At 45.8% G+C, this 55180-nt stretch carries 65 protein-coding genes, 1 pseudogene and 1 riboswitch (1 of these 67 cut by a window edge); of the genes and pseudogenes, 41 read left to right on the forward strand and 25 right to left on the reverse strand.

Annotation, left to right across the window (positions count from 1 at the left end):
• The coding region (locus ICN15_RS00005) for an IS3 family transposase (protein ID WP_216201464.1) at positions 1 to 83 on the forward strand (83 nt) is incomplete at its 5' end.
• Positions 84 to 212: 129 nt separating this feature from the next.
• Positions 213 to 533, forward strand: a complete 321-nt coding sequence (locus ICN15_RS00010; protein ID WP_216200472.1) for a hypothetical protein — start codon at positions 213 to 215, stop codon at positions 531 to 533.
• Positions 534 to 645: 112 nt separating this feature from the next.
• Here ICN15_RS00010 and ICN15_RS00015 read toward each other — a convergent pair whose 3' ends face one another.
• Positions 646 to 1041, reverse strand: coding sequence for a DUF4399 domain-containing protein (locus tag ICN15_RS00015; RefSeq protein ID WP_216200473.1), 396 nt, complete (start codon positions 1039 to 1041; stop codon positions 646 to 648).
• Positions 1042 to 1228: 187 nt separating this feature from the next.
• Here ICN15_RS00015 and ICN15_RS00020 point away from each other — a divergent pair, with 187 nt between their 5' ends.
• Positions 1229 to 1885, forward strand: coding sequence for a peroxiredoxin (locus ICN15_RS00020; RefSeq protein WP_216200474.1), 657 nt, complete (start codon positions 1229 to 1231; stop codon positions 1883 to 1885).
• Between the two features lie 66 nt (positions 1886 to 1951).
• Here ICN15_RS00020 and ICN15_RS00025 read toward each other — a convergent pair whose 3' ends face one another.
• Both ICN15_RS00025 and ICN15_RS00030 read right to left on the reverse strand, forming a co-directional pair.
• Positions 1952 to 2308 (reverse strand): cupin domain-containing protein, encoded by a 357-nt coding sequence (locus ICN15_RS00025; protein ID WP_216200475.1) that lies wholly within the window; start codon positions 2306 to 2308, stop codon positions 1952 to 1954.
• Between the two features lie 28 nt (positions 2309 to 2336).
• Positions 2337 to 2702, reverse strand: a complete 366-nt coding sequence (locus ICN15_RS00030) for a cytochrome c5 family protein (RefSeq protein ID WP_216200476.1) — start codon at positions 2700 to 2702, stop codon at positions 2337 to 2339.
• A gap of 348 nt (positions 2703 to 3050) precedes the next feature.
• On the opposite strand from ICN15_RS00030, the gene ICN15_RS00035 reads away from it, so the two are divergent.
• The 3 genes and pseudogenes from ICN15_RS00035 (at position 3051) to ICN15_RS00045 (ending at position 5849) form a co-directional block, all read left to right on the forward strand.
• Positions 3051 to 3698, forward strand: coding sequence for a cytochrome b/b6 domain-containing protein (locus ICN15_RS00035; protein ID WP_216200477.1), 648 nt, complete (start codon positions 3051 to 3053; stop codon positions 3696 to 3698).
• A gap of 54 nt (positions 3699 to 3752) precedes the next feature.
• A pseudogene (locus tag ICN15_RS00040) lies at positions 3753 to 4649 on the forward strand (cation diffusion facilitator family transporter).
• Positions 4650 to 4823: 174 nt separating this feature from the next.
• Positions 4824 to 5849, forward strand: coding sequence for a fumarylacetoacetate hydrolase family protein (locus tag ICN15_RS00045; RefSeq protein ID WP_216200478.1), 1026 nt, complete (start codon positions 4824 to 4826; stop codon positions 5847 to 5849).
• Between the two features lie 102 nt (positions 5850 to 5951).
• Here ICN15_RS00045 and ICN15_RS00050 read toward each other — a convergent pair whose 3' ends face one another.
• Complete coding sequence (locus tag ICN15_RS00050; protein ID WP_216200479.1) at positions 5952 to 8186, reverse strand: xanthine dehydrogenase family protein molybdopterin-binding subunit; 2235 nt, start codon at positions 8184 to 8186, stop codon at positions 5952 to 5954.
• A gap of 11 nt (positions 8187 to 8197) precedes the next feature.
• Positions 8198 to 8695 (reverse strand): (2Fe-2S)-binding protein, encoded by a 498-nt coding sequence (locus tag ICN15_RS00055; protein WP_216200480.1) that lies wholly within the window; start codon positions 8693 to 8695, stop codon positions 8198 to 8200.
• Positions 8696 to 8872: 177 nt separating this feature from the next.
• On the opposite strand from ICN15_RS00055, the gene ICN15_RS00060 reads away from it, so the two are divergent.
• From ICN15_RS00060 to ICN15_RS00100, 9 genes are all read left to right on the forward strand, one after another.
• Positions 8873 to 9439 (forward strand): SRPBCC family protein, encoded by a 567-nt coding sequence (locus ICN15_RS00060; RefSeq protein WP_216200481.1) that lies wholly within the window; start codon positions 8873 to 8875, stop codon positions 9437 to 9439.
• 127 nt (positions 9440 to 9566) lie between these two features.
• The gene (locus ICN15_RS00065) at positions 9567 to 10250 is read left to right on the forward strand and encodes a haloacid dehalogenase type II (protein WP_216200482.1); all 684 of its coding nucleotides are present in this window, start codon (positions 9567 to 9569) and stop codon (positions 10248 to 10250) included.
• A gap of 6 nt (positions 10251 to 10256) precedes the next feature.
• On the forward strand, positions 10257 to 10766 hold the full coding sequence (locus ICN15_RS00070; protein WP_216200483.1) for an HPP family protein: 510 nt from the start codon (positions 10257 to 10259) through the stop codon (positions 10764 to 10766).
• A 135-nt stretch (positions 10767 to 10901) separates the two neighbouring features.
• Positions 10902 to 11486: a histidine phosphatase family protein gene (locus tag ICN15_RS00075; protein WP_255532797.1), complete on the forward strand. Its 585-nt coding sequence runs from the start codon at positions 10902 to 10904 to the stop codon at positions 11484 to 11486.
• 33 nt (positions 11487 to 11519) lie between these two features.
• On the forward strand, positions 11520 to 11966 hold the full coding sequence (locus ICN15_RS00080) for a hypothetical protein (RefSeq protein ID WP_216200484.1): 447 nt from the start codon (positions 11520 to 11522) through the stop codon (positions 11964 to 11966).
• 195 nt (positions 11967 to 12161) lie between these two features.
• Positions 12162 to 12689, forward strand: coding sequence for a DUF1003 domain-containing protein (locus ICN15_RS00085; RefSeq protein WP_216200485.1), 528 nt, complete (start codon positions 12162 to 12164; stop codon positions 12687 to 12689).
• A 27-nt stretch (positions 12690 to 12716) separates the two neighbouring features.
• Positions 12717 to 13277, forward strand: a complete 561-nt coding sequence (locus ICN15_RS00090; RefSeq protein WP_216200486.1) for a peroxiredoxin — start codon at positions 12717 to 12719, stop codon at positions 13275 to 13277.
• Between the two features lie 50 nt (positions 13278 to 13327).
• On the forward strand, positions 13328 to 14080 hold the full coding sequence (locus tag ICN15_RS00095; RefSeq protein ID WP_216200487.1) for a transporter substrate-binding domain-containing protein: 753 nt from the start codon (positions 13328 to 13330) through the stop codon (positions 14078 to 14080).
• Between the two features lie 73 nt (positions 14081 to 14153).
• Positions 14154 to 14393, forward strand: coding sequence for a hypothetical protein (locus ICN15_RS00100; protein WP_173961168.1), 240 nt, complete (start codon positions 14154 to 14156; stop codon positions 14391 to 14393).
• 48 nt (positions 14394 to 14441) lie between these two features.
• Here ICN15_RS00100 and ICN15_RS00105 read toward each other — a convergent pair whose 3' ends face one another.
• Genes ICN15_RS00105 through ICN15_RS00120 form a run of 4 tightly spaced genes read right to left on the reverse strand, consistent with a single transcriptional unit; the run spans position 14442 to position 16238 of the window.
• The gene (locus tag ICN15_RS00105) at positions 14442 to 15089 is read right to left on the reverse strand and encodes a histidine phosphatase family protein (RefSeq protein WP_216200488.1); all 648 of its coding nucleotides are present in this window, start codon (positions 15087 to 15089) and stop codon (positions 14442 to 14444) included.
• On the reverse strand, positions 15086 to 15481 hold the full coding sequence (locus ICN15_RS00110; protein ID WP_216200489.1) for a GNAT family N-acetyltransferase: 396 nt from the start codon (positions 15479 to 15481) through the stop codon (positions 15086 to 15088). Before ICN15_RS00110 ends, ICN15_RS00105 begins: the two co-directional genes overlap by 4 nt.
• Entirely contained in the window at positions 15478 to 15984 is a 507-nt protein-coding gene (locus ICN15_RS00115) for an MOSC domain-containing protein (protein ID WP_255532799.1), read from the reverse strand. The genes ICN15_RS00110 and ICN15_RS00115 overlap by 4 nt, the downstream gene beginning before the upstream one ends.
• Positions 15985 to 16043: 59 nt before the next feature.
• Complete coding sequence (locus ICN15_RS00120) at positions 16044 to 16238, reverse strand: hypothetical protein (RefSeq protein WP_216200490.1); 195 nt, start codon at positions 16236 to 16238, stop codon at positions 16044 to 16046.
• Positions 16239 to 16357: 119 nt separating this feature from the next.
• Between ICN15_RS00120 and ICN15_RS00125 the strand changes: the two genes are divergently transcribed.
• Positions 16358 to 16642: a DUF2798 domain-containing protein gene (locus ICN15_RS00125; protein WP_255532800.1), complete on the forward strand. Its 285-nt coding sequence runs from the start codon at positions 16358 to 16360 to the stop codon at positions 16640 to 16642.
• A 37-nt stretch (positions 16643 to 16679) separates the two neighbouring features.
• Positions 16680 to 16928, forward strand: a complete 249-nt coding sequence (locus tag ICN15_RS00130; protein WP_216200491.1) for a hypothetical protein — start codon at positions 16680 to 16682, stop codon at positions 16926 to 16928.
• A 1-nt stretch (position 16929) separates the two neighbouring features.
• On the opposite strand, the gene ICN15_RS00135 is transcribed toward ICN15_RS00130, so the two are convergent.
• The 4 genes from ICN15_RS00135 to can all read right to left on the reverse strand — a co-directional run bounded on the left by ICN15_RS00135 (position 16930) and on the right by can (position 20988).
• Positions 16930 to 18558: a peptide chain release factor 3 gene (locus ICN15_RS00135; protein ID WP_370625404.1), complete on the reverse strand. Its 1629-nt coding sequence runs from the start codon at positions 18556 to 18558 to the stop codon at positions 16930 to 16932.
• A gap of 51 nt (positions 18559 to 18609) precedes the next feature.
• Positions 18610 to 19347 (reverse strand): pseudouridine synthase, encoded by a 738-nt coding sequence (locus ICN15_RS00140; protein ID WP_216200492.1) that lies wholly within the window; start codon positions 19345 to 19347, stop codon positions 18610 to 18612.
• A 79-nt stretch (positions 19348 to 19426) separates the two neighbouring features.
• Positions 19427 to 20314: a lipid A biosynthesis acyltransferase gene (locus tag ICN15_RS00145; RefSeq protein WP_216200493.1), complete on the reverse strand. Its 888-nt coding sequence runs from the start codon at positions 20312 to 20314 to the stop codon at positions 19427 to 19429.
• Positions 20315 to 20322: 8 nt separating this feature from the next.
• Entirely contained in the window at positions 20323 to 20988 is a 666-nt protein-coding gene (gene can / locus ICN15_RS00150) for a carbonate dehydratase (protein ID WP_216200494.1), read from the reverse strand.
• A 22-nt stretch (positions 20989 to 21010) separates the two neighbouring features.
• Here can and ICN15_RS00155 point away from each other — a divergent pair, with 22 nt between their 5' ends.
• Positions 21011 to 21307, forward strand: coding sequence for a DUF167 domain-containing protein (locus ICN15_RS00155; RefSeq protein WP_216200495.1), 297 nt, complete (start codon positions 21011 to 21013; stop codon positions 21305 to 21307).
• A gap of 3 nt (positions 21308 to 21310) precedes the next feature.
• Here ICN15_RS00155 and ICN15_RS00160 read toward each other — a convergent pair whose 3' ends face one another.
• Positions 21311 to 22207 carry an aspartyl/asparaginyl beta-hydroxylase domain-containing protein gene (locus ICN15_RS00160; RefSeq protein WP_370625405.1) on the reverse strand — a complete coding sequence of 299 codons (897 nt, stop codon included), beginning with the start codon at positions 22205 to 22207 and terminating at the stop codon, positions 21311 to 21313.
• Positions 22208 to 22376: 169 nt separating this feature from the next.
• Between ICN15_RS00160 and ICN15_RS00165 the strand changes: the two genes are divergently transcribed.
• Together ICN15_RS00165 and ICN15_RS00170 are read left to right on the forward strand one after the other, a co-directional pair.
• The gene (locus ICN15_RS00165; RefSeq protein ID WP_216200497.1) at positions 22377 to 22757 is read left to right on the forward strand and encodes a hypothetical protein; all 381 of its coding nucleotides are present in this window, start codon (positions 22377 to 22379) and stop codon (positions 22755 to 22757) included.
• Between the two features lie 98 nt (positions 22758 to 22855).
• Positions 22856 to 23140, forward strand: a complete 285-nt coding sequence (locus ICN15_RS00170; RefSeq protein ID WP_169709856.1) for an HU family DNA-binding protein — start codon at positions 22856 to 22858, stop codon at positions 23138 to 23140.
• Between the two features lie 94 nt (positions 23141 to 23234).
• On the opposite strand, the gene rodA is transcribed toward ICN15_RS00170, so the two are convergent.
• The 5 genes from rodA to ICN15_RS00195 are packed head-to-tail and all read right to left on the reverse strand — an operon-like array spanning position 23235 to position 28802.
• Entirely contained in the window at positions 23235 to 24386 is a 1152-nt protein-coding gene (rodA, locus tag ICN15_RS00175) for a rod shape-determining protein RodA (RefSeq protein WP_216200499.1), read from the reverse strand.
• A complete protein-coding gene (mrdA, locus tag ICN15_RS00180; protein WP_216200500.1) occupies positions 24368 to 26275 on the reverse strand; it encodes a penicillin-binding protein 2 in 1908 nt (635 codons plus the stop codon). The genes rodA and mrdA overlap by 19 nt, the downstream gene beginning before the upstream one ends.
• 8 nt (positions 26276 to 26283) lie before the next feature.
• Complete coding sequence (mreD, locus tag ICN15_RS00185) at positions 26284 to 26808, reverse strand: rod shape-determining protein MreD (RefSeq protein ID WP_216200501.1); 525 nt, start codon at positions 26806 to 26808, stop codon at positions 26284 to 26286.
• Positions 26805 to 27734: a rod shape-determining protein MreC gene (gene mreC, locus ICN15_RS00190; protein ID WP_216200502.1), complete on the reverse strand. Its 930-nt coding sequence runs from the start codon at positions 27732 to 27734 to the stop codon at positions 26805 to 26807. The genes mreD and mreC overlap by 4 nt, the downstream gene beginning before the upstream one ends.
• Before the next feature lie 24 nt (positions 27735 to 27758).
• The gene (locus ICN15_RS00195; RefSeq protein WP_216200503.1) at positions 27759 to 28802 is read right to left on the reverse strand and encodes a rod shape-determining protein; all 1044 of its coding nucleotides are present in this window, start codon (positions 28800 to 28802) and stop codon (positions 27759 to 27761) included.
• A gap of 62 nt (positions 28803 to 28864) precedes the next feature.
• Between ICN15_RS00195 and gatC the strand changes: the two genes are divergently transcribed.
• The 12 genes from gatC (at position 28865) to ICN15_RS00255 (ending at position 40173) form a co-directional block, all read left to right on the forward strand.
• On the forward strand, positions 28865 to 29158 hold the full coding sequence (gene gatC / locus ICN15_RS00200; protein ID WP_216200504.1) for an Asp-tRNA(Asn)/Glu-tRNA(Gln) amidotransferase subunit GatC: 294 nt from the start codon (positions 28865 to 28867) through the stop codon (positions 29156 to 29158).
• Positions 29155 to 30672, forward strand: coding sequence for an Asp-tRNA(Asn)/Glu-tRNA(Gln) amidotransferase subunit GatA (gene gatA, locus ICN15_RS00205; protein ID WP_216200505.1), 1518 nt, complete (start codon positions 29155 to 29157; stop codon positions 30670 to 30672). Before gatC ends, gatA begins: the two co-directional genes overlap by 4 nt.
• Positions 30672 to 32141 carry an Asp-tRNA(Asn)/Glu-tRNA(Gln) amidotransferase subunit GatB gene (gene gatB, locus ICN15_RS00210; protein WP_216201469.1) on the forward strand — a complete coding sequence of 490 codons (1470 nt, stop codon included), beginning with the start codon at positions 30672 to 30674 and terminating at the stop codon, positions 32139 to 32141. The genes gatA and gatB overlap by 1 nt, the downstream gene beginning before the upstream one ends.
• Positions 32142 to 32167: 26 nt before the next feature.
• Entirely contained in the window at positions 32168 to 32842 is a 675-nt protein-coding gene (locus tag ICN15_RS00215; protein WP_216200506.1) for a DUF484 family protein, read from the forward strand.
• Positions 32823 to 33836 carry a tyrosine recombinase XerC gene (locus ICN15_RS00220; RefSeq protein ID WP_216200507.1) on the forward strand — a complete coding sequence of 338 codons (1014 nt, stop codon included), beginning with the start codon at positions 32823 to 32825 and terminating at the stop codon, positions 33834 to 33836. Before ICN15_RS00215 ends, ICN15_RS00220 begins: the two co-directional genes overlap by 20 nt.
• A gap of 51 nt (positions 33837 to 33887) precedes the next feature.
• Positions 33888 to 34925 (forward strand): GTP-binding protein, encoded by a 1038-nt coding sequence (locus ICN15_RS00225; protein ID WP_216200508.1) that lies wholly within the window; start codon positions 33888 to 33890, stop codon positions 34923 to 34925.
• Positions 34926 to 35133: 208 nt separating this feature from the next.
• On the forward strand, positions 35134 to 35511 hold the full coding sequence (gene dksA, locus ICN15_RS00230; protein ID WP_255532801.1) for an RNA polymerase-binding protein DksA: 378 nt from the start codon (positions 35134 to 35136) through the stop codon (positions 35509 to 35511).
• Between the two features lie 27 nt (positions 35512 to 35538).
• The gene (gene argB, locus ICN15_RS00235; RefSeq protein ID WP_216200510.1) at positions 35539 to 36453 is read left to right on the forward strand and encodes an acetylglutamate kinase; all 915 of its coding nucleotides are present in this window, start codon (positions 35539 to 35541) and stop codon (positions 36451 to 36453) included.
• A 22-nt stretch (positions 36454 to 36475) separates the two neighbouring features.
• On the forward strand, positions 36476 to 37132 hold the full coding sequence (slmA, locus tag ICN15_RS00240; RefSeq protein ID WP_216200511.1) for a nucleoid occlusion factor SlmA: 657 nt from the start codon (positions 36476 to 36478) through the stop codon (positions 37130 to 37132).
• Positions 37129 to 38268 carry a homoserine O-acetyltransferase gene (locus tag ICN15_RS00245; protein WP_216200512.1) on the forward strand — a complete coding sequence of 380 codons (1140 nt, stop codon included), beginning with the start codon at positions 37129 to 37131 and terminating at the stop codon, positions 38266 to 38268. Before slmA ends, ICN15_RS00245 begins: the two co-directional genes overlap by 4 nt.
• The gene (gene metW / locus ICN15_RS00250) at positions 38265 to 38846 is read left to right on the forward strand and encodes a methionine biosynthesis protein MetW (RefSeq protein WP_216200513.1); all 582 of its coding nucleotides are present in this window, start codon (positions 38265 to 38267) and stop codon (positions 38844 to 38846) included. The genes ICN15_RS00245 and metW overlap by 4 nt, the downstream gene beginning before the upstream one ends.
• Entirely contained in the window at positions 38839 to 40173 is a 1335-nt protein-coding gene (locus ICN15_RS00255; RefSeq protein ID WP_370625374.1) for an MFS transporter, read from the forward strand. The genes metW and ICN15_RS00255 overlap by 8 nt, the downstream gene beginning before the upstream one ends.
• Here ICN15_RS00255 and ICN15_RS00260 read toward each other — a convergent pair.
• Positions 40166 to 40948 (reverse strand): exodeoxyribonuclease III, encoded by a 783-nt coding sequence (locus ICN15_RS00260; protein WP_216200515.1) that lies wholly within the window; start codon positions 40946 to 40948, stop codon positions 40166 to 40168. The two genes, ICN15_RS00255 and ICN15_RS00260, sit on opposite strands and share 8 nt — an antisense overlap.
• A gap of 8 nt (positions 40949 to 40956) precedes the next feature.
• Here ICN15_RS00260 and pyrE point away from each other — a divergent pair, with 8 nt between their 5' ends.
• Positions 40957 to 41625 carry an orotate phosphoribosyltransferase gene (pyrE, locus tag ICN15_RS00265; RefSeq protein WP_216200516.1) on the forward strand — a complete coding sequence of 223 codons (669 nt, stop codon included), beginning with the start codon at positions 40957 to 40959 and terminating at the stop codon, positions 41623 to 41625.
• On the opposite strand, the gene dapF is transcribed toward pyrE, so the two are convergent.
• Genes dapF through ICN15_RS00280 form a run of 3 tightly spaced genes read right to left on the reverse strand, consistent with a single transcriptional unit; the run spans position 41622 to position 44321 of the window.
• Positions 41622 to 42518, reverse strand: a complete 897-nt coding sequence (dapF, locus tag ICN15_RS00270; RefSeq protein ID WP_255532802.1) for a diaminopimelate epimerase — start codon at positions 42516 to 42518, stop codon at positions 41622 to 41624. The genes pyrE and dapF overlap by 4 nt on opposite strands.
• Positions 42519 to 42535: 17 nt before the next feature.
• Positions 42536 to 43435, reverse strand: a complete 900-nt coding sequence (locus ICN15_RS00275; protein ID WP_216200517.1) for a lipid A biosynthesis acyltransferase — start codon at positions 43433 to 43435, stop codon at positions 42536 to 42538.
• 25 nt (positions 43436 to 43460) lie between these two features.
• Positions 43461 to 44321 carry a lysophospholipid acyltransferase family protein gene (locus tag ICN15_RS00280; RefSeq protein ID WP_216200518.1) on the reverse strand — a complete coding sequence of 287 codons (861 nt, stop codon included), beginning with the start codon at positions 44319 to 44321 and terminating at the stop codon, positions 43461 to 43463.
• A 204-nt stretch (positions 44322 to 44525) separates the two neighbouring features.
• Here ICN15_RS00280 and metK point away from each other — a divergent pair, with 204 nt between their 5' ends.
• From metK to metF, 3 genes are all read left to right on the forward strand, one after another.
• Positions 44526 to 45692 carry a methionine adenosyltransferase gene (gene metK, locus ICN15_RS00285; protein ID WP_216200519.1) on the forward strand — a complete coding sequence of 389 codons (1167 nt, stop codon included), beginning with the start codon at positions 44526 to 44528 and terminating at the stop codon, positions 45690 to 45692.
• A 78-nt stretch (positions 45693 to 45770) separates the two neighbouring features.
• Positions 45771 to 45881, forward strand: a riboswitch (S-adenosyl-L-homocysteine riboswitch).
• Positions 45882 to 45942: 61 nt separating this feature from the next.
• On the forward strand, positions 45943 to 47388 hold the full coding sequence (ahcY, locus tag ICN15_RS00290) for an adenosylhomocysteinase (protein ID WP_216200520.1): 1446 nt from the start codon (positions 45943 to 45945) through the stop codon (positions 47386 to 47388).
• Between the two features lie 48 nt (positions 47389 to 47436).
• The gene (gene metF / locus ICN15_RS00295) at positions 47437 to 48267 is read left to right on the forward strand and encodes a methylenetetrahydrofolate reductase [NAD(P)H] (protein WP_216200521.1); all 831 of its coding nucleotides are present in this window, start codon (positions 47437 to 47439) and stop codon (positions 48265 to 48267) included.
• A 35-nt stretch (positions 48268 to 48302) separates the two neighbouring features.
• Here the strand turns inward: metF and ICN15_RS00300 are convergent, their stop codons facing one another.
• A complete protein-coding gene (locus tag ICN15_RS00300) occupies positions 48303 to 48920 on the reverse strand; it encodes a 5-formyltetrahydrofolate cyclo-ligase (protein WP_255532803.1) in 618 nt (205 codons plus the stop codon).
• A 105-nt stretch (positions 48921 to 49025) separates the two neighbouring features.
• Between ICN15_RS00300 and ICN15_RS00305 the strand changes: the two genes are divergently transcribed.
• From ICN15_RS00305 to ICN15_RS00315, 3 genes are read left to right on the forward strand one after another with little or no spacing between them, the layout of a single operon-like run.
• Positions 49026 to 50933: a lytic transglycosylase domain-containing protein gene (locus tag ICN15_RS00305; protein WP_255532804.1), complete on the forward strand. Its 1908-nt coding sequence runs from the start codon at positions 49026 to 49028 to the stop codon at positions 50931 to 50933.
• A gap of 23 nt (positions 50934 to 50956) precedes the next feature.
• On the forward strand, positions 50957 to 51865 hold the full coding sequence (locus ICN15_RS00310) for a complex I NDUFA9 subunit family protein (protein ID WP_216200524.1): 909 nt from the start codon (positions 50957 to 50959) through the stop codon (positions 51863 to 51865).
• Between the two features lie 4 nt (positions 51866 to 51869).
• Positions 51870 to 53009 carry a polynucleotide adenylyltransferase gene (locus ICN15_RS00315; RefSeq protein WP_216200525.1) on the forward strand — a complete coding sequence of 380 codons (1140 nt, stop codon included), beginning with the start codon at positions 51870 to 51872 and terminating at the stop codon, positions 53007 to 53009.
• 2 nt (positions 53010 to 53011) lie between these two features.
• Here ICN15_RS00315 and ICN15_RS00320 read toward each other — a convergent pair whose 3' ends face one another.
• Positions 53012 to 54199: a class I SAM-dependent methyltransferase gene (locus ICN15_RS00320; protein WP_216200526.1), complete on the reverse strand. Its 1188-nt coding sequence runs from the start codon at positions 54197 to 54199 to the stop codon at positions 53012 to 53014.
• A 25-nt stretch (positions 54200 to 54224) separates the two neighbouring features.
• Between ICN15_RS00320 and ICN15_RS00325 the strand changes: the two genes are divergently transcribed.
• The gene (locus ICN15_RS00325) at positions 54225 to 55046 is read left to right on the forward strand and encodes an SDR family oxidoreductase (protein WP_216200527.1); all 822 of its coding nucleotides are present in this window, start codon (positions 54225 to 54227) and stop codon (positions 55044 to 55046) included.
• Between the two features lie 52 nt (positions 55047 to 55098).
• Positions 55099 to 55180, forward strand: the start of a protein-coding gene (locus ICN15_RS00330) for a dihydroneopterin aldolase (RefSeq protein ID WP_216200528.1). It continues 314 nt past the right edge of the window; the window shows 82 of its 396 coding nt (coding positions 1-82); it begins with the start codon at positions 55099 to 55101; its stop codon lies off the right edge, out of view.

A 55180-nucleotide genomic window follows, 5' to 3' on the forward strand; every position in this document is an offset into this window, starting at 1 on the left:
ACTACAACCATGATCGAATCAAAGAAAAGCTAAAGGGATTAAGCCCGGTGCAATACCGAACTCAATCCCTCGTGCTAACCTAACTAAACTGTCCAACTACTGGGGGTCAGTTCATGAGGGTGGCTTTTTCATTTGGGCTGGCAGATGAGATTCTTTAGGTCGGGATGATTTAGATACACTAATACTATCTTCTTCAACTCAACAGGCAGCAGATGATCAAAGTGCTTAAATTATTCATTGTTTGCCTTGCGGCTCTCTTGAGCTCTTGCGTTAATCCACCTCCTGCTGAGCAAAGCAATACTGGCATTCAGGGCGACAAGTTTTGGACTTTAGATTTCTTTCATTTTTACAAGGGCAAGCAAGCCCATACAGAAAGCCTAAAGTTTGCTAATAGAAGAGATTGTTTTGATGCCTTGTATCAAATGCAGGTCGACTCTAAAAAACAAAGCGGCCATAGTGGAGCAGGAATTTGCACTAAGCGCTTCGTGGAGGGGCAAAAGCGAACCCAGGACGACTTATTAGGCTATCGCTAAATCAGTCTTGTCCAGAGTAAGTCATCATAGGCCCTGGTCGATTTCGCCCCGGGCTACCAAGAAACAATAAAACCACCCTAGGGTGGTTTTTCATGTGCTTGGGTTGATAAGTCTATTTGACAACTACATCAATCGATTTAGATAGTTGGGAACCATATGACTGATGAGCACCATTTGCAAACTGCATAGTTAACTTATATTTACCAGGCGGAAGATTTACTACAGTTTCAGTTTGGCCTTTACCGAAATGAATATGTTTTTCATCCGCTGGGATCACAGCCCCACTTGGAATATTCTCAGCATTAATGAGTAAGTGATGGTGACCCGTATTGGCGGTCATATCACCTGCAGGCTGAACCGTCATTCCTGTTACAGCAAAAACTACTTTGAATGGGCTGGTAACAGTTGCGCCATTCTTGGGCTCAACAAAATCAACTGACTGTGCAAAGGCTGAATGGCTCGAAAGAATTAAGAGTGCGCCCGTAAATAATAAAGAGTGAAGTTTCATTAAAAGTCCTTAAGAATATTTTTGAATTAATGGATAATTTACATAGTACTGTTTTTTAGAAAAGTACGTTAGCGCTTACACAAAAGCCTTTTTAGTGATTAGAAATCCTCGTTCCTAGTCGATTCTGTCCAAATAAACATTGTGGCGTAGTATGGCTATAGCGTGACAACCATCCCAGGGAACGAATATGACATTACGAATTAACGATCTTTCGCCAAACTTTACGGCAGATTCTACGGCTGGTAATTTGACCTTACATGATTGGATCGGCGATAGCTACGCGATTTTGTTTTCTCATCCAAAAGACTTTACGCCTGTGTGTACAACAGAGTTTGGCGCGGTGGCAAAACTTGCCCCAGAGTTTGCCAAGCGAAATACCAAGGTAATGGGCGTTTCCGTAGACAGCGTGGACGATCATCAGAAGTGGAAAAAAGATATTGCTACCTTTGCTGGGGTGCCTGCAGATTTCCCAATTATTGATGACACTTCATTAAAGGTAGCCAAGCTCTACGACATGCTGCCGGCTGATGCCTATTTACCCGATGGCCGTACTCCTGCCCATAGTGCAACTGTGCGCACTGTGTTTATCATTGGGCCGGATAAAAAGTTACGCTTAACAATGGCCTACCCAATGTCGGTTGGCCGTAATTTTGCTGAAATTCTAAGGGTGCTTGATGCCATTCAGATTACTGATGGCGTTCCATTGGCAACTCCAGCAAACTGGGTTCCCGGCCAAGATGTAATAGTGGGCTTAGCTTTAAATGATGCGGAAGCCAGCGCTCGATTTGGCTCATTAGATATGAAGTTACCCTACTTACGTTACGCCAAAAATCCAAAAAAGTAAGTTACTTTAAAGCCCCCTCTAACAGGGGCTTCTCGCAAAAGCAGAGCCATGTTGAGCTAGCAAGACTTATTGATTGACTAGTAATTCATATCCCGATAAAGCGGGTGACACCACTGATATAAAGATCAGCGGCTCGGTTCCGGTGTTCAGGACGCCATGGGTTTCGCCTGCATGGGCGACTACAACATCACCGGCTTTAATGGCCTTTGTCGAACCAGCATTGTCTGTCTGATACTCGCCAATACCCGATTGAATAATCCAAGTGTCTTGTCCGTGAGGATGAAAATGGGCGCTAATTCGTTGCCCGGGATTAACGTGCCAAGCAATAACAGCAGAATCCCCTGATTCAGTGATAACTGAGCGAATAGGTTCGCCGATATTGGACTCTAGAAAGTTGCTACTTTTAAAAACCCGCTCCTTCATTGATCTCCCCCAATGTGATGAGTGAAAACTAAGACTTTGACGACTTTTTAGCTATTCGCTTATTAATATCTTTGAGCATGGCTTCGTCTGGCTCTCTCCAATTAGCCCCAACTTGATTTGCCATATAAACGACTGCGGATGCAAATTCAGTCACAGTGAGATCTGGCTTCCCGCCTTTTGCTGGCATCGCCCCTACACCGTGATAGCCATCAGAAGTAATGTGCGCTTGACCTTCTTTAATCAGCTTGCCCCACTGTTTTTTATCGCCCACCATGGGGGCCTTGTTCAGGCCAGTAGCATGACAGTTAGAACAAACCGCTTTATAGGTCTCTTCGCCGCCGGCAATGGAGCTTAGACTAAAAAAAGATAGGCAGAAGAATAGTAGATATTTCATAGTTGCTTGAGGTAAAAGTAAGTTATGTCGAGTTTATATTTGAATCATTATTTTTGCTGAGCCTAGCTAAGGCCTCAGCTTGATTCAGTGTCTCGTAGATCAAAAGCTATTTAAAACGACATTTCACTCTTATTTGACTGAAATCAAGCAATCAGCAACTTATTATTTTTAAAACAGCATTATCCATTGTATTGGGCGCATACTGAATTGATAAGTAAGCGAGGTGCATCGTCATGATGAAAAGACAGTTCTTAGTTTCAGCGCTATTCAGTTTTGCAGAGTTAGCATTTTCTGCAACCCCCGCGGATTACTAAGGGGCCATGAAGCCTATATGAGGACGCTCGTAAAATGAATACTTCCAATCCAAAAAAACCAGTCCTAGTTTGGGACTTTCCGGTCAGAGTTTTTCATTGGCTATTAGTGATTTCTTTTGCGGGAGCATGGTTCACTTCAGAAGGCGAGTCACAACAAATGGTTCACTATGCTTTTGGCTATTCAGCCTGCGCATTAGTTCTCTTTAGAGTCATTTGGGGGATGGTGGGCACAAGGTATGCTCGCTTTACCGAGTTTATTAAAGGTCCCACAGAAACTCTGCATCATCTCAAGTCGTTATTCACAGGCAATCAACATCTTGGACTTGGGCACAATCCTGTAGGTGCATTAGTAATGATTTCACTAATGATCTTGATCTTGCTAATCGGTTTAACCGGCTATTGGAGTGTTAAAGAATACCTCGGGGAATATATGACTGGGGCACATGAAGCTATTTCTAGCCTAGCTTTGGGGTTTGTTGCTATTCACGTGGCCGCCGCAATCATTATGAGCTTTTTACAAAAAGAAAATTTAGTTAAATCAATGATAACGGGTACAAAACAGGGCGCCCCAGAACAGGCTATTCGTTATCCAATGTATTTGGTTGGCCTAAGCCTTGTGATCGCGTGGGCCTATTCTTTTTATTTAGTAGTTAACGGATCTTTGCAGGGCTTGACGCAATAGATGGCCAACATCTAGCGATCTGAACATTTCATGTGAGTTTGATAATATCTTCGGATGAATGAAAATCTAGTAGATCACGAATCACAAACGCCAGAAAAGCAGGGGGCCGCTAAACGTAGCACTTTAGTGAGCGTGGTTGTAAATATCGGCTTAACAGTTTCACAAGTGTTCGCCGGTATTGTGTCTGGCTCCCAAGGCTTGATTGCCGATGGCATTCATTCTGCAACAGATTTAGTGGCTGATTTTGTTGTGCTTTTTGCTAATCACCATAGCGCTAAAGATGCAGATGAAGACCATCAATAGGGGCATCAACGATATGAAACTGCAGCCTCTCTATTTTTAGGAATTTCTTTATTGGCTGTTGGTGCAGGGATGCTGTTCAAGGCCGGAGAAAAAATTATCGACCCTGTGCCTGCCGGGCAAATTCAAATTCTCGCTTTGTATGTGGCCTTGGCCTCCTTGGTAGCGAAAGAGTTACTGTTTAGATACATGTTGGCCGTAGCCAAGCAAGTTCGATCGTCTATGCTGGTAGCGAATGCCTGGCACGCAAGATCTGATGCTGCCTCTTCATTGGTTGTTTCCATTGGTATTGTTGGCGCCTTATTAGGGCACCCCATCTTTGATGCTATTGGTGCTTTAGTGGTTGGCTTGATGGTCGCTAAAATGGGTTGGAAATTCGGTTGGGATGCCTTACATGATTTGATGGATAGAGCTATATCGGAAGAAGAGCATATGCAAATAGTGAAAATCATTCAATCTACGGATGGCGTTCGAGGCTTTCATGATCTCAGAACACGCAAGATGGGCGATATGATTCTGGTTGACGTGCATATTGATGTCGATGCAAATGCCTCTGTCCAGGTTGGACATGACATTGCTCTTAGGGCTGGAAATCAAATCAAGAAAGAGTTGCCAGTTCTCAATGTCATGACTCATATTGACCCCGTATAGAAAATATCTAAAACAGCAAAATAGATTTGCGATTGTTGCGTCATTCGACACCTGACAGTCAAGCTATCGCGTCCCGGATTCAGGGGTAATCCCTAGGCTGACGATTTTTAAGCTCGTGTTAGATTCTTATCCAGAGCAAAAATTTCAATCATCAGCATTCAATCTGGAGAGACTATGAGCAATCAGCGACGTGAATTTCTAAAGGTATCTGCCCTCGCTGGCGGAGCGGCTTTGACAACTCCTTTTATTGCAAATCAGGCTGAGGCTGCTGGCCCGGGGGCAGGCGCTGTGAGGATTGCTAATCCAGAGATGGCTAAGAATCTGACGGTGCTTAACTATAAAGCCAATAATCAATATGTTTTAGGCGTAAAGACTGGGAGAGGAATCTTAGATGTTGCTAAAGCAGCTAAACAATTTAAGGTAAAGGCGCCAACTACGACTGATGATTTGATTCAGAATGGTGATCAGGGCTTAGGCAAGTTAGTTAGCTTGGCATTGAGTAAAGGCGGACCAAATTTGTTTTTAGATGAAAGCAAAATTGAATTTGCGCCTGCGGTTACGAATCCAGAGAAGATCATCTGCGTGGGATTGAACTATGCCAAACACGCTAAGGAAACGAACAATCCCATACCAACGTTACCCATTTTGTTTAATAAATTTAATAACACCCTCAATAGCCATAATGGCGTTGTAAGGGCATCATTAGTCAATGCAGAAAAGTTTGACTACGAGGCAGAGCTAGTGATTGTGATGGGCAAGCGTGCATACAATGTTAGTGAGGCCGACGCTTTGTCCTATGTTTTTGGTTATGCTACCGGGCAAGACTTCACCGCAAGAGAACTACAACAACGCAGTAGCCAGTGGATGATTGGTAAAACCAATGATGGTTTTGCACCCATAGGCCCGTACATTTTGACCTCAGACCTAGTCGGCAATCCAAATCAACTCAAGATTGAACAATACGTTAATGGCGAAGTGCGTCAGTCATCGAATACGAACGACATGGTCTTTAATTGTGCTCAGATTGTGAGTTACACATCGAAGATCTTTACGCTAGAACCAGGTGACATTATTTTCACGGGCACCCCAGAAGGCGTAATTACAGGCTATCCCAAAGATAAGCAGGTTTGGTTAAAGCCCGGCGATAAACTTGAAACGCGTATTGAGAAGTTAGGTAACCTCAAATTTACTGTAGCTTAAGCCAGCAGAAAGAGATGTGGCTGCTGGCTAGGCCTAACCTTACTTCTCGCTCCAGGTAGGCTCAATCCCTCAATCAAGATTGAGCCTAGCTCTGGTACCTCATCACGCCAGGCTGAGATTTTCTTTATAAAGCGGAAAGTTTCTAACAGGTCTGCCAATCGCAGCAGAAATAGCATTTGCTACGGCCGGACCAACAACACAAATGGTGGGCTCGCCGACCCCGCCCCAGAAGTCATAGGTAGGAACAAGGACTACTTCAACACGAGGCGTTGAGGACAGCTTGAGCAGCGGATAAGAATCTAAATTCTGTTGTTTGATGCGCCCATTTTCTACCGTGATCTCTGGACTGAAAATGGCTCCTAGTGCCATTACCACCGATCCTTCGATCTGTTCACGAGTCAAATAGGGATTCACAACATGTCCCGAATTCAAAGCAAATACCAATCGATTGATGGTGACGATGTTGCCCTTCATGGATACTTCAGCAACTGCGGCAGAATAACTTGCATAACCCATAAACTGAGCAATACCACGGTGAACTCCGGGCGCCGTAGGTTTACCCCAATTACCCATCTTGGCGGCTGCATTTAGGACTCCAAGATGTTTCGGATGGTTTTGCATTAGGGCTTGGCGGAACTGCAAGGGATCTTTATTGGCTGCTTTGGCGCACTCATCCATAAAGCATTCCATAAAGATGCCATTTTGATTTGTATTGACGCCACGCCATGGACCAACTGGCACGTGCGAGTTTTTCATTACATACTCAGTCAATAGGGTTGGGAATTGATAGCCCAACTGCGCATCGGGACCCTTCTCATAAAGGCCTTGTAATTGACGCTCATCTTTACCATTTTTAATTGCTGATGGTGTAGCCCTGGCATTGATGGATGGACCGGCAACTTTAATATGCATGCCGGTCAAGTTACCAGCGACATCAAAGCCAGCCGTCATCTTAGCCATGGCAGTCGGGTGATAGAAGTCGTGCGTCATATCCTCTTCCCGACTCCAGATCACCTTCACCGGCACGCCAGGATATTGTTGTGCAACCTTAGCTGCGTAGCTCACAAAATCTTGAGTTGAGCCACGACGACCCAGTCCAGTACCTGAGTCTAATTTATATACTTCACACTTCTCTAAAGGGATGCCGGTAGCTTCGGATAGGGCGGCAAGAGAGCCTTCGCCATTTTGTGTTGGTACCCAAGCCTCTACTCGATCGCCAGTGATTTTGACGGTGGTATTCATGGGCTCCATATTGACGTGAGCACAATAGGGTGTGAAATAAATCGCCTCAACCTTTTTAGCGGAGGATGCAATTGCACCTACAGCATCACCTTCCTTGCGTTGCCAAAAATCCCCTTGTTCATCTAGTCCATCACGCATGGTCTTATTAATATTGGACGAGGAGATATTTGCACCTGCACCTTCATCCCATACGATTGGTAAAGCATTCAGTGCGGTATTGGCACGCCACCAAGTATCAGCGACTACTGCGACTATGCTGTCGTTAATTTTGACAACGCCTTTGACGCCACGCAAATTCTTTACTTTTGCTTCGTCATAGCTCACTAACTTACCGCCAAATACCGGACAAGCTTTGATGGAGGCGCAGAGCATTCCTGGAAACTGCAAATCCAGTCCATACACTTTAGTGCCATTAACCTTATTTGCTGTGTCAATGCGAGCATAGGGTTGTCCGGCAACCTTCCAAGTTCTTGGATCCTTTAAGGTAATCGACTTTGGGTCGGGAGGCGTCAGGGTTGAAGCACGCTCAGCCACTTTTCCATAAGTTGTTTTACGACCTGTTGGTACGTGAGTAATTACTCCCTTATTGACTGTTAATTCTCCAATAGGAACGTTCCAATTGTCTGCTGCTGCTTGTACCAGCATGATGCGTGCAGCTGCAGCGCCGCGACGTACATAATCCTCGGAGATCCGAATGCCTCGGCTACCACCAGTGCCATGCTCTCCCCAAACCCGCTTACGCGCCAAACTTTGTCCTGGTGTAGGAGATTCTGTAGTGACTTTCTTCCAGTTGCACTCTAATTCTTCCGCAACTAATTGTGCCAAACCGGTACGGGTACCTTGACCCATTTCTGAGCGGGCAATTCTGATCACCACAGTATCATCGGGCTTAATAGATACCCAGGCATTTACCTCGGGCTCGCCCGTTTTCATGGGGGTGTTTTGGTCGTATGTACTATTGGCTTGCGCCAGCGCAAGATCTGGCCAAGCCCCAAGCCCCAGCATCAAGCCGCCACCTACAAGGGACCCCTTGATGATGAAATCACGACGAGAAGCACTTGCCAACAGGCTGGTATTTTCTGTATTAGTTGTCATCTCAGGCCCCCTTATCCACGTGTCTTAGTTGAGGCATCATATTGCGCGAGAACTTCTTCAAGCTTCTTCTGCCCAGATGCCACATGAATACCATCGCGTACTTTTTGATAAGTGCCGCAACGACAGACATTAGTCATTGCATTATCAATATCGGCATCAGTAGGCTTAGGAATTTTTTTGAGTAAAGCTGCGGCTGCCATTACTTGACCAGACTGACAGTAGCCACACTGAGGTACATCCAAAGCAATCCATGCTTTTTGTACCGGATGAGAATTATCTTTTGAGAGTGCTTCGATTGTGACGATTTTCATACCACCTACCGCTGAAACGGGAATGGAGCAAGAGCGCACAGGTTCACCATTCATATAGACGGTGCAGGAACCACACTGTGCAATCCCGCAACCATATTTAGTGCCCGTAAGTCCAACGACTTCACGAATCGCCCACAACAAAGGCATATTAGGCTCCACATCGATATTGTGGATTTCCCCATTAATGGTTAATTGCATTGCTGTCTCCTTGAGTGCCTTAAGATGCTTTTTAGTTATTAATTGCCTTATTTATTTCAAATGACTATAAATCATTCCTTGAATAAATTCAGTAGTTGATTGGCGCTGCAGTAAAAACCCTCAGTAAGCGCTAGGATCGCTTTAAACGGCGAATTCCATCTGACTCTAAAATGAAGGATGAAATGGCTTTTCTCCCTAATGCTGGTTTTGTTTGTCACCCTGAGTCATGCTGAAGAAAATGCAAACCCGTTTGATATTCAGGTGAGCATAACTCCAATAAATGGCCGATTTCAAATTAATGCCAGTTACGTTGTTCCTATCAATATCTGTAGTGCTTACAGTTTTATTACAGACTATGAGGGCTCAAAAAATATTCCGGGAATTATCGAGGCGACCGTGATTTCAAGGGCTGGTAATAAGGTACGCGTCCGCAGGGTAATTGAGGAGGAGGTGCTTTTTTTCCACATCTCGATGAAGTCCCTTGTCGAATATACCGAGACTCCAAATGAATTGGTCAGCTTTGAGCAGCTGAGTGGTGATGCTAAGTTTTATAAGGGTGCTTGGAAATTGGTGCCAAATGGCAACAAAACAACCTTTAAGTACAACAGCTTGCTGGAGCTGGACTCCATCATTCCATCAGTCATAGTCGAATACTTTATGAAAAATAATATGCGCGGGCGATTGGGCTCGATGGCTCTCAGAGCCTCTCAACAAAGACCTGCTGAAGTGGGAGCTTGTAAATAGCCCTCCTAGTTCACTTGAACCTGGTTTTATTTAGCGCGGTGGATTGGGCTTGTTCGCCAGAAAAAATTTCTCTGGTAATAGGGTTTTAAACGACAATAGAAATTAACTATAAAAATAAGGGGACAGTATGTACAAGCTAATCGCTTTTGATGCCTATGGAACATTGTTTGATGTGTATTCCATGGGGCAATTAGCAGAAGAGCTGTTTCCAGGGCATGGTCAGGCCTTTGCTTTGATGTGGCGTGATCGTCAAATCGAATACACCCGCTTGGTGACAATGAGCGACCCCAATCCGAAAGGCAGCAAACACTACCTTCCATTTTGGGAGCTGACGATTCGTTCTTTGCGGTACGTCTGTAAGCGAATGAGTTTAAATCTCACGCCAGAATATGAACAGCGACTGATGGATCAGTATGCCAAGCTCACTGGTTTTGAAGATAGCATCACTGTTCTCAAGGCAATTAAAGAAAAGGGTATTGCTACGGCTATTTTATCTAACGGCAGTAGAGAGATGTTGGCGACCGTGGTTGAGAGTAATGGCCTGAAACCCTATTTAGATCAAGTCGTCACGATTGAGGATATACGGTTATTTAAAACGGACCCACAAGCTTACGCGCTTTTACTAAAAGCATTCCCCGTCAAAAAAGAAGAAATTCTGTTTGTCTCTAGCAACGCTTGGGACGCTTTAGCGGCCAAGTGGTTTGGCTTTGATGTGTTTTGGGTCAACCGGCTCGGACATCCTTTTGAAGAGATTGGGGAGAAGCCCAATTACGAAGGAAATTCTTTATCTGCAGTATTAAAAGTAGTTTAATTTGTCATGGGAAAAATTCATGTACTGCGTCTATTGTGGGTGCTGACTGGCTCTACAGTAGCCATCTCATTGGCACTCTATTGCACTCATGCATCCTCCCCGCTACTGCTCGCATCTCTTGGTGGAACCACTTTATTTTTATTTGTCCTCTCCACGATTCCAGCTGCTCAGCCTAGGGCTGTATTTGGAGCCCACTTGTTCAGCAGTCTCATTGGGGTTATTGCATTTCAATTATTTGGCGATGGACTTTGGGTAATGGTGGTGGCAGTAGTGATTACGATTGGTGTTTTATTATTGACGAGAACTGTTCATCCTCCAGCAGGCGCTAACCCACTCATTATGATTCAGGCGCACGCTAATTTTTCGCATATCGGATTTACCGTTTTATTCGGAGTTCTCATTATTTCAGCAGTCGCTTTTATTTGGAGTCGCCTGGGAGTTGGTAAAAAGAAGTATCCCGTCTCATGGACTCAGCCCTCGCCACCCTCTCTGAATTGGAGTATTTGGGGAGATTAACAAAGTATGTTTTTGTATCAAGGCCCCAGGACCATGCAATGACTCTTTTTGTGCGTGATGTTTTCTTTGTGACAGCAAGATGATGAGCCATGGATTACTATGAGAACTCCTAAAAGCACTAATAAAAGTATATTAATGAGTTGGTTCAGCCGAATAATCGCCCTGATTGTTTTTATGATGAGCAGCCTCTTTTCTGTAGAGCAGGCAATGGCGTCTTTGGCTGGTGACTTACAAGATGGCCAACATGTTCTGCTAATGCGCCATGCTGATGCTCCGGGATATGGTGATCCTGCAGGATATGTACTTAGCCAGTGCTCAACCCAGCGCAATTTGGATGATTACGGTAAAAAGCAATCAAGGGTTATTGGAAATTGGTTAAGTAATCAGGGTCTCCAGAATGCCCAGGTCTTTAGTAGTCCATGGTGCAGATGTCTAGATACGGCAACCCTTCTCAATAAAGGCCCAGTCAAGATTGAGCCCGCATTAGGATCGTTTTTCGATAACATGAGTCTTGAAAAGAAACAAACCAAAGAGTTAGAAGCGCTCATCAAAAATATATTAAGTCAGCAATCAAAGAAGCCCACTATTTTTGTAACTCATCATGTGAATATTCAGGCTTTCACTGGTAAGGTCGTAGGGGTGGGCGATATGGTTTTAGTAAAAGTGAATAAAAATGGGGAATATCTTTCACACGTGATGTATCCAAGCCCTACGCCCTAGGGTATCAATTAATTAATTTAAAAAGGCTTTTTTATGAAACATTTTTTATTGATCTTTTTATTGGCCCTCTCCTTAATTGGGTCGTCTCAAGCGGCAGATTCAACGCCAGCCAAATCCGACCCAACTTGGTTAACGGAATCACGCGCAAGCATTAAAGCTGAAAAATACGATCAGGCCATTAAGCAATTGCAGAGCGCTAACGACACAAGCTCCGCAGACTGGAATAATTTGATGGGCTACAGTCTGCGTAAGAAGCAGCCACCTGATTTGGTTGGGGCAGAAAAGTACTATCAAGCCGCATTAAAAATAGATCCGAATCATCGGGGTGCTCTTGAATATTATGGAAAGCTAAAGTTAATCAACAATGATCTACCTGGAGCTGAGGCTCTATTGGCTAGGCTAGACAAGGTCTGTACTTTTGGGTGCGAGGAATACTCCGACCTGAAGGCGGCCGTACAAAAATATAAGTCCAGCAAGTAGAGTCATGCAGATTGGGCTCTAGCATTGGATTTGCGGAGCATATTGATCTACATTGTTGAGATCAATGTGCTCCCGTTGTGTTTTATTAAGCGCGATGGGAGCTCAATTTAAAATTCATTCAGTAGCCCGCGCCTGAAATAAAACGATGAATTACCCTTGTTATGAGCGTAAAGTATCTATATAAAGCGAGGGACTATGACTGCACTGACACCCACCACTAAAGAATTACAAGTACTAGAGGCGCTGCGGGCTCATAGAAGAAGGCATCGCCAAGATTTTCCTAGCAAGATTTCTAGTCATGTTTCAGATGAGGTTTTAGGGCTTACGACGGGCCAGAAAATTTCTGATGTCGTTGCTAAGATGGTGGGCTCATGGAAATTTATCATTATTCAGAGCATCTGTATTCTTGCTTGGATTAGCTACAACTCTATCAATAATGGAAATACATGGGATCCATACCCCTTTATTTTGTTGAACCTGATGCTATCTTTTCAGGCAGCATACACCGCCCCAGCAATTATGATGAGCCAAAATCGACTGTCAGAAATTGATCGTCAGCAGGCTAGTAATGACTTTGAGATCAATGTGAAAGCGGAGTTAGAAATTGAGCTACTGCATCAAAAAATTGATTTGATGAAAGAAAAAGAGCTATTTGCATTAACGCAAGCAGTAGAAATCTTAAGTCAGAAGCTCGATAATATGAGAGGCCGCACCAATAGTTAAGATAAAAAATAAGATAAAGTGACGACTATGACCAATCTCAATCAATTGCCCACAGACTTACCTATTCCCCAAGATGACGGGGCTGCCAATCACTTGGTTGGTATGCGATTACCCAACATGCTGCTAGCTTCAACCACTGGTAAACAGTTGAACTTGGGCGAGATCTCCGGTCGGCTAGTCATCTACTGCTATCCAATGACAGGTCAGCCCAATGTTGCCTTGCCAGATGGGTGGGATCAGATTCCTGGTGCAAGGGGATGCACGCCGCAAAGCTGTTCATTTCGGGATCATTACCAAGAACTTCAGGCGCTTGGTGCAGAAGTCGTCGGGCTGAGTGTGCAATCTACCGAATATCAACAAGAGATGGCGGATCGTTTGCATTTACCATTTCCGATAGTCAGCGACCTTGATTATCAATTTCAGCGGGCACTGCAATTGCCTACGTTTGTTGCTGCCGGCATGACTTTATTAAAACGCATTACCTTAATCGCGAATGATGGCGTGATCGAGGCTGTTCATTACCCAATATTTCCAAGTGACAGTGATCCAGCATGGGTAATCAAGCATTTAAAAAATATCCCCGCTTGATATTTTGAATCTGTAATAGCTTTGGCAGGTAATCCAATTTGGACTACATCATGAGACTTGTTCGCCTAATCATCTCCTCGCTAGCGATTCTATTGATTCTTGGAGCCTGCTCCAAAGAGGAGCAATCCAATGTAATCAAAGTGGCCGTATCTCCCGCGATTCCACCAATGCTGTTTGAGAAAGATGGCAAATACACTGGGATGGACCTGGAGATATTTGAGGGATATTGCAAGTCGCGGGGCTGTACATTTAAAATGACCGCTTACGATTGGCTCGGCATGTTAGGTGCAGTCACTAGCGGACAAGCAGATGTTGCCTTCTCGGGAATCTCAATTACTGACAAGCGCAAAGAGGTCATGGATTTTTCTAATCCCTATTTCACCAGCACTTGGCAGCTCATTGGATTAAAAAATCGCAATATCAAAATCACTGATTTATCACAGCTCAAGAAATACTCTATTGCCTATCCAAGAGGTAGTGTGTTTGATGATTACGTAAAAACCATATTGCAGCCTAAGGGCTATTACTCAGTCGACCAAGTCAAGTTATATCCGTCTCCGGCAGAAGCCTTAATTGCATTACAAAACGGGAACGTGGATTTAGTATTTGTTGACAGTGTCATGCTGGTTAATTATCAGAAAGCATTAGATCTGCCAGTGAGTAGCAGCTACCAAGTGGTGGGATTCGACAACCTCGGTTTTGCTTTTAAGAAGGGCTCAAATTTGCGAAATGACTTTAATCTTTATCTCAAAGAGCTGGGGCCAGAAAAGCTGAATATGATGATGAATCGTTGGGCACAATAAATACAGTCGATGACATATTAATAGGTTAAAGTGCAACTTAAGCTAATTAATTCAATAATTTATAAGGAGATGTATGTCCCATCATGACAAATTAATTGCCGCTTTTGAGGCCTATCAATCAGAGAATGAAAAGTTTCAGGGAAAAGGAGTTAAAGCTTCTGCAGCCCGGGCTCGTAAGGCTTTGCAAGAAATTGCTGGTTCTTGCAAAGAGCGCCGTAAAGAAATTACTGCTGAAAAAGAAGCGCTCGAGGGTAAGCCAAAGGGCGAGGGAATGTCACAAGATGCTGCGCGTCACGCGCACATCAGAAAGTAAGCTTCTTTCTGAAAAGCCAAAAATCACCTTCACGAAGGTGATTTTTTATTAGAGGTCCACATTTTCTAAGGCGGGACCCTCGAGGTGTCGGGTGTCACCCCATTGCTCTACTGACCAGCCACTATCTTGCTGATAGGTAATCCAATTGAATGAGGCGTTTGGGACTGAGGCCACACGTTCAGTATTTAAAGCTTGATTGCTGGCAATGCGAAACATCATATCGATCGTGCCGCCATGACTCACAATCACAACGGTTTTACCAGCATGTTGTTCCTGAATCCAATCTAAGATCTGTTGGACTCGTGTGGCAAGTTGCTGAATACTTTCACCACCCTCGAGTTCATGGTCTAGGTCGCGAGTAATGTGCGCCTGCCAAAGATCTGGCCTGAGTGCGGGCGCCTCACTAATCGATAGCCCCTGAAGTGCTCCAAAATGACGCTCTCTTAAAGAGCTATCAACCTGAGCCTTTACGGCAAATAATTCAACAACTGCATTAGCGGTGTCAGCTGCTCTTTTAAGATCGCTGGTATAAAGTGCATCAAATGTGACTTCTGCATCTTTTAGTGCTTGGGCCATTTGACGTGCCTGTCTTTCCCCTTTTACATTCAGAGGGATATCAGTATGCCCTTGGAGGCGCTGCTCAGAATTCCATGCGGTCTCTCCATGGCGGATAAGGCAAAGTCTTGTTGTGGTCATTTTTTCATCATCCATGCCCTTGGGTTGTGCTCGAAGCCAAGATGTTCATAGTAGGCATTTGCTTTCGGAGCGGCGAGAAGCACAATCATGCAACTGAGCCCCAAGCGCGCCTTAGTTTCTTCAATCAAACGCTTTCCTATTCCTTGTCGCTGATACTGTTCATCCACAGCAAGGTCAGCTAAATAAGCAACATAGGCAAAGTCTGTCAGACTGCGGCTAATTCCTACCAATTGCTCCCCATCCCATGCTGAAATGATGAGGTTAGCATTGGCCAGCATGGCTGCAAAGGTATCTACATTGTCGATTGGACGACGCTCCCCAAGAGTCGATCGAGTGTAAAGGTCGATTGCTTGCTCGGGGCTGATGCTTGCATGCTCGGTATAGGTGATCATTTGTTTCCAGCAGTGGGAAGAGTAAGAAGATCTTTGGCAGTAATAGATCCAGACTCCAGCGCTTCGGCCCTAATTCCGCCACGAGCTTTAAAGGCGTTTATGAAATCAGGTCTAGCTAATAATTTAGCAGGTCTTTGGCAGGGTTCGCATAGCTCAGTACCTTTGAATGCGAGCCCACCTAAATAAAAAATCTTTCCAACTAGGCTATTGAGCTCATCAGAAGAAAGATGGTCGATCACAATATTTCTACGTGTATCGCCTACACTAAAGAGAGTATGTTGATTAGCCAGTAATTGGAGATTCGCATCTGCTATGCCTGAGAGGGCGATGAGAGAGACATGACGTATTTTTGGTTTAGAGATGGAGAATGCTCCAATACCTGCCGCATAGCGATCTCCAACGATTCCCTGACCAGTAACGATGTCGGCCCGTTCTATCTTCATCATCGGTTGACCGGCTAGACTGGCAATATAGAGTGAGTGGATGTGTGGAGATGCTTTCATTATGAGAGCATATTACATAAGAAAAAGCCCCGGTAATTTCGGGGCTTAATGCTTAGTGCTTACGCGGCGACTGGGGCTGGAGTTGGACCAGCTTTATTGAGGGCCCTTTGAATCTTCGCCTTCTCTTTGGGCTTAGTGCTTGAGTCAAGAAGCTTGGTTAATTGAGCAACATTGAGCGGCCCTAATCTGGCTTTGCCAGTTTTGGTGACCATGGAGTCATTTTTTCTATTTCTTTGGTTTTGGCCAGCAGCCATATAGATTCCTAGAGTATTGGAATGATGAATCTTTGAGCATGCTCGGCAGATTCCCCTATCTAGGGCGCAGAATAGTGATCACAAATCAGAATAACAGTTAAGTGGTCTAGGCGCTATGATTGCAGTACGTCGAACATCCTTATTTTCCTAGCCCCAATTTGTTGAATGTTGAAATCATGATTAATATCCCCAATCTTATTTTTGCTGTGATCATGGGCGGCCTGATGTCCTTGAGCATCACATTAGCAACAACCTTAGTTCGAGTAGGGGCAGCCCACGATTTCTTTTGGGTATGGCTTGAGGTTTGGTCCATAGCCTATCCTGTCGCAATTATTTGTATTCTGATTTATCGCCCTTTTGTCAGCAAGGCCACTACTGTTCTAGTGAATAAATTAAAGCGATAAGACCATGCAATCGATGTATCAAACAAGAAGATTTTTAATGAAACACCTAAAATGGATTGCCTTACTAAGCATTCTCAGTTTGAGTGCTTGCGCTGCCGTTTATACCGATGCTTCAGATGCAAATCAGGTGACTTTTCTCAATAGTGATGGTGAATCCATAGCATCACTAACGCAAAAAGCAAATGCGTATTGTGCGCAATATGGCAAGACCGCATCCTTTAGAAAGAGTGCTACCCAGCTCGTGGCTGTATTTGATTGCAATTGGCCGCAAGCCAGCCCGCGTTAATTTAACCAGCTAGGTCTGATTGATAGATTAGGCCGGCGTGCTCTCTTAAAGCATGGAATTGAATCGATTCCCAGCGTTGTTGGGCAACATCTAACTCAGATTTATGACTGGCTAAAAATACCGATGCACCCACAACGTCTTCGGCCATACGGTGAATATTTTCTTGAATGAATTTTTTTAGTGCTACCGGATCTTCTGAGCTTACCCAGCGTGCCAGGTTGTAGCGCGCAGGAAGCAAGCGAACCTCAGCGCCGTATTCAGTTTGCAAGCGATGGCTAACTACCTCAAACTGTAGCTGACCAAATGCGCCCAGCAACATCGTGCCACCCATCATGGGGCGAAATACCTGAATCGCCCCCTCTTCGCCGAGCTGCATTAAGCCAGTCCGTAACTGTTTAGAGCGTAATGGATCTGCCGACTCTACCATGCGGAAAATTTCTGGTGCAAAAAATGGTAAGCCGGTGAATTGCAGCTGCTCACCTTCAGTGAGCGTATCACCGAGCCTCAGGAGACCATGGTTTGGTAGGCCAATGATATCGCCGGGAAAGGCCTCATCCAAGATGTCGCGTCGTTGCGATAGAAAAGACAAGGCATTATTGGTCCGCACCTCTTTGCCGTTACGACAAATCTTAAGTTTCATGCCACGCTGAAAATGCCCAGAGCAAATACGTAAGAAGGCAACACGATCTCGATGGGCTGGATCCATATTCGCCTGAATCTTAAAGACAACTGCAGAGAATTTATTTTCAGCCGGGCTAACTTCCCTTTGTAAAGCCTTGCGCGATCCCGGTGATGGTGCAAGCTCAACTAAAGTATTGAGAATTTCTCGTACACCGAAATTATTAATAGCTGAGCCAAAGAAAACGGGTGACTGACGCCCGGCTAAAAATGCCTCACGATCAAACGCAGGCATCGCATTTTTAATTAAGTCTACTTCCGCAAGTGCATTTTCAAGATCAGTCCCTAAACGCTCTTTTAATGCAGGGTCGTTGATATCAACGATCGCATGCGAGTCTTCCGTTACGCGATCTTCACCCGCTTTAAACATGCGCATTTGGGAGTTAGCAATATCGATTACGCCGGCAAATGATTTACCCATACCCACAGGCCAAGTAAACGGCACCACCTCAATACCGAGCGCAGTTTCAATCTCGTCCATTAACTCCATGGGCGGCTTTACCTCGCGGTCCATTTTGTTGATGAAGGTGACGATTGGAGTGTTGCGTGCACGGCAGACTTCAAGTAGGCGCAGGGTTTGTGATTCAACGCCATTGGCGGCATCAATCACCATGAGCGCTGAATCCACTGCAGTAAGCACACGATAAGTATCTTCCGAGAAATCTTGGTGCCCTGGCGTATCTAGAAGATTAATAATGCAATCGCGATATTCCATTTGCATTACAGAGCTTGCTACTGAAATACCCCGTTGCTTTTCAATCTCCATCCAGTCTGAAGTTGCGTGCCGACTGGCCTTACGAGCCTTCACACTGCCAGCGATTTGAATGGCGCCTGCGTAGAGCAAGAGTTTCTCTGTGAGGGTAGTTTTGCCCGCATCTGGGTGAGAGATGATAGCAAAGCTACGGCGCCTTAAAACTTCTGCGCCAGGAGTGCTGGGGGTAATAGTGTCGATGGGAATTCTGCGCCTAATCTAGTAAACAGAATTATAAGCGGGCAGCGCCTTTTAGAATTGCTCTTCAGGCCTGACAAAGCGCCATTTGCCGGGAGGCAGGGCGCCAAGAGAAAGTTTACCCATGCGTACCCGTTTCAGCCCCAGCACTTTGAGGCCTACCATCTCGCACATTCGACGAATTTGACGCTTACGCCCCTCACGCAAAACAAAGCGGAGTTGATCTTCATTTTGCCAACTTACTTGAGCTGGCTTTAGTACGACACCATCCAATTCCAGACCATGTTTTAACCGGTCTAGATCTGCAAAAGAGAGTGCACCTTCAACGCGGACCAAATATTCCTTCTCGATGGGGCTATTTTCTCCAATGAGGAGTTTTGCAATCCGCCCATCTTGTGTCAAGACCAACATTCCAGTGGAGTCAATATCAAGACGACCAGCAGGCGCGAGACCGCGAGTATTAAATCGAGGATTTCGACCTTTATCCAGCGGACTGGCAAAGTAGTTTTCTGGGGTGATCAATGAGGCAGCGGGTTGGTACTCTTGCTCATCATCAAAGTGGGAGATAAAGCCCACCGGCTTATTCAGAATGACGGTAATCCGGGATGCTTGTTGTGCTTTAGCACCAGACTGCAACTCAATCTTCTGATGACGAAATGCCCGAGAGCCCAACTCATTAACTACTTCGCCGTCAACTGTAACCAAGCCTTGTTCAATGTAAGAGTCTGCTTCCCGACGGGAGCAGAGACCTAGCTCAGAAAGTAGCTTAGAGACGCGTATTTTTTCTTCCATCACCACATTATCGGGCAATTGCCCGAGTAAAGACTAGGTTCTGATGATAGGAGCGCTACAAGTAACCGCTTCTGAGGCTCTAATAAGGACTAGCCTCGTTGAAAGGCCTATTCTTAAAACGCTTATGTACCCAATAGTATTCGGCAGGCCGAAGCCGTATTTCTTGTTCAAAAATCTGGTTTAGCCTTGCAGTATCCTCTTCAGGGTTGTCGGTGGGGAAGTTCTCTAGGGGCTTGCTAATCTTACAGAGATATCCAGCTTCATTTTCTTTCAAGGTTGTAATCATCATGCAGACTTGTGCGCCCGTGATTTTTGCAAGGCGTGATACCGCCGTGATGGTATTGGTTTGAATATTAAAGAAGGGGGCGAATGTAGAGTCCTTGATGCCCAAATCAATATCGGGCGCGATGATGATGAAGCTGCCTCTCCGGATTTCTCGAATGAGCTCAAGAGAGTGCCCTTGTCGATCAATAGAGTTGCCACCAAAACGATTACGCCACTCAATAATTTTCTGGTTGAAAAATGGACTTTTCATTCTCTGGAAAAAACCAGAGGTGCGTGGCCAACCTTTGTCTTTTGCTAGAGCGCTCAAAATAATACTGCCCTCAATGCCGATGAAGTGCATATTTACTAAGATGCGGGGTTGTCTATCGCTGAGGTTTACCTCCGATTGAATTTCGATCATATCTGCTAACTGCTGTTTGCTACCAAGCCAAATAATGCTTTTTTCTACAAGGCTACGACCCAGTAGTCGCCAATGTTGTTTTCTGAGTTGATTGATCTCTAGTGCCCCGAGTTCCGGGAAGCAGAGTTCTAGATTTTTTTGAACTACGCGATTGCGACTATTGGGAATATGTGCTGCTAGGTATCCTAATCCATAGCCTAGTGAGACTAGGGTCTTGTAAGGAAGAGATGCCAAAAATCTGAGTAAAGCGACTCCAGACCAGTTTGAAAAGTTTTTAAGCAAGGCTAAATTTATTCGGCGTCAAAGCGGGATAAAGATTTGGTGTAGCGCAGATTCATTTCTTCGGTGGAGCTAATCGACATCCCCAAATCATTTACCAGACCAGTTTCAAGGCGATAGGCCCAACCATGAATCGTTAGCTCCTGGCCCCTCGCCCAGGCATCTTGCACGATAGTAGTCTCACAAACATTGACAACTTGCTCAATGACATTGAGTTCGCATAAGCGATCTTGACGTTTCGGAGTAGAAAGAAGATCTCCGAGGTAACGCTCATGTTTTTGATGAACATCTTTTACGTGGCGCAACCAGTTATCAGCAAGACCAATGCGTCTATCAGTGAGGGCGGCATGAACACCAGAGCAACCATAGTGACCCACTACTAAAATATGCTTCACCTTAAGCAGGTCAATTGCGAACTGAATGACTGATAAGCAATTGAGGTCAGTGTGTACCACTACGTTAGCAACGTTGCGGTGAACAAAGAGCTCGCCTGGAAGTAGGTTCACAATCTCATTTGCCGGAACTCGACTATCGGAGCAACCAATCCAAAGATATTCTGGCGCTTGCTGAGAAACTAGGCGCTTAAAAAAATCGGGATCTTTGGCAATCTTGGCCTCAGCCCATTCGCGATTATTTGCAAATAACTGGTTTAAGGCGCTGGAGTTCTTCATAATCATGCTTTGAGTTTAAAGGACTTTAATGGCGCCAATCTGGTTAAAACAAACCCCAACTGGTATTGCCCTTAATTTGCATTGCCAGCCAGGCGCAAAGCTGACGAGGGTGGTTGGTTTGCATGATGGTTGTCTCAAGATATCGCTTCAAGCTCCCGCCCAAGACAATAAGGCGAATGAGATGCTTTTGGCCTGGCTTTCCCAGCAGTTGCGGGTGCCTCAAAAACAGATTCAGTTGTTATCCGGACAAAGTAGCCGTGTTAAGCGAGTCGAAATCTGGGGTTCAATCACCCCGGAGCAAATTATTGAAGCACTAAGCCCCTAATGCTCACCAAAATACGGCCCACAAAATGCCTAAAATTAAAACCCATTTACCGACGTAGTAAATGCTCCGATGCCTTGCTTTGAGCTTTTTTGCTTGCGCCCGTAAGTGATAAAAATACTTAAACAGAATATTGACCAGCCCAAGCTTTTCTCCTGCCACATTCTGAGAGGCGGCGGCGCTCATGATGTAGCGCCCAAACCAGCGATTTAATAATTGCATCAATTTGGTGTGGACTGGGCGTTCCACATCGCAAAATAAGACGATACGTTGATGATCAGTTTCATTTGCGGCATAGTGAATATAGGTTTCATCGAACATGACCGGCTCACCATCCTTCCAGTAATAACGCTCACCATCTACGTCAATAAAGCATTTAGGGTCATTGGGAGTAACTAAGCCAATGTGATAGCGGAGCGAGCCTGCATAAGGGTCTCGATGACGTACCAAGGTTGCTCCCGGCGGCAAGGATGCGAACATCGCGGCCTTGATGGAGGGGATGGATTTCAGTAATGCTACCGTTTTAGGGCAACTCGCTTGTGCTGAAGACATTTCCTTACCGTACCAATAGAGATGAAAACGCTTCCAGCCTGTCCGAAAAAAGGAGTTAAATCCAATATCGTTATATCCCGTTGCCACCGCAATAGCGCCATCTGCGTTCAAGGCAAGCGCCTCATCACGAATGACTTGCCAATGATCTTGTAGAGACTTTAGTTCGGGAAAGTCCCTGGCTGGAATAAATGCTCCAGCCTTAGTTTTTGAGAATAAGTAGAGTAAACAATTGATTGGCGCTAGAAGCACTTGATAGTCTGTTAGTGAGCGCACCAAGCCAAATCGTACCTTGCCTCTAAAGTAGACATAAAGAGCGGAGACAACAAAAACGAGAAAGATGGCGTGACGAATTTCCATAAGATTGACCAATTAGCATTAACACCGCTATTTTAATTTGGATGGAGTGCTATTTCTCGCCTATTTCTATCATGATTATGCTCAAATAGAAGTTAAGGTCAGAGCAGACCACAGAGAATGCACCGAATGAGTGCTGTCGGGACAAATTGTTAAGGAAAAACACATGAACAGATTCGTAAAATGGCTTTTAAGCCTGGTATTCATTGGTTTGGCTGGTCTGGCGGCCTACACTTGGATTATGTTTAGCTGGAGCTACGGCAGTGGTGAGCGAGCTGGTTATGTACAGAAATTTTCCAACCGAGGGTATATTTGTAAAACTTGGGAGGGTGAGCTGGCGATGGTCTCTATGCCCGGAACCATGTCCGAAAAGTTCTTTTTTACAGTGCGTGATGATGCAGTAGCACAAAAAATTAATGACAATTTAGGCAAAAAAGTTGCTCTTAAATATGAACAGCACATTGGATTGCCTACAAGCTGTTTAGGAGATACCGAGTATTTTGTATCTGGCATTGTAGTTTTAGAAGAGAAAACAATGGGTAATTAAAAAAATTACTTCAACGTAGCTTTATTTTTATAATTTTTTGTGGTTAAAATCACATAAGCGCGATGTGCGCTTACATCAATATCTATAAGGAGCTTCACTTGAACAAAGCAGAACTAATCGCAGCTATTGCTGACGACGCTGAGATCTCAAAAGCCAAAGCTGAATTTGCATTGAATTCTGCTATTGACACAATCATCAAGGCTGTTACTAAAGGCGATTCAGTACAGCTGATCGGTTTCGGTACATTCTCATCTGGCAAGCGTGCTGCACGTATGGGCCGTAACCCAAAAACTGGCGAGCCACTCAAAATTGCTGCTGCTAAAACTGTCAAGTTTTCTGCTGGTAAAGCATTTAAAGATTCAGTTAACAAGCGTAAGAAGTAATTTTTGCTTTGTTAATGAAAAAGCCCGGCATGCCGGGCTTTTTTAATTTCCTGGCCTTGCCCAAGAATGTTGGGTAGCTTTGCAGGCTTATTTATTAGCTCTGTACTAGGCGTCGATGGCGATGAATGCTCATCAAAATACCAGCGCCAAATCCTAGTGTAACTAATGCGGTACCTCCGTAGCTAATGAAGGGCAGGGGAACGCCTACAACTGGTAGCATGCCAGTCACCATTCCAACATTGACGAAAGCATAGGTGAAGAAAATCAGGGTTACCGACACCCCTAATAGGCGAGTAAATAGATTGGGCGCACTGGCCGAAATAGCTAAGCCTCTTTTAATGAGCGCGAAGAAAAGTGCTAACAACACCAAATTACCTAGAAAACCAAACTCTTCAGAAAACACAGCGAAGACAAAGTCAGTATGTTTTTCTGGAATAAATTCTAAATGTGCTTGAGTCCCCTGAAACCAGCCTTTGCCAAAGAAACCACCAGAGCCGATGGCAATCATGGATTGAATCGTGTGAAAACCTTTTCCAAGCGGATCACTACTGGGATCGAGCAATGTGCACACTCGATTTTTCTGGTAGTTATGCACAAATGGCCAAGCAACGTCCTGGGCGCAAATAGTGTTGCCAAAAATAATAATGAGAATAATTCCAAATGCGCCAATACCTATAAATGGCAAAATCCATTTCCAAGGAAGTCCTGCGAGAATGATCACATACATGCCCGCAGCAAAAACAAGAAGGGCAGTGCCCAAGTCAGGTTGACGTGCGATTAGCAATACTGGAATGCCGAGAATGATCGCTGCTACTCCATAGTCCCAGGATTTTTGAAGGCCCTCTCGCTTCTGGAAGTACCAAGCCAGCATCAGTGGCATAGCAATCTTCATTAGCTCTGATGGCTGAATTACAAATCCAATATTGAGCCACCGTCTCGCACCTTTTTTAATCAAACCAAATACAGCTACTGCAATGAGTAGTGCAACTCCTATTCCATAAATCCAAACGGCTGCCATTTCTAACCACTTTGGTGGGATACGAGAAACCAGCCACATTACAATAAAGGAGAGTGCTAGATTGCGAAATTCATCTTCAAATCGGACGGGTGTGTTTTGACTGGCAGATAAAAAGGTAATCAATCCAACCGTTGCTAGACCAAGCAAAATAAGGCCTAGCTGGCGATCAAGTCCGCTGAAAATACTAAGGAATATTTGCCTTACCTTGATTAAGGCGCTCTTTTCCATTCAGGAACCTCCTTAGGCCATTTGCCTTCAAGATAAAAATCAAGCGCTTTTCTAGCGATGGGTGCTGCGTACTGCGCACCAAACCCCGCATTTTCAACCACCATCGCGATGACGATAGTAGGCTTTTCTGCGGGAGCAAAAGCTATATATAAAGCGTGGTCACGTAAAAATTCTGCAGTAGCACCGTGTTTATATTCTTTGGAATTCAAGCTAAATACTTGTGCTGTTCCAGTTTTACCCCCTACTTGATAGCCCGTACCTTTAAAAACAGTAGCTGAAGTTCCTGAGTTATTTACCTCGATCATCGCCTTTTTAATGATTTCAATATTCTCAGGAACAAGGTCAATCCGATAGCTTTCTTTGGGTGTCGTGAGAGTTCGATTTCTTGTAAAGGGATCTTCAATGGCTTTTACTAAGTGCGGCTTCATCACAATGCCATTGTTTGCCATATTGGCCATAGCATGTGCCAGTTGTAAAATAGTGAAGGCGTTGTAGCCTTGACCAATCCCTAGAGAGATTGTTTCGCCCTCGTACCATTTTTGCTGCTCTGGTTTCTTGAAGGTATTTTTCTTCCATTCTGTAGAAGGCAGAACACCTTTTGATTCACCCTGTAAATCAATCCCCGTAATTTGACCAAAACCAAATGGCTTCATAAAATCGTACATCATGTTGACGCCCATATCCCGCGCCAACAGATAGTAGTAGGTGTCGCATGACTCTACGATAGACTTTTGCATGTCGACAATCCCATGCCCGCCTTTTTTATCATCACGAAAAGTATGATTACCAAAATCAAAATATCCAGGATCGGAAATCGTTTGAGACGGGGTACGTTTTTTTGTCTCTAAAGCAGCAAGGGCCATAAATGGTTTATAGGTCGACCCTGGTGGATAGATTCCCTTGAGCGGACGGTTGTAGAGCGGCTTTTGTGGAGAGTCATTTAATTCTTTCCACGTCACCGAATCAATTCCTTCAACAAAGTCATTGGGGTTAAAGTTTGGCTTAGAGACGAACGCTAAAATATCACCGGTTTCCGGCTCGATTGCAACAAATGCCCCACGAAAGTTTCCGTAGAGTTGCTCAACTAAATATTGCAGCTTAATATCGATAGAAAGAACGATATTTTTTCCTGGCACGGAGGGCGAACTAGAAAGTGTGCGGACGGGTTTACCGCCAGCCGTAATTTCTACTTGATCATATCCCGGTATGCCGCGAAGAATCGTTTCATAGCTTTGCTCTAAGCCAATCTTTCCTACATATTGAATTCCCGGTAAAAAAGAGGTCTGTAATGCATCAGGATCATCTGCTTTAGAGTTCTCTATCTCAGCCTGCATGAGCTCTTTATCGCGCTGGGAAACGCGCCCAATATAGCCAATTAAATGTGAGGCAAGTTCGTTGTAGGGATACTCGCGAAAGCTCCTAGCGCGGATTTCCACCCCTGGGAAGCGGTGACGATTAGCCATAAATCGAGCTGTTTCCGCCTCAGTGAGCATCGACCTGAGTGGAAAAGTACCCATTTTTCTGGAATCTTCAAGTGATCTTTTGAAATTGCGGCGATCTCTTGGTGAAATCAGCACTACCTGAGAGAGCTCATCGATCAGATCGTCAACATTGCCGTTGACTTCTTCAGCATTCACATCCAAGGTGAGTGCAGAGTAGTTTCTACCGATCACAATCCCGTTACGATCTATTAATAGACCACGATTGGCTGGTGCAGGCACAAGTGCAATACGATTGTTTTCAGCGAGGAGTGCGTACTTACCATGACTTACTAGTTGAAGCCATACTAGACGCGTCACTAGCAATAGGAAACAGAATGTGACAAACAAAGTCGCAATATAAATGCGCTCTTGAAATGAGTCGAGATCGGGTTTTTTAAATGAAACCATATCGCTGTTTAAATGGGGCGATTATGGTCTACGTCAATCGGGCGACGTTGGGGCGAAAGCAAGATGTAAGTTGCCATGGGCCACAATAATGCTTCAATTACTGCTTGAATGGCGCCGGTCAACGCCCACCAATAAATTTCCCCACTCAACAACCAATGCGCCAAAACTGGGAACAGCGTAACCAATAAGAAGATAGGCAAAAGATGAAGAGCCTGAGTCAGAACAGATAAAGCAATAATTCTTCGATGCCAAGAGATCGCAAGATAAGCAACCAATGAATAGGTAAAGGCGTGTAGACCCAATATGTCGGAGTTGTGAACATCCATTAACAAACCGAGGATAAATGCGATGATCACACCTACATAGCGATGCTGGTGGATATTCCAAAAAACGATACAAATAATGAGCCAGTCTGGTACCCAGCCGTAGTTGCCAATTGGCAAGAAATTGAATAGCAGCGCACAAAACAAGCTGAGGTAAATAAAAACGGGATTGACTGGGCGCAATATATAGCCGCTTTGAAAATCAATCATTGCATTCCTCGCGCACGAGTTTGGCGACGACCTGGAGTATTTGTCAGTGGCGCATCAGATTTACTGATTGCAGTAGATGCTTTAGCATCCCACTGCGGATCGTAAAGCAGGGCTAAGGCCTGGCGATAGCGATTTACCGGAGCGACCGGGACGCAGAATACGTTTGAAGAGTTTTTATCTGCATTGCGTTCAATTCGACTAATAACCGCTACCGCAAAGCCTGGGGGATAAACACCGTCAATTCCAGAGGTGATGAGTACATCACCTACCTCGAGGTCACTAGCCACCGGAAGATATCGAAGTTCCAGAGGATTGCCCCGCCCCGTTCCAAATACAGCAGCTCTCAAACCATTGCGAGCTACTTGCACAGGGACAGCAAAGTCACGATCTTCTAGCAATGAAACTTCTGCTGAGCGATCGTAGATGCGAACCACTTGACCCAAGATACCTGAGTCGTTTGCGATAGGATTACCAAGCTTGAGGCCGTCATTGCTTCCACGATTAACCACAATACGCTGAGAAATCGGATTGGGTGGATTAAATAAAATTTCAACCGGCAATGTTTTGAATGGAGTTTGTTTTTGCAAATCCATGAGCTGGCGTAAATTCTGATTTTCTACGAGTAGTAGTTCCGATTGATTCGCAAGCAAAGAGAGTTCTGCTTGACGCACTTTCATTACTTGATTTTCTTTGTCGAGTGAGCCGCGTGTTGTGAAGTATTCCGAAGTCGCTTCATACACATTTCGCGGCATCATCATCACATACTCTAGTGGACGTAATAACCAGTTGATATTATTGCGAATTGGATCGAGCGTTTTAAATCGAAAATCGACCAACATCAATGCGATGCTGATCGATAAACAGACAATGAGTTTTACTAAAGCTGGAACGCCTTGTCTGAAAAGAGGAGGAGCGCTATGTTGCAATACCCTAATCGACGCTTAAGTCAATTACTCTTGTGAGAACACGCCGCCCAGCTTGTCGATGCGCTCTAAAGCAATGCCGCAACCACGAGCGACGCAAGTGAGAGGATCTTCAGCAACATGAATTGGGAGGCCAGTTTCTTCCAGTAGCAAACGATCGAGATCACGTAATAGTGCTCCACCGCCGGTCAGCATCATTCCACGCTCGGCGATATCTGATGCAAGTTCGGGAGGAATTTGTTCCAAAGCTGCTTTTACAGCAGTCACAATTTGATTTAATGGATCCGTCAAAGCTTCTAAAACTTCATTGCTTGTCACAGTGAAGCTGCGTGGAATGCCTTCAGAGAGATTGCGACCTTTTACTTCCATCTCGCGCAACTCTTGGCCAGGGAATGCAGAGCCAATGGTCTTTTTAATTAATTCGGCTGTTTGTTCGCCAATCAACATGCCGTAGTTACGACGAATGTAATTGGTAATCGCCTCATCAAACTTATCACCACCAACACGAATAGAGCCCTTGTAAACCATACCGCCCAATGACATCACGCCAACTTCAGTAGTGCCGCCGCCGATATCAACAACCATAGAGCCTGCAGCTTCAGAAACGGGAAGGCCTGAGCCAATTGCTGCAGCCATTGGCTCTTCAATGAGGAACACTTGAGATGCACCTGCACCTAACGCGGATTCGCGAATAGCGCGACGCTCAACTTGGGTGGAACCACAAGGAACACAAATAATGATGCGTGGACTAGGCTTTAGCAACTTGCTTTCATGCACGAGCTTGATGAATTGCTTAAGCATTTGCTCGGTAATCGTGAAATCGGCAATCACACCGTCTTTCATCGGGCGAATCGCTTCAATATTTCCAGGAACGCGACCCAACATCGCTTTTGCTTCTTTTCCAACCGCTAGAATGGTTTTTTTGCCATTTGGGCCGCCTTCAGTGCGAATAGCCACTACCGAGGGTTCATCAAGCACAATGCCCCGCTCGCGCATGTAAATTAAGGTGTTGGCGGTACCTAGGTCGATTGCTAGGTCATTAGAAAAGTAGCTGCGGAAAAAACCAAACATGATGTAGTGAGAAAATAAGTAAGTGTTAAAAAATATATATTTGAATGATACTCTAGCGACCCATGAAACTTGATGATGTTCAGCGCATTGCGCACCTTTCCTGTCTTGAGTTGAGTCAGACAGAAGCCGAGGCAGTTTTGCCACAACTACAGGCTGTTTTTGCCTTGGTTGAGGAGATGCAGGCTGTTGATACCAGCGGCCTTGCCCCTCTGGCTCACCCCATTCTGTTTTTGAGAGATTTGGCTCAGCCCTTGCGATCAGATGCGGTAACGGAGTCTGACCAGCGAAGCCAAAATATGCAATCTGCCCCTGCAGAGCAAGAGGGCTATTTCTTAGTGCCGCGGGTGATTGAATGAGTTGGCACCAAACCTCGGTCGCATTAATGGCAAAAGCCTTGGCAGCAAAAGAGGTCTCGAGCACCGAGCTGACCCAATACTTTTTAGACCGTATTGAGTCAGAAAGGCAATGGAATGCCTATCTTGATGTAAGTGCTCACTTAAGTTTAGAGCAATCACATAAAGCGGATAAAATAATAGCCGCAGGTAATGGCGGCAAATTAACAGGCATCCCAGTGGCCCACAAAGATGTCTTTGTCACACGCGGCTGGAAGTCCACTGCAGCCTCCAAAATGCTGGAGGGATATCTCAGCCCATTTGATGCCACAGTAGTCGCCAATCTAGGCATTCCAGATGAAATCAACCCCAATGGTGCTGGCATGGTTTGCCTTGGTAAGACCAATATGGATGAATTTGCGATGGGCTCTTCGAATGAAAATTCAGCTTATGGCCCTGTCCTGAATCCTTGGAATTCAGCGTACGTTTCTGGCGGCTCATCTGGAGGGTCTGCCGCCGCAGTGGCAGCAGGCTTGGCACCGATTGCAACAGGATCAGATACCGGCGGCTCAATTCGTCAACCAGCTGCTTTTTGTGGTTTGACTGGGATTAAGCCAAGCTATGGGCGCGTTTCCAGATATGGAATGATTGCTTATGCCTCATCCTTGGATCAGGCCGGTCCAATGGGCAAAACTGCGGAAGATTGCGCTTTGCTCCTGACGGCAATGTCTTCCCACGATCCACGTGATTCCACTTCTTTGGCGGATTCTGGTGAGGACTACGGTCGTTACCTTGCGCAAAACTGGCAAGAAGGAAATTCCAATGCATCAAAACCATTGCAAGGATTGCGGGTTGGTTTACCAAAAGAATTCTTTGCAGATGGTTTAGCAGAAGAAGTGGCTAACGCAGTCAACAACGCAGCAAAAGCACTTCAAGATTTAGGTGCTGAGCTAGTTGAAGTCAGTTTGCCCAAAACCAAGCTATCCATACCGGTGTATTACGTGCTGGCACCTGCCGAAGCCTCCAGTAATTTGAGTCGTTTTGATGGCGTGCGGTACGGCCATCGCGCCAATGAATATCGTGATTTATCAGATATGTATAAGAAGTCGAGAACCGAAGGGTTTGGTGCAGAAGTGAAGCGCCGTATTTTGATCGGCACCTATGTTCTATGCCATGGTTATTACGATGCCTATTATCTGCAGGCTCAAAAAATTCGTCGCATTATTGCGGCAGACTTTCAAGCCGCATTTGAACAGTGTGATGTCATCTTAGGACCTGTTGCCCCTGACGTTGCTTGGCGCTTAGGAGAGAAATCGAAAGATCCTGTCCAGATGTATTTAGAAGATATTTATACGCTTTCAACAAACTTGGCTGGTCTACCGGCGATGAGCGCTCCTTGCGGATTTAATTCCAATCAATTACCTATTGGGATGCAGCTCATTGGCAATTATTTTTCTGAAGCGCGCTTACTTCAAGTGGCGCATCAATATCAGCAACATAGCGACTGGCATTTGCGTCAAGCAAGCGAGGTGGCATGATGCAATGGGAAATCGTGATTGGTCTAGAGACCCATGCGCAATTACAAACGCAATCAAAAATTTTTAGTGGGGCAAGCACTCGCTTTGGAGCCGGTCCTAATACGCAAGCTTGCGCGGTAGACCTGGCACTACCTGGAGCCTTACCAGTATTAAATCGTCAAGCAGTTGAGCATGCCATTCGTTTTGGGTTAGCAGTAGGTGCGAAGATTTCACCGGCGAGCATTTTTGCGCGTAAGAATTACTTCTATCCTGACTTACCGAAGGGGTATCAAATCAGTCAGATGGAGCTGCCTGTGGTTGTTGGTGGCCAAGTTGAAATTTTGGTTGGTGACGAAATAAAAGTAGTTGAGCTCACCCGCGCCCACATGGAAGAGGATGCTGGCAAATCAGTTCATGAAGAAGGCTTTCTAGGCCCGCACGGTGAGGCATCTAGTGGCATCGACTTAAATCGCGCGGGTACACCTTTGTTAGAAATTGTGACTGAGCCAGTCATGCGCAGCGCTGCTGAAGCGGTAGCTTATGCAAAAGCGCTACATAGACTAGTGGTCTGGCTTGGGGTATGCGACGGAAATATGCAAGAAGGCTCCTTCCGCTGTGATGCGAACGTTTCTGTTCGTCCATTGGGTCAAAAAGAATTTGGTACGCGTTGTGAGATTAAGAACTTAAATTCTTTTCGGTTTCTAGAAGAGGCAATTCAGTATGAAGTGCGTCGGCAAATTGAATTAATCGAGGATGGCGGCAAAGTCATTCAGGAAACCCGTTTGTATGATCCTGATCGTCAAGAAACTCGTAGCATGCGTAGTAAGGAAGACGCAAACGACTATCGCTATTTCCCTGATCCTGATTTATTACCAGTCGTGATTGACGACGCTTGGATTGGAGAGGTGCGTAGCAAAATGCCGGCACTTCCTACACAGCTTCGAGAACAATGGCAAAGCGAGTTTGGCTTAAGTGCTTACGATGCAGAATTACTTACCCAAGATCGCGATATCGCAACCATATTTGAAGGGTTACTCGCAATTGTTGATAAGTCATTAGCAAAGGCAGCGGCTAATCTTATTGCCGGAGAATTTGCCTCAGCACTGAATCGTGCAGGTATTGCCCCGGCAAACGCTCCCTTAAAAGCAAAGCATTTAGCCCCATTGCTGACGCGTGTTTCTGATGGCACTATATCTAACAAAATCGCAAAAGATATCTTCGCGATTCTGTGGGAGGAGGCCATCACAGGAGAAGAGATTAGCACCGTTGATCAAGTGATTGATGCTAGAGGGTTAAAGCAAATTAGTGATAGCGGTGAGCTAGAAGCCATGATCGACAAGGTATTGGCTGCCAATCAGAAATCAGTTGAAGAGTTCCGCTCGGGTAAAGAAAAGGCATTTAATGCTTTGGTGGGCCAGATCATGAAGGCATCTCAGGGCAAGGCGAATCCGGGCCAGGTAAATGATCTACTTCGCAAAAAGCTAGGCTAATCAACCATTAAACAAGAAAGAAATACATGAGTGCAATTGATCCCAAGCAGGCTGAACAAGAAGAGTTGGTTGCGGAATGGTTACGAGCTACTCCAGGCTTTTTTGAGCGTTACGCCAATCTCTTAAACGAAGTTCGCTTAAAGCATCCACATGAAGATCGTGCAATTTCATTGCAAGAGCGTCAGATGACTTTGCTGCGCACACAGAATCAAGAACTCAATCGCCGTTTAAGTGAGATGCTGCACTTTGGTAGCCGCAATGATAAAACTCAGCAAAGCTTAGTCGCTTGGCTACTATGTTTGATGCGAGCCAACAGTAAGACAGATGTGGAGTCTGCAGTCACGACTGGTTTGGCTGAAGTCTTTGAGGTAGAAGCTTCAAAGCTCTTAGCACCCAACGCGGCATTTGGTCCATGGATAGATACGCCTTTGTGCGGCTCGGCTAAGGAGTTGGCCTCTGCCAGTGTTGATCTGTTGGCAACTCAAGTCAAGATTGATTCTGAATGGCAAAGCATGGTGGCTATTGGCTTGCCATTGGGCAAAAGCATTGGTGTAGCTCAATCCCCGGCAGTACTGCTCTTGGCCAGTAAAGATGAAACCCGTTTTACAGCAGACATGGGGGCATTCTATTTACGTCAGATTGCTGAGTTAACCGCTGCAGCTTTGGATCGCATCCAGGCTTATGAGCCAAACGCCAGCTGAACTTCATCCTCTCATGCAAGAGTATTTGCAGGAGCTGCATGTATTAAGGCAACTCTCGCCGCATACGCTTAAGGCGTATCGCCTTGATCTAAATGAGCTACAGATATTTGCCGCTGACGATGCTGTTGAATTGCTCAGAGTGAGTAATGCTCATGTGCGTCGTTGGGCCGGCCGTTTGCATGCAAAAGGAAAATCATCTCGTACCATTGCAAGAGCACTTTCAGCATGGCGAGGTTGGTATGACTGGCTTACCGAGAAAGATGCGCGGCGTGATGCACAGGCTGGGCGAGCTACCGCGAATCTAGTTGCTAACCCAGTCGACGATGTGAAGGCGCCAAAGCGTTTGAAGTCTTTGCCTAAAGCACTTTCGGTTGAGCAAGCCATTGCTTTAGTTAGTCAAGCAGTGAAAGAGGCTAAAGAAAGGAAAGATCTGGAGGCGGTTCGTGATGCAGCCATTATTGACTTACTCTATTCCTCCGGCCTGCGTTTATCAGAACTCTTGGGTATTGATGTGATGCAGAGCAAAGACCGTCAGCACGAGTCGGCCGGCTGGTTAGATTGGGATGCTGCAGAAGTTACCGTTTTAGGTAAAGGCGGAAAACGCCGCTCCGTCCCTATTGGAGTACCTGCTATGGAATCGCTTAAAGCTTGGCGAGAGATGCGAGATCAGGCTGAGCTAGCGATAGACTCGATTGCTTTGTTTATTTCAGCAACGGGTGCCCGTTTATCCCCTCGCACCGTTCAGGCACGCCTACGTACCCTCGCTATGCGTGCAGGTCTTCCTACCCATGTTCACCCGCATATGATGCGTCATAGCTTCGCCAGCCATGTTTTGCAGTCTTCTCAGGATTTACGTGCCGTTCAAGAGATGCTGGGGCATGCCAGTATTGCCAGCACTCAGATTTACACTTCTTTAGATTTTCAGCACCTAGCACAAGCATACGATAAAGCCCATCCTCGAGCAAAGGCTGGTAAAGACTCAGGAACTCGGTAAGATGTCAGGTTTCCCATTTGGGAAAAGTGGGACTAGATTTTGATAGGATCGATGATGGCGTTAATTCCAGTAACAATTCTCACGGGCTTTTTGGGTAGTGGCAAAACCACCTTGCTCAAACATATCCTGACCGAAAACCATGGCAAAAAAATTGCTGTGATTGAGAACGAGTTTGGCGAAGAGAATATCGATAACGATATCTTGGTTCAAGACAGCCAAGAAAACATTGTGCAAATGAGCAATGGCTGTATTTGCTGCACCATTCGTGGTGATTTAGTCGAAGCGCTGAATACGCTTTGGGAGCAACGAAAAGATAAAAAGATTCACTTTGAGCGTGTGGTGATTGAGACTACTGGCGTCGCTAATCCAGGCCCCGTAGCCCAAACCTTTTTTATGGACGACGATGTTGCAGATCACTATGTCTTAGACGCTGTGGTGACCTTAGTCGATGCCAAGCATGGGCCGCAGCAACTGACAGAGCATGAAGAAGCGCAGCGCCAAGTTGGCTTTGCGGATCAAATCTTCATCACCAAGACGGATTTGGTGACGCCTGCTGAGGTAGATGCTCTCCACAACCGCTTGATGCACATGAATCCCCGCGCGCCGATTCAGGGTATATCTAAGGGGATCGTACCTTTGGATGCGGTATTAGATCTCAAGGGGTTCAATTTAAACGCCAAGCTCGATATTGACCCTCACTTTTTAGAACAGGATGACCATGGTCACGATCATCATGATCACAGTGACTGCGGTCACGACCACAGCCATGATCACCATGGTCACGCCGGCCATACAGACCGCATTCAATCCTTCGTTTTTCGTAGTGATAAACCCTTTGATCATAAAAAATTAGAGGACTTCTTAGCGGGTATTTTGGAGGTCTTTGGAGAGAAGATGTTGCGTTACAAAGGCGTCCTCTATGTGAAGGGTAGTAACCGAAAAGTCGTGTTCCAGGGCGTCCATCAGATGATGGGGAGCGATTTAGCAGGTTTATGGGGCGCTGAACCCAAGCAAACGCGGATGGTCTTTATTGGCATCGATTTGCCCAAGGACACACTGCTGGCTGGGCTTGAGGGATGTTTGGTTTAAGAAATTTAAAGTAAAATCCGACGCCGCAGCTAGTATTGATCAATATTGGTTAAAGCGTAACAAAACTTTGGCAGAATGAAGCAATAATGGCTAAATCCATGGAAAGAATGAAATGACGGTAAAAACACCAGCAAAATCTTCGGCTACGACAAAAGCAAGTACTAAGGTTCCAAAAGGCGCGCCTTTAACAGAATCTGAATTGCTTAAGATGTCCGAAAAAGATTATATGAGCGCTGCTCAGTTAGATTTTTTCCGTCAGAAGCTCACGACCTTAAAGAATGACATTCTGAAAAATGCTTCTCAGACGACAGAGCATCTTCGCGAAAATATTTTAGTTCCCGATCCAGCGGATCGGGCAACGATTGAAGAAGAGCATGCTCTTGAACTGCGTACTCGTGATCGTGAGCGTAAGCTGTTGAAAAAAGTAGAGCAGGCCCTAGCCCGCATTGAGTCTGGCGATTACGGCTGGTGCGAGGAAACTGGCGAACCTATTGGCCTAAACCGTCTGATTGCCCGTCCCACAGCCAACTTATCTCTTGAGGCCCAAGAGCGTAGAGAACTTCGTCAAAAGTTATTTGGTGATTAATTTACTAGGCAGAACATAAAAGTAGTGATGACTAAGCAATTAACTAAGCAATCCCCATCGATTAGCGAAATCCCTCCTTTATTAAAGGCGGAAATTTTGGCCGAGGCTTTGCCTTATATCCGCGCGTATCACGGTAAAACAATTGTGATCAAGTACGGCGGAAACGCCATGGTTGAAGAGCGCTTGAAAGAAAGCTTTGCTCGCGACGTTATTTTGCTCAAATTGGTGGGCATGAATCCTGTGGTTGTCCACGGTGGCGGTCCTCAAATCGATGAAGCATTAAAGAAAATTGGCAAAGCGGGTACCTTTATTCAGGGGATGCGCGTAACCGATGAAGAAACCATGGAAGTAGTGGAGTGGGTTCTGGGTGGAGAGGTTCAGCAAGACATCGTGATGTTGATTAACCACTTTGGGGGTCAGGCTGTTGGCCTGACTGGCAAAGACGGTGGTTTGATTCGCGCCAAGAAAATGTTGGTTGCGGACCAAAATAAGACTGGCGCCACGATTGATTTGGGCTTTGTTGGCGAGATCGATGCAATCAATCCCGCGGTGGTAAAAGCCTTGCAAGATGACGCATTCATTCCGGTAATTTCCCCTATTGGATTTAGCGAAGAAGGTCAGGCATACAACATTAATGCTGACTTGGTTGCTGGAAAAATGGCAGAAATTTTACATGCAGAGAAATTGGTCATGATGACGAATATCCCCGGGGTAATGGACAAGAGCGGGACCTTATTAACTGATCTGACAGCGCGTGAGATTGAGGGTTTGTTTGCTGATGGCACAATTTCTGGTGGCATGTTGCCCAAGATTTCTTCAGCATTAGATGCGGCAAAAAGTGGTGTGAATTCAGTTCATATTATTGACGGACGAATTGAGCACTCTTTATTGTTAGAGATTCTGACTGAGCAGGCATTTGGAACGATGATCCGCTCGCGTTAAGAGTTGAACAAAAGAGATAACTATGCGTGATTCTTTAGACCCCAAGCCATCAGAAATCGAAGCTAGTGTTGCCGAAGAGGGTAGGCCACGTAAACGCCCGCGTCCAGGCGAGCGTCGCCTCCAGATTTTGCAAGTACTGGCAGAGATGTTGCAAAATCCTAAGGGTGAGCGCGTCACCACCGCAGCCTTAGCGGCAAAAATTCAAGTCTCAGAAGCGGCGCTTTATAGACACTTCGCCAGTAAGGCGCAGATGTTTGAGGGTTTGATTTCATTTATTGAGCAAACTATTTTTGGCCTGATTAATCAGATCAACCAAAAAGAAGAGTCTGGAATTGCCCAAGCACGCGGTATTTTGCAGATGTTGCTATTCTTCGCTGAAAAGAATCCTGGTATGACACGTGTGCTTTTAGGTGATGCTTTGCTGCAAGAAGACGAGCGCTTGCAAGGGCGCATTACTCAAGTGTTAGATCGCGTCGAGGCATCCTTAAAGCAGGCTTTACGTATTGCTCAAACTCAGGGTGGTGCTTTGGCAAATGCAAGTCAAGATGAGGTGAGTATTCGGGCGGCAATGTTGATGAGTTATGTCTTAGGGCGCTGGTATCGTTTTGCTCGTAGCGGCTTTAAAAAGCTACCTACTGAAGCATCTGATATTAGCCTTCGTATTCTTCTTTCAGAATGACTGAGCTTCACCTCTCTAGAAACACGATCCATTTTGTCGAGCCCTTGCCTTTGCAAAGTGGCGCCATCTTATCTGGCTACGATTTAGTCATTGAGACTTACGGCAAACTGAATGCCGATAAAAGTAATGCCGTATTGGTTTGCCACGCCTTAAACGCATCACACCATGTAGCAGGTCCTAATCCTGATGATTCCAAAGATATTGGTTGGTGGGATAACATGATTGGCCCTGGCAAGCCAGTAGATACAGATCACTTCTTTGTGATTGGCGTTAATAATTTGGGCTCTTGTTTTGGATCCACTGGACCAAAGAGCATTAATCCAGCTAGCGGCAAGCAGTATGGCGCAGATTTCCCCGTTATTACAGTTGAGGATTGGGTAAATACCCAAGCACGTTTAGCTGACAAGCTAGGCATTCGTCGCTTTGCTGCAGTGATGGGTGGCAGTTTGGGTGGCATGCAGGCATTAGCTTGGTCAATCCAATTCCCAAAACGTTTAGTGCATTGCCTAGTAATTGCCTCTACGCCAAAGCTGAGTGCTCAGAATATTGCCTTCAATGAGGTAGCTCGCAATGCTATTTTGTCAGACCCCGACTTTCATGGCGGTAACTATTACGAGCATGGCGTAGTTCCTAAGCGCGGTCTAAGGTTGGCGCGCATGGTGGGTCATATCACCTATCTGTCTGATGATGACATGGCAGAAAAATTCGGACGCGAGTTACAAAGACCTCATGGGGAATCCCACGATTACCGTTTCAGCTTTGATGTGGAATTCGAGGTTGAAAGTTATTTGCGTCATCAAGGGGATAAGTTCTCCAATTATTTTGATGCCAACACATATTTGCTCATTACGAGAGCGCTAGATTATTTTGACCCTTCCCGCCGTTATGGGGGTAGTCTGAACCGCGCCTTGGCCGAAGTGCAAGCCAAGTTTTTAGTTGTGAGCTTTTCTACAGATTGGCGCTTCCCGCCAAATCGTAGTCGTGAGATTGTGGAATCTTTACTCAGCAATAAGAGCGAAGTGAGCTATGCGGAAATCGATGCGCCTCATGGCCATGATGCTTTCTTATTAGATGATCCTCGTTATCACAACCTGATCCGTGCTTACTTCGAACAAATGCTAGAGGGCAAATCATGATGCGCGCAGATTTTGCTGCGATCGCGAATTGGATTACACCCAATAGCGAAGTGCTTGACCTCGGTTGTGGCGATGGCAGTTTTCTGGAGTATTTGAAAAAACAAAAACCAGTACAAGCTTATGGTGTTGAAATTGATGATGCCCGCGTGCTTTCCTGTGTGCGAAAAGGCTTGAATGTTATTCAGCAAAACTTAGAGGGCGGTTTAGCGCTATTTGAGAACAATAGCTTCGATACCGTGGTGCTTTCACAAACCTTGCAAACAATCCACGAAACTGAAAAGATTTTGCGTGAAGTCGCTCGAGTAGGTAAGGAGTCGGTTGTCTCCTTCCCAAATTTTGGCCATTGGTCACATCGCTTGGCCGTGGGTCTGGGCCGGATGCCCGTGTCTAAAAGCTTGCCATACCAGTGGTACAACACGCCTAATGTTCGTGTTCTTACTGTTGCCGACTTTGAGAAGTTAGCCTCGAGCTTGGGGCTGCAGATTCTGGATCAGTGCATATTGCACGAGGGTCGGCAGGTGACTTTGATGCCCAATCTTTTTGGAAGCCTAGCGCTGTTCCGCGTTCGACGTGCTTAGTACAATTGCGTCCTGGCTGAAAGATTTTCGGGTGTATCTCGAATGGCCTTGTCTGCGCATGCTCTTCTTGGGCTTTTCTGCAGGCCTCCCTTTGCTACTGATTCTAGGAACCCTGAGCTTTTGGTTGAGAGAGGCAGGCATTGATCGTAGTACCATTGGCTATCTGACTTGGATTGGTTTGATCTATGCCTTTAAGTGGGTGTGGGCGCCCTTGATCGATCGCCTGCCTATCCCTTTACTGTCGAAATTATTTGGCAGAAGACGGAGTTGGCTTCTATTTGCACAATTACTGATTGTTCTTGGTCTAGTAGGCATGGCCAGTATTGATCCTCGAGTTCAGCTTACTCCGATGATATGGTGCGCACTTCTTGTCGCTTTTGGTTCTGCAACACAAGATATCGCTTTAGATGCCTTTCGTATTGAGTCGGCTGATAGTGATCATCAAGCCGCTTTGGCTGCGACCTACCAAACCGGTTATCGGCTCGCTTTAATTTGGTCGGGTGCGGGTGTTCTGTGGCTAGCAGCTCGAGCCGAGGCTGGTGTTGTTGGATACGATGCCAGTGCTTGGCAATTTGCCTACCTCTGTATGGCGTTGTCGATCGGGGTTGGCGTGATCACTACCGTATTTAGCAAAGAGCCGGTACCTATTGAATTTCCAAAGGCGCGCAATGCTAAAGACTGGCTAGATCAAACCTTGATCCAGCCATTTGCGGATTTCATTAAACGCTATGGCTGGCATGCTATTTTGATTTTGTCGCTGATCGCAATTTATCGCATTAGCGACATTGTGATGGGCATCATGGCAAATCCTTTTTACGTTGATATGGGATATACCAAGGACGAGGTCGCCGCAGTGAGCAAAGTATTTGGTGTGATTATGACTTTGGTGGGAGCCTTTTTAGGTGGGGTGCTCACTTTACGCTTTGGAGTGATGCGCATCTTATTTTTAGGTGCGTTTCTTTCGGCTATCAGCAACCTATTGTTCGCTTGGTTGACCACGCAGGGCCATGATTTACAGGGCTTAATATGGGTGATCTCGGCAGACAATCTGAGTTCTGGCATTGCTACGGCGGCTTTCATTGCATTTCTATCAGCCCTAACTAATATCCAGTATTCCGCAACACAGTACGCTTTGTTTAGTTCGATGATGCTTTTATTGCCAAAGTGGTTGGCTGGTTTTTCGGGCGTCTTTGTAGATTCTTTTGGCTACCAAAGTTTCTTTATTGGTACAGCTATTATTGGCGCGCCAGTGTTGATTCTGATTTGGCTCGCCATCCACTTTAAAGTCGTTGAATTTAAAAGGCACGACTCAGAAGTCGTTAAATAGACCAGTCGTAATCTACTGTGAGTGGCGCATGATCTGAGAACCGCTCCTCTTTGAAGACCGAAGTACTCATAGCGCTACTAGCAATTCCTGGGGTGGCGATGTGATAATCGATTCGCCAACCCACATTCTTAGCATATGCTTGTCCACGATTGCTCCACCACGTGTAACAGGCGTCGCTAGCATTGGGCTCTAGTTTGCGATAGACGTCCACATAACCTTCTTTTCCAAAGAGGTTAGTAAGCCAGGCACGCTCCTCAGGTAAAAATCCAGAGTTCTTCAGGTTGCCCTTCCAATTCTTCAAATCAATTTCGTGATGAGCAATATTGACGTCGCCACACAGCACAATTTCGCGCCCTGATTTTTTGAGCTCAACTAAGTGTGGCAAGAAAGAATCCAAATAGCGATATTTTGCTTCCTGTCTTTCTGGTGAGCTTGAGCCCGAGGGCATATATACCGAAATCACTGAAAGCGTTTTATATCGAGCCTCAACATACCGACCCTCAGCATCAAACTCTGCATTGCCATAGCCGTAAAGCACCTCGTCTGGTTGATGGGGCGTATAGATGCCACTGCCGCTGTAGCCCTTTTTTTCAGCATGATGAAAGAAGCCGTGTAAGCTATTAGGATTAAGAATCGCATCCTCAAGATCATCTTGTTGGGCTTTTAGCTCTTGCATGCAAACGAAGTCTGCTTTTTGCTTAATAACCCACGGTAAAAACCCTTTTTTGACTGCAGAACGGATACCGTTGAGGTTGGCAGAAATGATGCGTAACATATAGGCCTATGAGCTCAAAAAATTCTAATCAAGATAACTTTATTCAATTTGCCTTAGAGGCAAATGTTTTGTCATTTGGTGAGTTTAAAACCAAAGCAGGACGGCTTTCTCCTTATTTCTTCAATGCGGGCAAATTTAATGATGGCGCTCGTTTAAGTGCTTTGGGCCGTTATTACGCCAAAGCCTTGCAGGATTCCGGCATGGATTACGACATGCTTTATGGACCCGCCTACAAGGGGATTGCCTTGGCTGCAGCAACCGCAATTGCACTGACTGATACTGGACATAATGTGCCCTTTGCCTATAACCGCAAAGAAGCTAAAGACCATGGCGAGGGCGGCTCCTTAGTGGGCGCTCCAGTCAAGGGTAAGGTGGTCATTATTGATGATGTGATCTCTGCCGGAACTTCAGTAAGGGAGTCTGTGAAACTTATTCGAGATGCAGGTGCAGAGCCTGCAGCAGTATTAATTGCACTTGATCGGATGGAGAAGTCTGGCACTGCAACGGAGATTGGTGAAAAGTCAGCAGTCCAGGCAGTTGAAGAAGAGTTTGGGTTGCCTGTAGTTGCGATTGCTAACTTAGCTGATGTGATGGCTTTCTTAAGCGCTTCGAGCAATAGCGAGCTAACAAATTATTTGCCTGCAGTCAAAGCCTATCGTCAGAAGTATGGGATTTAAATGCTGGTTTCACCCTCAAACACGGTAATAGCCGGACCGGTCATGATCACGGGATGAGCAACTTCATTGGTGATGCCACCCCAGGCGATTTGTAAGTCACCACCAAGGGTACTTACTGTAACGGGCGAGTCGAGCATGCCACGACGAATGCCAGACACTACTGCAGCACAGGCACCAGTACCGCAAGCCAGCGTTTCGCCAGCACCCCGTTCAAAGACGCGTAACTTGATTGCATTTCGATTCAGAACTTGCATATAGCCCGCATTCACTCTGTTCGGAAATACAGGATTTTTCTCGATCGACTTACCTTCCTCTTGAACCATCGCGCTCTCAATATCGCCTACTACTTGAACAGCATGAGGATTTCCCATTGAGACCACACCAATCCAGCTGTCATGGGTCGCAGGAGTTTCAATGGGAAGGGCATAAAGTACTTCATGAAACTCTTGCTTACTCGCTAAGCCATCTGCAATAAAGGGAATTTTGCTGTGCTCAAAAATAGGTGCGCCCATGTCCACTTCAACTTGCCCGTCCTCATGAGATTTGAGGGTCAGTACCGTATGCGCTACTTCTACACGCAATGGATTCTTAGTCGATAAGCCCTGATCAAGCACAAAGCGCACAAAGCAGCGTGATCCGTTGCCACATTGCTCGACTTCACCACCATCCGCATTGAAAATACGATACCGGAAATCAGCGTCAGGGCGTGTTGCTTTTTCAACTAATAGGATTTGGTCAGCACCGATACCCAATTGGCGATGGGCTAGTTTTTGCCATTGCTCACGCGTCACACCGCTGAGATCTTGGTCAATGCCATTAAGCACAATAAAGTCATTACCCGCACCATGCATTTTGGTAAAGCGGAGTTTACGAGTGGACTGAACTGAATTCATGCTCAAAAGATTTCCAATTAACTATAGAGGTTGGGCTCACCAGGTGGTCTGTGTTTAAAGCGTTTGTGTACCCAATAGTACTCCGCCGGTCTTTTACGAACAAGCGCTTCGATATATTCGTTGAGGCGCGCAGTATCTGCCTCAACGTTATCGGTAGGGAAGTTTGGAAGGGGCTCGCTGATATTGCAGGTATAGCCCCTGCGATCCGAATTCAAGGTGGTAGTCATTAAGCAAACCTCGGCACCACTGAGTCTGGCTAGGCGCGAGACCGAGGTGATCGTATTGGTTTGAATTCCGAAGAAAGGGACAAAAACAGAATCACGCGGCCCAAGGTCGATGTCGGGCGCAATAAAAATAAAATTTCCTGTTTGAATCTCACGCAGTAAATCGCGCAGGCGACTTTGCCTTTCAATGGATTTTCCGCCAAACCGATTTCTCCATTCAATCATCTTTTGATTGAAAAAAGGATTCTTCATGTTTTGATACAAGCCCGCGCCTCGAGGCCAATCATGTTGATTTGCCAAAACGGAAAGTGCCATGAAGCCCCCTTCAAGCCCTACAAAGTGGGGGTTAATTAAGAGGCGTGGCTTGCGGTCACCTAGAGTAATGGCAGAGTTGATCGTGACGATATCAGTAATTTGATTGCCGCTGCCAAGCCAAATCCGGCTTCTCTCAATGACACTACGTCCAAATAGCTTCCAGTGCTCTAACGCTAGGTCATCAACCTGACTTGTACTCAGATTGGGGAAGCAGAGGCGCAAGTTGGTTTTGACAACCCTGGCACGATCATTGGGGATATGCGCTGCCAGCCATCCTAAACCATAGCCGACATGGATGGTGAGGGAGTAAGGTAAAAAAGCAAAAAGACGCAATAGGTTGAGCGCCAGAAAATTGAATGCGTTTTGTACCCAAGTCATGTTAAATAAATTATAAATTTATTAACTAATTGCCCGGTGGTAATTCTGCTCCTGCAGGATGCTTATATCGGTTGTATGACCAGATAAATTGTTCCGGGGCAAGCAGGATTGCATCTTCAATTGCAGTATTTAATTCCTTGGCTGCACTATTTGCATCACTCGAAAACGAATTCAATCGTTTAGCGTCGATGATCCAACCTTTACCAAGAGCCCGCCTTTTCGCTGTAAACATCACTGCAGGTGTATCGTGACGATTCGCAAGGCGAATGGGTAGAGTGGTGGTGTAAGCAGGTCGGCCAAAAAAATCTGCCCAAATGCCATCACCCCCACTAGGAACTTGATCAGGAAGAATGGCAATTGCCTCACCTTTTGAAAGGGCTCTCGTCATTTGGCGTACGCCATTGAGATTGGTTGGCACAAAGTGCATATTTGGGTAGGCGCGCCCCGCTTCTACTAACTCATTCAGCCATGCTTGGCGAGAGGGGCGATACATGATCGTTGCAGGGAAGTGACCCGCAAGAAAGCGGGGAATGATTTCAAAGCCGCCTAAATGTGGGCAGAGGATAATCATTCCCTTACCTTCGGACATCGCATCCTGCACTACTTTCCAGTTATGAACGATGGTTGTGGCTAAAGCCTTTTTAGAGTTACGCCAGATCCATAAGCTGTCTGAAAATAGCATTCCAGAGGCTGTAATAGCGGTCCAAAGTCTGGATTGAAGGCGGTAATGGTGAATCACTGCGCCATATTGGGATTTAAATAGTTGGCGATATTGTTTTGATCCAACATAAGCCAAACCCCCCAAAAAACCCCCAAGAACCTGAACTACTCCAAGGGGAAGGGAGGCAATGGTTTTGAGGCTTAGCTTAAGAAATAGTTTTCGCACGCTCTAATGATATTCAATGCGGACAGAAGGGCCAAATTTCTCAGAAGGATTGATAAATAAGGCGATTTTCGGATAGAATGGCTTTATCGCTGAGTTAAGGCAACTTGCAGGGCGATTCATAAATTCTGCTAAAGCGTCGCCGTTGTAATTCCTGGCACGTCGAGTTGTCCTATAGATCGTGTTAATTTTTTAAAGGAATATGCAATGGCAAATGATTACTTCTTTACCTCAGAATCCGTTTCTGAAGGCCATCCCGATAAAGTAGCAGACCAAATTTCTGATGCAATCTTGGACTCCATTCTGGCCCAAGATCCTACTGCACGGGTTGCTGCAGAAACGTTATGTAATACTGGCCTAGTAGTTTTGGCCGGTGAAATTACTACTAACGCAAATGTGGATTTCATCCAGGTGGCCCGTAATACCTTGCGTGAGATTGGTTACGACAATACCGACTACGGCATTGACTACAAAGGCTGCGCGGTATTGGTGGCCTATGACAAACAGAGTCCCGACATCGCTCAGGGTGTTGATAAGGCGCATGACGATGGACTAGATCAAGGTGCCGGCGACCAAGGCCTGATGTTTGGTTACGCTTGTGATGAAACGTCCGAGCTCATGCCCTTGCCAATCCATTTATCACACCGCTTAGTAGAGCGCCAATCGCAATTGCGCCGTGATGGTCGCTTAAACTGGTTACGTCCTGATGCAAAGTCCCAGGTGACATTGCGTTATGTTGATGGCAAGCCCGATTCGATTGATACGGTTGTACTTTCCACTCAGCATGACGAGGAAATTTCTCTTGAGAAATTACGTGAAGCAGTGATTGAAGAGATCATCAAACCCGTATTACCTAAGCACTTAATTAAGGGCGCGATCAACTTCTTAGTCAACCCAACTGGTCGATTTGTTATCGGCGGCCCGCAAGGCGATTGTGGTCTGACTGGCCGTAAGATCATTGTAGATACCTATGGCGGTGCAGCCCCTCATGGCGGTGGCGCCTTTTCTGGTAAGGACCCTTCTAAAGTCGATCGTTCAGCCGCTTACGCAGGCCGATACGTTGCTAAGAATGTGGTTGCAGCCGGTTTAGCGAGCAAGTGTTTAATTCAGATCTCTTATGCTATTGGTGTAGCTAAGCCCACGTCAGTGATGGTGAGTACTTACGGCACAGGAAAGATCTCTGATGAAAAGATTGCCCAATTGGTATCAGAGCACTTTGACTTACGTCCAAAAGGAATTGTCAAGATGTTGAATCTCTTGCGTCCGATTTATCGCAAGACTGCTGCTTATGGTCATTTTGGTCGTGAAGAGCCAGAATTCACTTGGGAGCAGTGCGATAAGGCACCTGCATTGCGTGCCGCTGCTGGCTTGTAACCTGCTTTTAGGTATTAAATACGCAGTATGAAGTTGTATTGAAGCCAAATATGGAGAAATTGATTACAATTTCTCCATACCTTCAAGGAGCGTTGCAAGGAATACTGAGAACCAGTGTTTCCCAGGCTTGAAGGGAGTGGACTCTGAGGTAACCCTGGGGTTTGCTAATTGCAACTGCGCTCGCTAACCCATGATTCAATGGCTAGCGAGTTTCTACTCCAGCATTGGATCGTATTTAGCTGGAGCATTCATGAATACCGTTTCCGATTTAAATAACTTTGTTGCAACCCGTTGCGCTATTGCTGATATTTCTTTGGCCGATTTCGGTCGTAAGGAAATTGCAATTGCCGAAACTGAAATGCCAGGCCTGATCGCTATTCGTGACGAGTTCGCAGCGCAACAGCCCTTGCGTGGCGCACGCATTACGGGTTCTTTACATATGACCATTCAAACAGCAGTATTGATTGAGACTTTGGAGGCTCTCGGTGCTGAAGTGCAGTGGGCATCTTGCAATATCTTCTCTACCCAAGATCACGCTGCTGCTGCGATTGCCGCTAATGGCACACCCGTGTTTGCGATTAAAGGTGAAACCCTTGAGCAGTACTGGGATTACACCCATCGTATTTTTGAGTGGGCTGATGGTGGCTTTACTAACATGATTTTAGATGACGGTGGCGATGCTACTTTGTTATTACACCTTGGTGCACGCGCTGAGATAGATCAGGCTTGCTTAAATAATCCAACAAGCGAAGAAGAGACGATTTTGTTTTCGGCTATTAAGAAGAAATTAGCCCAAGATCCAACTTGGTATTCCACCCGCTTAGAAAAAGTGAAGGGCGTTACCGAAGAAACGACTACAGGCGTTCACCGCCTATATCAAATGTTTGCTAAAGGCGACTTGAAGTTCCCGGCTATTAATGTGAATGACTCTGTCACTAAGAGTAAGTTTGACAACCTCTATGGTTGCCGTGAATCCTTGGTAGATGCGATTAAGCGCGCTACCGATGTGATGGTTGCCGGTAAGGTTGCAGTGGTTTGTGGTTATGGCGATGTGGGTAAAGGTTCTGCACAAGCACTGCGCGCTTTATCTGCTCAAGTTTGGGTGACTGAAGTGGATCCAATTTGCGCATTGCAAGCCGCTATGGAAGGTTATCGTGTTGTTACGATGGATTACGCTGCTGATAAGGCGGACATCTTTGTTTCAGCAACAGGTAACTACCATGTGATTACTCATGACCATATGATTAAGATGAAGAATCAAGCCATCGTTTGTAACATTGGTCACTTTGATAACGAGATTGATGTTGCTGGCATCGAAAAGTACAAGTGGGAAGAGATCAAGCCACAAGTGGACCATGTGATTTTCCCGGCAGCGAATGGTCATCCAGAGAAGCGCATCATCCTATTGGCTAAGGGTCGCTTAGTTAACCTCGGTTGCGGTACCGGTCATCCTTCCTATGTCATGAGTTCTTCATTTGCAAACCAAGTGATTGCGCAGATTGAATTATGGAATGCAGTGGGTACGGACAAATACCCTGTAGGCGTTTACACCTTGCCTAAGCATTTAGATGAGAAGGTAGCCCGTTTGCAGCTGAAGACTTTGAATGCGCAGTTAACAGTGCTGTCTGATCAGCAAGCGTCTTACATTGGTGTGACGAGGGAAGGCCCATACAAGGCTGACCACTACCGTTATTAATTTGCATCGTTGCTAGACATTGTTCAATAGAGATACAGGCCCGAAATCATGGAATTAAGCGTTGAATTCTTTCCTCCAAAAACACCTGAAGGTGAGAGTAAGTTACATCTCGTGCGCGAGCGTTTTAGTGAAAGGCTCAAGCCCGCTTTTTATTCCGTGACTTTTGGTGCTGGTGGCTCTACTCAATCTGGCACATTAAAAGTGGTGAGCGATATTCATGCTGCTGGTGCAGCAGTTGCTCCACACTTATCTTGCGTGGGCAGTTCGCGTGAGAGCGTGCGTGAAATGTTGAAGCAGTACCAAGCATTAGGTATTAAACGGATAGTGGCCTTGCGTGGCGACTTACCATCTGGCATGGGTCAGTATGGTGAGTTCCAGAATGCGAATCAATTAGTGGAATTTATTCGTACAGAAACAGGTGATTGGTTTCATATTGATGTGGCTGCCTATCCAGAAACCCATCCCCAGGCTAAATCACCTGCAAGTGATGTCGGTTTCTTCGCACAGAAAATGCAAGCAGGCGCCAATTCAGCAATCACTCAATATTTCTACAATACCGATGCGTATTTCCGCTTTGTAGATGAGGCATACAAGTTGGGCGCTACTCAGCCTATCGTTGCTGGAATCATGCCTATAACCAACAGTAGTCAGCTAATCCGTTTTTCAGATGCTTGTGGAGCGGAGATCCCGCGCTGGATTCGTTTACGTCTGCAGTCTTACGGAGATGATAGTGCGTCGATTCGCGCTTTCGGTGAAGAGGTTGTTACCGATCTTTGCGACCAGCTTCTAGTGGCTGGTGCACCTGGTCTACATTTTTATTCACTCAATCAGGCGAATGCTGTGCTGGCGATTACTGATAATTTAAGTCTGAATAAGTAAGCAATCCATCAGTAAGCAACCAGCTTACCTCTGAGTTAACGCAGTAATCCCGTTTCAGTCAAAATGGCATCTAAAGGCTCATCATGCGTTTGAGCCTGCCATTGAGAATCATCTAATTTTTGCCAATTAAACCCAATGCCTACGCAAAGCAAATTTGGTTTGGTAGTGCGTAATTGGGCCAGCGTGCGGTCAAAATACCCGCCGCCATAGCCAAGCCGCCAATAGTGCTTTTTACCTCCCTCTGACGACTCTGACCAACCTACACAGGGCATCAAAATACAGTCTGGTATCACTTGAGATCTGCGAGGGTTGTTTGGATCCGGTTCCAGCACTCCATGGCGACTGGGGATCAGTAGGTCAGTCTCTTGCCAAGCATAAAAATCGAGATGTTTGTCAGGGCGCGCAAAGGGGAGTGCAAGGGTTTTTTCGCTGTTATTTGCAACCCATTTCAGTAGAGGTGGCCGCAGATCAAGTTCATTTTGAATCGGACAATACAAGGCAACAGATTGAATCTGACCATCGTAATCCGCAAGAAAGCGACTTAGGCCAGCCGATATCACTTCTTGGCTAGTGAGATAGCCTGAGCTGGTCACAAACTGTTTCCTTTGGGCCAGTAAGTCCTGTCGAAGAGTTTTTAGAGATTTGCCGTGCATATCGAGCATTATCAGGCGAAAATTAGGGGATATAGTAAATCGACAAGGTAAACGGTGAAAAAGAGGTTTGATCATTTAGTCAGGCGGAAAAAAATGGTGGGCGGAATGTTATTTCTGGCCCTCGCCATTTCTGCGCCGAGCATTGCAGCTGATAAGACCAAGAAAGCAATCCCCGTTGCAGAAAGCAGAATTGCTGCTTTTGAGATTACAGACGGTGACCGCACTTTTATTGAACTACGTGAGGCAGCCAAGAAAAATGATGTTGCTCGAACACAGACCTTAGCAGCAAGCCTCTCTAATTATCCCTACGATGATTATGTAGCGTATTTCCGCATTAAACCTCAGCTCTTTGACAGCGCTGGCGGTGCTCGAGCAGACACCAATGCAGACTCCCAGGTGCTTGCTTTTCTGAATCAATATCAAGGAACTGCTCTAGCAGATCGGATGCGCAATGATTGGCTTTTGGTATTGGGAAAGCGTAAGGATTGGTCCCGTTTTGATATTGAATATCCTAAATTCGTTTTGGATGACGACACGCAAGTAAAGTGCTACTCGCTGCAATCGAAGTTGGCACAAGGTGAGAATCCAACCAAGGTTGGGATCGATGCGCGCGCCATCTTATTGGATCCGCGCTATTTCGGGCAGGCCTGTCAAGAATTGGTCTCCGCCTTAGTGAATTCCGGAGGCATGACGCCGAGTGAAGCGAGGGCTGTAGGCCGAGCTGCTGGTGAAATGGGCTTGGATACCATGGCGCGTCGCTTAGGAGGGGAAGATCCCACTGCGGATATTGTAAAGGCTGCCAAAGCCGATCCTGCAAAGGCGTTTAAAGATTTTTCACAAAACGCATCACGCTATAGCAAAGAGAACCAAGCTGTCGCTTGGGGTGTGATTGGGCAGTTCCTGGCCAAGAAACTGGACCCCAATGCGGATGATGCCTATCGTCTTCAGCAAGATTTAGGCTACAACGAGCTGCTTTCCACTGAAGGTCAAGAATGGAAGGTACGCGCAGGCTTGCGCGCCAAAGATTGGACCTTGGTAAAAAATGCGATTGAGGGCATGAACCCAGCAGTGCGAAGTAAAGATCCTGCTTGGACCTATTGGTATGCACGCGCACTAAAAGTGGGGGGTCAAAATGACAGGGCACGCGAGAGTCTTGAGCTGATAGCCGATCAATACAACTTCTATGGTCAATTGGCCCGTGAAGATTTAGGAAAATCCAATCATGCACCCGCCCGCACCAAGGTGAGCGATGCAGAAATCGAGACCATGGCAAATCGTAAAGGATTTATTCGGGGCGAACGTTTGTATGCCATGAATTTACGCTTTGAGGGCAATCGCGAGTGGAACTGGGAGTTGCGTAATATGAGCGACAAGCAGCTCCTAGCTTCCGCTGAATATGCCAAACGCATTGGCTTGTACGACCGTGTCGTGAACACAGCAGATCGTACTAAGCAGGAGCATGACTTTAGCTTGCGCTACCCAACCCCTTATCGTGATGAACTCTCTCCGATAGCAAAGCAAATTGATTTGAACTTGGCTTGGACTTACGGATTGATTCGCCAAGAATCTCGTTTCATTATGAATGCCTCTTCTTCAGTGGGCGCCTCTGGTTTGATGCAAGTCATGCCTAACACCGCTAAATATGTGGCAAAGAAAATTGGTATGACTTCTTACACCAATGACAAATTGAACGATACCAACACCAATCTCACCTTGGGCAGCAATTATTTGAATATGGTCTTAGTGGATCTTGATGGCTCATGGGTGCTGGCATCAGCAGCATATAACGCGGGCCCTTCGCGTTCAAAGTCTTGGCGTGAAAAACTCACCAGCCCTACTGAGGGTGCTATTTTTGCAGAAACAATCCCATTTAATGAGACGCGAACCTATGTGAAGAATGTGCTCGCGAATGCAACGTACTATTCATCAGTGATCAACGGTCAACCGCAATCTTTAAAGCAGCGTTTAGGGGTCATTGCGCCTAAAGCAGCAAGCGCATCTGAGCTACCTTAGCATTTCAACTACATTGGAGTCTTATGAAGTATGACATTTTACTGATCGGCGGTAATGGTTTCGTAGGGAGAGTCTTAGCTGCGCAATTGCAAGCCGAGGGATATTCTGTTTTGTTGCCCACGCGTCACTTAGCGGCTGCTCGTGAATTACGAATGTTGCCCAAGGTGCATCTAGAGGATGCGGATGTGCATGAGTTTGATGCACTACAAGAGCTCTGTGCGCGTATCAAGCCGCAGGGTGCCATTATTAATTTAGTAGGCGTATTGCATGACAAACCCGCAGAGCCGTATGGAAAAGTATTCCAAGCGGCGCATGTTGAGCTTCCTAAAAATATTATGACGGCTATGCAAATGCATGGCTTAAGGCGTTATTTACATATGAGCGCTCTGGGTGCAGATTCAAATGGCCCATCTATGTATCAGCGCAGCAAGGGTGATGGTGAGGCAGCTGTTAAGGCTAGCAATGTAGATTGGACTATTTTTAGACCGTCCGTCATTTTTGGTGAGCAAGATCAATTCATTAATTTGTTTGCCAAGCTCACCAAACTGTTTCCGGCGATGCCTTTAGCAAATTCAGATGCGCAGTTTCAGCCAGTGAGCGTGGATGATGTAGCAAGCGCATTTACAAAAGCTCTAAAAATGCCTGCGACGATTCATCAATCTTATGATTTGGTAGGCCCGACTGTTTATTCCATGAAAGAGATTGTGGAGTTTGCGGCCCGTAAGTCGCATACTCATTGCGCTATTATTCCCGTGCCCGAATTTGTAGGATATCTGCAAGCATTAGCATTTGAGTTTTTGCCCGTCCCAACCTTAATGTCACGTGACAATATTGCCTCCATGAAAGTTCCAAATATTTTGCCGCTGAATGGACTTGATGGATTGCCTTCTGTATTTGGCATCAGTCGCCGCACACTAGAAGGCATGAAATAAGCGCATGAAGATCTATGCAGTCGGTGGCGCCATTCGCGATACCCTCATGGGTCTGCCAGTCCACGACATTGATTATGTGGTTGTTGGCTCTAGCGTTGAAGAAATGATTGCCCGGGGCTTTCGTCCCGTTGGCAAAGATTTTCCAGTCTTCCTGCATCCAGAGACTCAAGCTGAATACGCACTTGCACGGACAGAGCGTAAAACAGGGAAGGGCTATAAAGGCTTTCTGTTTTATGCTGACCCTACTATTACTCTGGAGCAAGATTTAGAGCGTCGTGATCTGACGATCAATGCGATGGCGCAGGAAATCGATAGCGATGGAAAATGGATCGGACCTATTCTCGATCCATACAATGGCCAACAAGATTTGGCGCGCAAAATATTCCGGCATGTTTCAGATGCTTTTGCAGAAGATCCATTACGCTTATTGCGCATCGCCCGTTTTGCTGCGCGCTTCCCTGAGTTCACGGTAGCGCCAGAAACTATGGATGCCTTAAAAGCCATTGTGGAGTCGAATGAGTTATCGGCGCTATCTGCTGAGCGAATTTGGCAGGAACTTGCTAGAGGTTTAACTGCTCATCAGCCAATGCACCTGTTTCAGGTGTTATTGGATACTGGGGCAGCCAAAGCGCTGCTGCCATCAACTCTCACAGCCAATTTGGCTGAAGAGGCATATCGCGAGCAATTGATCGCTCACTTGCGTGCGGCGGATGACCGTATAGAAGACCGCTGTGCATTAGTGCTGATGCATTTGCCTGCTCATGACATTCGTTCATGGGCAGAGTGTGTGCGCATGCCAAATGAGGTACGCGATTTCAGTGAGCTATTTAGTGAGCTCAATCTCCTGATTGAAAAATCTACCAACACATCAGATGCTAAATACCAATCCGCTGATGTGTTGGCTTGGTTTAATCGTGCTGATGTTTGGCGCAAACCTGAGCGTGGAAACGCATTGTTGTCGCTTGCTCAGCAGATTGGTTTAAATGTGGCTGTATTGAACGAGGCGCTGCAAAAGACCCAATCCTTAAATATGGCAGAAATTATTGCGAGCGTTCCTGCTGAGGATCGATCGAATGGTGAAAGAATTCGTAGCGCTGTAGATACGGCTAGATTATCAGCCGTTGCTGTAGCACTAAAAAACTAGCCCTAGAATCGGTTCCTGCCCCTCAGTCCAGGTAAGTCTTCAAGTGTGTGACCTGGTAACACAGCATTCAAATTCTTTGTAAAAGCAAAGACCTTAAATAACTCTCCCATTTCTGCTTCTGATAAAAGCTTTTGTAGTGCATTAGAAATGGGCAAGAATGTTTCTGGATTGCTGGGGTCGCCAATCTCGAGAGCAAGATCGCTAATTCCTGCATCCAGCAAGTAGCTTGCTTGATTGCTTAGATAGACATCATCGGTTTGCTCTACAAGTGCGCTGCGTCCAATCTGGGACCACTCCACATGAGTGGTTACATCAGATAGACCAGGAAGATGGAATGGATCTTGAATAGCATGATGTCGATGGTGTGCCATGAGGGTGCCCTCCAGTCTTTGGGGATGGTAGTACTCGTTCTCAGGAAAGCCATAGTCAAAAGTGAGAAATAAACCGATATCCAAACACTGGGCTACTTGCCTCATCCAAGAATTTGCAGATGGATGCAATTCAGTAACGTAGCCTTCTGAAAAATGACCTGTTAGCAGGACTTCAGGAAGCAAAGATTGCTCTACTAGTTTGCCTGTTGCCCAGGTGAGTTTTCCCTCAATGACAGCAACGCCCCGCTGGTACCAAAATCCATTTTGATAAATGATGACATCACAAGGCATGGCATCAAGGACTTCATTAGCCAGAATGATGCCCTTAAAGTGATTGGGTAAAGAGCCCAGCCATTGATATTGGGTAGAGAGTTGCAGTCTTTCAGAGAGCATCGTTAAGCGCGCTTCTTGCCTTTGTGCCAGATCAGGCGAGATCTCAAGAATGTCGTAGCGATCCAAAGAGAATCCTAGGTCATGCAATCGGGTCAAAATAGATTCAGCCAACTTACCGGTGCCGGCACCAAATTCCAAAATATGGGTAGGAAGTCCCTGGGCTTTAAGGCCCTCAAGAATAGGTAGCAGAGTAGAAACCATGGCAGCACCAAATAAAGGGGATAGCTCTGGGGCGGTCGTAAAATCCCCGCCAGCACCTAATTTGTGGGCGCCAGCACTGTAATAACCCATACCCGGCTCATATAAAGCCATTTCCATATACCTTGAAAAGGGCATCCAGCCCGCTTCAGAGGCAATTTCTGCCAATATTTTTCGAGTAAGAAGCTCAGTATGAGCCGTTTCAGGGCTGGTCAAGGTAATATCCATAGCTCCCTAGTCTAAGAGAATTTAAGTGAACGTGAGTTCAAATACTTCCACCCAGAAAAATAAAGCGGTTTTAGTGACCGGCGCTGCAAAGCGTCTTGGTCGCGACATTGCCTTGGAGTTTGCCCGTCAGGGCTGGGATGTAGCGATCCATTATGGGCAATCAGAAGCCGATGCTCAGGCTACCGTGGCAGAAATCCAGGGTTTAGGGAGTAAGGCCGTGGCATTCAAGGCGGACCTAGCTAACGAAGCAGCAATAAAGCACTTTTTTGCCGGTGTCGCCAGTGAGTTTCCAAGCCTCTCCTGTTTAGTCAATAGCGCCTCGATATTTGAATATGATCGGGCTAATTCCGATACGCCGCTAAGTGCTAGCAGTTTGCAAGACCATATGATGGTCAATTTAACCGCACCAATCTTGTTATCCCAATTGATGTTTGAATATCAAAAACATCATGCAAGAAAATTAGTCGATACCGATGCATCTATTCCCTCGGTGATTCAATTGCTCGATCAAAAGTTAATTAACCTTAATCCGGATTACCTGTCCTACACCTTATCAAAAGCAGCGCTCCTTACTTCGGTTGAAGTGTTGGCAGTCGATTTTGCTCCCCATCTGCGAGTAGTTGGATTAGCTCCTGGCATCACCCTGACTTCAGGTGATCAAACTGATGAAGGATTTTCTAAAGCTCATCAAATGACACCGCTAGGCAAGTCATCCACTTCGAGTGATATTGCTAAAGCCGCTGTATTTTTAGCCAGTGCGAGTGCAATTACTGGCACCACGTTATATGTAGATGGCGGACAACATCTACTTCCATCGACACGTGATGTCATGTTTAAAACACACTAAGTATTGCAATACAAAATACATCATTCAAAAAGAAAGAGTTAATACCTTACTTATGCACAATGTTCTTTCTCATCCTGCTCTAGTGAATTGCCGTCGCTTATTCTTATCCAACTATGAAATCTATATCAATATTG

Origin of the sequence: Polynucleobacter sp. CS-Odin-A6 (assembly GCF_018882095.1) — a bacterium.
Taxonomy (GTDB): Bacteria; Pseudomonadota; Gammaproteobacteria; order Burkholderiales; family Burkholderiaceae; genus Polynucleobacter.

Excerpts from the sequence above, each read along its gene's own strand:
- ICN15_RS00010 (WP_216200472.1), top strand. The coding sequence starts at position 213 with ATGATCAAAGTGCTTAAATTATTCATTGTTTGCCTTGCGGCTCTCTTG.
- ICN15_RS00015 (WP_216200473.1), bottom strand. The coding sequence starts at position 1,041 with ATGAAACTTCACTCTTTATTATTTACGGGCGCACTCTTAATTCTTTCG.
- ICN15_RS00020 (WP_216200474.1), top strand. The coding sequence starts at position 1,229 with ATGACATTACGAATTAACGATCTTTCGCCAAACTTTACGGCAGATTCT.
- ICN15_RS00025 (WP_216200475.1), bottom strand. The coding sequence starts at position 2,308 with ATGAAGGAGCGGGTTTTTAAAAGTAGCAACTTTCTAGAGTCCAATATC.
- ICN15_RS00030 (WP_216200476.1), bottom strand. The coding sequence starts at position 2,702 with ATGAAATATCTACTATTCTTCTGCCTATCTTTTTTTAGTCTAAGCTCC.
- ICN15_RS00035 (WP_216200477.1), top strand. The coding sequence starts at position 3,051 with ATGAATACTTCCAATCCAAAAAAACCAGTCCTAGTTTGGGACTTTCCG.
- ICN15_RS00045 (WP_216200478.1), top strand. The coding sequence starts at position 4,824 with ATGAGCAATCAGCGACGTGAATTTCTAAAGGTATCTGCCCTCGCTGGC.
- ICN15_RS00050 (WP_216200479.1), bottom strand. The coding sequence starts at position 8,186 with ATGACAACTAATACAGAAAATACCAGCCTGTTGGCAAGTGCTTCTCGT.
- ICN15_RS00055 (WP_216200480.1), bottom strand. The coding sequence starts at position 8,695 with ATGCAATTAACCATTAATGGGGAAATCCACAATATCGATGTGGAGCCT.
- ICN15_RS00060 (WP_216200481.1), top strand. The coding sequence starts at position 8,873 with ATGAAATGGCTTTTCTCCCTAATGCTGGTTTTGTTTGTCACCCTGAGT.
- ICN15_RS00065 (WP_216200482.1), top strand. The coding sequence starts at position 9,567 with ATGTACAAGCTAATCGCTTTTGATGCCTATGGAACATTGTTTGATGTG.
- ICN15_RS00070 (WP_216200483.1), top strand. The coding sequence starts at position 10,257 with ATGGGAAAAATTCATGTACTGCGTCTATTGTGGGTGCTGACTGGCTCT.
- ICN15_RS00075 (WP_255532797.1), top strand. The coding sequence starts at position 10,902 with ATGAGTTGGTTCAGCCGAATAATCGCCCTGATTGTTTTTATGATGAGC.
- ICN15_RS00080 (WP_216200484.1), top strand. The coding sequence starts at position 11,520 with ATGAAACATTTTTTATTGATCTTTTTATTGGCCCTCTCCTTAATTGGG.
- ICN15_RS00085 (WP_216200485.1), top strand. The coding sequence starts at position 12,162 with ATGACTGCACTGACACCCACCACTAAAGAATTACAAGTACTAGAGGCG.
- ICN15_RS00090 (WP_216200486.1), top strand. The coding sequence starts at position 12,717 with ATGACCAATCTCAATCAATTGCCCACAGACTTACCTATTCCCCAAGAT.
- ICN15_RS00095 (WP_216200487.1), top strand. The coding sequence starts at position 13,328 with ATGAGACTTGTTCGCCTAATCATCTCCTCGCTAGCGATTCTATTGATT.
- ICN15_RS00100 (WP_173961168.1), top strand. The coding sequence starts at position 14,154 with ATGTCCCATCATGACAAATTAATTGCCGCTTTTGAGGCCTATCAATCA.
- ICN15_RS00105 (WP_216200488.1), bottom strand. The coding sequence starts at position 15,089 with ATGACCACAACAAGACTTTGCCTTATCCGCCATGGAGAGACCGCATGG.
- ICN15_RS00110 (WP_216200489.1), bottom strand. The coding sequence starts at position 15,481 with ATGATCACCTATACCGAGCATGCAAGCATCAGCCCCGAGCAAGCAATC.
- ICN15_RS00115 (WP_255532799.1), bottom strand. The coding sequence starts at position 15,984 with ATGAAAGCATCTCCACACATCCACTCACTCTATATTGCCAGTCTAGCC.
- ICN15_RS00120 (WP_216200490.1), bottom strand. The coding sequence starts at position 16,238 with ATGGCTGCTGGCCAAAACCAAAGAAATAGAAAAAATGACTCCATGGTC.
- ICN15_RS00130 (WP_216200491.1), top strand. The coding sequence starts at position 16,680 with ATGAAACACCTAAAATGGATTGCCTTACTAAGCATTCTCAGTTTGAGT.
- ICN15_RS00140 (WP_216200492.1), bottom strand. The coding sequence starts at position 19,347 with ATGGAAGAAAAAATACGCGTCTCTAAGCTACTTTCTGAGCTAGGTCTC.
- can (WP_216200494.1), bottom strand. The coding sequence starts at position 20,988 with ATGATTATGAAGAACTCCAGCGCCTTAAACCAGTTATTTGCAAATAAT.
- ICN15_RS00155 (WP_216200495.1), top strand. The coding sequence starts at position 21,011 with ATGGCGCCAATCTGGTTAAAACAAACCCCAACTGGTATTGCCCTTAAT.
- ICN15_RS00165 (WP_216200497.1), top strand. The coding sequence starts at position 22,377 with ATGAACAGATTCGTAAAATGGCTTTTAAGCCTGGTATTCATTGGTTTG.
- rodA (WP_216200499.1), bottom strand. The coding sequence starts at position 24,386 with ATGGAAAAGAGCGCCTTAATCAAGGTAAGGCAAATATTCCTTAGTATT.
- mrdA (WP_216200500.1), bottom strand. The coding sequence starts at position 26,275 with ATGGTTTCATTTAAAAAACCCGATCTCGACTCATTTCAAGAGCGCATT.
- mreD (WP_216200501.1), bottom strand. The coding sequence starts at position 26,808 with ATGATTGATTTTCAAAGCGGCTATATATTGCGCCCAGTCAATCCCGTT.
- ICN15_RS00195 (WP_216200503.1), bottom strand. The coding sequence starts at position 28,802 with ATGTTTGGTTTTTTCCGCAGCTACTTTTCTAATGACCTAGCAATCGAC.
- gatC (WP_216200504.1), top strand. The coding sequence starts at position 28,865 with ATGAAACTTGATGATGTTCAGCGCATTGCGCACCTTTCCTGTCTTGAG.
- gatA (WP_216200505.1), top strand. The coding sequence starts at position 29,155 with ATGAGTTGGCACCAAACCTCGGTCGCATTAATGGCAAAAGCCTTGGCA.
- gatB (WP_216201469.1), top strand. The coding sequence starts at position 30,672 with ATGCAATGGGAAATCGTGATTGGTCTAGAGACCCATGCGCAATTACAA.
- ICN15_RS00215 (WP_216200506.1), top strand. The coding sequence starts at position 32,168 with ATGAGTGCAATTGATCCCAAGCAGGCTGAACAAGAAGAGTTGGTTGCG.
- ICN15_RS00220 (WP_216200507.1), top strand. The coding sequence starts at position 32,823 with ATGAGCCAAACGCCAGCTGAACTTCATCCTCTCATGCAAGAGTATTTG.
- ICN15_RS00225 (WP_216200508.1), top strand. The coding sequence starts at position 33,888 with ATGATGGCGTTAATTCCAGTAACAATTCTCACGGGCTTTTTGGGTAGT.
- dksA (WP_255532801.1), top strand. The coding sequence starts at position 35,134 with ATGTCCGAAAAAGATTATATGAGCGCTGCTCAGTTAGATTTTTTCCGT.
- argB (WP_216200510.1), top strand. The coding sequence starts at position 35,539 with ATGACTAAGCAATTAACTAAGCAATCCCCATCGATTAGCGAAATCCCT.
- slmA (WP_216200511.1), top strand. The coding sequence starts at position 36,476 with ATGCGTGATTCTTTAGACCCCAAGCCATCAGAAATCGAAGCTAGTGTT.
- ICN15_RS00245 (WP_216200512.1), top strand. The coding sequence starts at position 37,129 with ATGACTGAGCTTCACCTCTCTAGAAACACGATCCATTTTGTCGAGCCC.
- metW (WP_216200513.1), top strand. The coding sequence starts at position 38,265 with ATGATGCGCGCAGATTTTGCTGCGATCGCGAATTGGATTACACCCAAT.
- ICN15_RS00260 (WP_216200515.1), bottom strand. The coding sequence starts at position 40,948 with ATGTTACGCATCATTTCTGCCAACCTCAACGGTATCCGTTCTGCAGTC.
- pyrE (WP_216200516.1), top strand. The coding sequence starts at position 40,957 with ATGAGCTCAAAAAATTCTAATCAAGATAACTTTATTCAATTTGCCTTA.
- dapF (WP_255532802.1), bottom strand. The coding sequence starts at position 42,518 with ATGAATTCAGTTCAGTCCACTCGTAAACTCCGCTTTACCAAAATGCAT.
- ICN15_RS00275 (WP_216200517.1), bottom strand. The coding sequence starts at position 43,435 with ATGACTTGGGTACAAAACGCATTCAATTTTCTGGCGCTCAACCTATTG.
- metK (WP_216200519.1), top strand. The coding sequence starts at position 44,526 with ATGGCAAATGATTACTTCTTTACCTCAGAATCCGTTTCTGAAGGCCAT.
- ahcY (WP_216200520.1), top strand. The coding sequence starts at position 45,943 with ATGAATACCGTTTCCGATTTAAATAACTTTGTTGCAACCCGTTGCGCT.
- metF (WP_216200521.1), top strand. The coding sequence starts at position 47,437 with ATGGAATTAAGCGTTGAATTCTTTCCTCCAAAAACACCTGAAGGTGAG.
- ICN15_RS00300 (WP_255532803.1), bottom strand. The coding sequence starts at position 48,920 with ATGCACGGCAAATCTCTAAAAACTCTTCGACAGGACTTACTGGCCCAA.
- ICN15_RS00305 (WP_255532804.1), top strand. The coding sequence starts at position 49,026 with ATGTTATTTCTGGCCCTCGCCATTTCTGCGCCGAGCATTGCAGCTGAT.
- ICN15_RS00310 (WP_216200524.1), top strand. The coding sequence starts at position 50,957 with ATGAAGTATGACATTTTACTGATCGGCGGTAATGGTTTCGTAGGGAGA.
- ICN15_RS00315 (WP_216200525.1), top strand. The coding sequence starts at position 51,870 with ATGAAGATCTATGCAGTCGGTGGCGCCATTCGCGATACCCTCATGGGT.
- ICN15_RS00320 (WP_216200526.1), bottom strand. The coding sequence starts at position 54,199 with ATGGATATTACCTTGACCAGCCCTGAAACGGCTCATACTGAGCTTCTT.